The following is a 45315-nucleotide window of genomic DNA, read 5'->3' on the forward strand; positions in this document are numbered from 1 at the left end:
CTTCTTCAGTTGTTTGTTTGCCAATTGGTATAGCGAACCATACATTTCCTGTACCCAATATTCATTCCTCACTTTGGTCAGCAATAGAAAACCTTTTGGGGTCGTTAGTTGCTGTATGGTGTGGTGATCATAGACATAAATATTGGAGAAAGATTGAAAATAAACTTTGTCATTGTCTATCCATATACGCCAAAAACTTTCATTTTCCAAGCTTTTAGGTGGGAGCATATTTTTGAAAGAAGTATATTGAAGTTTACCTGCTTGGTTTCTATCCCATCGTCCTAATTCCCCCAAAGCACCTACGTAAATTGTAGAATGGGATTCTACTGCCAAAGATCTTATCAAAGAAAAATTTGGCATTTGATAAATTTTCCATTCTATACCGTCAAATTCAAGCAATCCGATGTCATTTCCAAAGTAAGTAATTCCTTTCTCATCTTGTCCAATGGTCCAGTTCTTGTTTGCAGCATGATACTTATCGCGGGCAAAGTTTATAACGTATGGCTTTTGGTGAGCAATGGATGGAGTTATCACCAGTAAGGACAAGATAAATAAAATGAAGTGTCTTTGAATGCTCATGGTTCTCTTATTTTTCAGCTTTTCATAATAGTATGAGTGAACAAAAATAGGGAAAAAATGTAAAATAATAGTCTTTTACTGAAGTTTCATGGTTTTATCATCCGATGCCGAATTCTTCGTAGTCTAATTAAGCTCTGATTTTTATTATGGGGTTTGATATATTTACAAGATGAAGTATTGTCTGAAGTCGTTCTTATGCTATGATAATTTACTAGTACTTTGTTGTAATACAAGCAAGCTTTCCGGTCCCATATTGAACAGCAAATCGATAATGCTGAGGTTGGGCAGGAAGCCGAGTCTTTCCTGAAATACCTGGTAGTAGGGTTGGGGAAAGAAATCGGGGTCTTCCGTACGGAAATCCTTTTTGGGATGAATACGTTCGCGGAAATCCGCTTCATCGGATGTAATCCCGGTCTTATACTCCGAGGTTCGTTTCAGGGTTGGCTGTATGTCTATCAGGGAGCAGACGAGGTGGCAAAGTTCTTCGTTGAAATCGGCTAAAAACTCATATTTCTTTTCATAAAAAGGACGGAAATCATCTTTGTAATATTCAAAGAAAGGTGTATGGTTGTATGCCGATTCAATGGCATTCCAGTGCAGATGACGCCAGTTGCCGTGGTCGGAGATACGGATATCACGCATCGGACATTTCGGTGTGTCGGGTTTGACTGTAGGAATGGAAAGGGCAAGTTCACCGTCGGGCGCAGCAATAGTGCAACGGTTACGATACGTCTGTTTGGTATAATGGTCGTGCTGTTCGATATATATTTGGTCGTATGCCAACAGTTTGGTATAGTATTCAACCGGAGCCAGATAGGCGGAAGAAAGATAGACGGTCATTTGAATTGAGCATTTAAGAATTAAAAATTAAAAAATAAGAACCGGCAGGAGTTACTGCCTGGTACTTTATCATTTGGCTGTTTGATTATCACTTTATTTTTCTCCATATCCTGTCCCAGCGATACCCGTTGAACAATCCCGTATCCTGCTCCTTTGAGAACCAGATGACGGCGGCCTTTCCGATGACATGGTCTTTGGGGACAAGTCCGAACAAACGGGAGTCTGACAGGTTTATCGAGTTGTTGGCACCCACCCAATAGTAATCTTTCATAAAGTAACAATGCTGTACAGGTTTTCCTTCTATGTATAGTGTATCATTTTTGATGTCTGCCCGTTTCCTTTCATGCAACACCAATGTGTTGCGCAGCAGTGTCATGTTCCAGGGATATACACGTACGGCTTTCCCTTTGCCAGGGATGATGAGAGGTTTCAGTACGTCAACCGAGTCTTCTTTATCGGCAGGCTCTATCCAGTTGTTTGTTCCTAAAGCCTGTTCCAACAGATAATACTCGTACCTGCTGAAGCTGCGTACGTTTTTTGCCGTATCCTGTCCCAATAATACGTTGGGGCGGATAGAAAGGATAGTGAGCAGTGAGTCTAACTGCTTCTCTTTCTTCCGGGGATATGTATAAAGGAACTTCTGGTCGGGAGCGTTTTTTTCCGAAGGAATTACGGAGAAAAGAGAATCTACCCATAAAGTATCTCCCGGTACTCCCAGGCAACGGCCGATGTATACTTCTCTCTGGTCGATTGCTGTTTGTGAGAGGTTGGCAGGGTTATTGAATACAAGAATGTCATCCTTACGTACTGGTTTGTCGCCCCAACGGTGATACCCCCATAAGCTTATGAAAGGCAACCGTAGTCCGTAGCTCCATTTGTTTACCAGGATGCGTTCACCGCGGTACAGTGAGTTTTCCATTCCTGTGGAAGGAATCAGATAGGAAGTTGCAACGCAGCTCCGGAGCAATATCACTGTAAGTATTACTCCGGTCAGGGTAGCTGCAATCTTCCAATTCCTTCTCCGCATAGTGTGTATTGATCGCTAACTTCCGGTCACTGTATTAATGTACCCACTTGAAGATGCGGTTCCAACGGATTTTTCCATCAAACCAACCACGGTCTTTATCTAATGAGAGCCAGACAACGATAGGCTTACCTACTACGTGGTCTTCCGGTACGAAGCCCCAGTAGCGGGAGTCAAGGGAATTATGGCGGTTGTCGCCCATCATCCAATAGTAGTCCAGCTTGAAGGTGTAGGTGTCTGTTTTTTGTCCGTTGATGTAGATACCGTCCGGTTTTTGTTCCAGTGTATTGCCTTCATAAGCTACGATGCAACGTTCGTAAATGGGCAGGTTATCTTTGTTCAGGGTAATGGTCGCACCTTTTTCCGGTATCCAGACTGGACCGTAATTATCCCGTGTCCACTTTGTATAGAGGTTTTGCGGATACATTTGTCCTGAAAGGTTTTCCGGTTCCATGACGATGCGGCTGACCAGTTTTTTATTGCCGGCGAGCGTATCGTACATTTTCTGGGTGAGGGGCAGGTGGTACACCGGAGTCAGTCTGCCTTGAGCATCGCGGCGGTCCAATCCCATCTGCATAAGTCCTTCTTCATAATTGAAGTCATCGGTCATCAGTATCTGGTCGTCGTTACTGATGCCCAATTCGCGAAACATCTCTTCCGGTATGTACGGGCCGGTGGTCTGTACGAAATAGTTGAGCTGCATCTCTTCCGGATTCTCGATGGCTTTTCCGTCGATGTACACTTGTGTATCTTTGATTTGCAGGGTATCTCCCGGCAGGCCGACGCAGCGTTTTACATAGTTCTCGCGGCGGTCGACCGGACGTACCACAATATCACCGTACATTTGCGGATTGGTACGGATCAGATTACGGCCGGCATTGTAATAAAGGTCGTAGACGGTACGCTGCTGGTCGCGCGTCAGACTGTCCATATTGATTTTATTGGGATATACGCGCTGTCCTTCCCTGTAAGCCAGGCTGTAAAAATCTTCTTGCTGTCTGTTAAGCGCTACCGTATCACCCGCAGGAAAGTTGAACACGACAATGTCATTCAGCTTCACTTTTCCGAAACCCGGTACGCGTTTGTATTCCCATTGCGGCCATTCAATGTACGATTTGGTGTTGAATATCGGCAAAGTGTGTTGTGCCAACGGCATGGAAAGCGGTGTGTTCGGTACACGCGGACCGTAGCTCATTTTACTTACATACAGAAAGTCACCCACCAGCAATGATTTTTCCAGTGAAGACGAAGGTATCTGATAGTTCTGGAATATGTAGATATTCACAAAATAAACAGCCACCAAAGCGAATACAATGGCGTCTACCCAACTCATAATGCCACGCACAGCCGGATTCTTGGATTTTTTCCAGAAACTCCAAGGTATTTTCTTGCTGATGTAGATGTCAAATATGAAAGGAAGTACAATCAGTCCCCACCAACTTTTCACCCAGACAAGGAACATCAGGTAGAGCAGGGTAACTATGCCGAATTTGACCCATTGGGCACGTGTTGCTTTTCTCATAATACTTTAGTCTTTTAAAAATGGAAATAAATCGCTCATGCCTAAGAAACCTTGTTTGCCGGCTGTATATTCTGCTGCCAACACAGCTCCCAAAGCAAAGCCGCTGCGGGTCTTGGCATCATGGGTAATGGTGATGCTGTCTGCCTCTGAATCGTAGCGGATGCTGTGAATGCCCGGTACTTCTCCCTCGCGGATAGAGCTGACCGGAAGTTCGTCGGCAGCGCATTCGACAGAGCCTGACACGGTTCCATCCGGTGCTTGCAAGGTACCTTTTACCCAACGGCTTTTGCGGTCGAGATTATCCAGAATACCTTCGGCCAGGGTAATGGCAGTGCCGCTTGGAGCATCCAGCTTGTGTATATGGTGAGTTTCGCTCATTGTTACGTCGTAAGCAGGGAACCGGTTCATGATCTTCGCCAGATATTTGTTGACGGCCGAGAATATGGCTACTCCCAGACTGAAATTAGATGACCAGAACAGGGTTTTTCCACCTTCGGAACAAAGCTTTCTTACCTCTTCACCATGTTCTTCCAGCCAGCCTGTACTGCCCGAAACCAATTTTACGTCTGCCTTGAAAGCTTTCATATAATTGTTGTAGGCTGCCGTCGGATTGGTAAATTCTATGGCGACATCGGCACTTTTGAATGCGGCCGATTCAAAATCCTCCTGGTTATTCACATCGATGATGCTGACAATTTCGTGTCCGCGGCTTAAGGCAATCTTCTCGATTTCCTTACCCATTTTTCCGTAACCGATTAATGCGATTTTCATTGTTTCTTTGGTTTTTATTCAGTTTATCAACGAACTATATGTCGCAAAGGTAATCTTTTTCTTACATTTGCGCACAACATTAACGATAAGTTAACAATGGAACAATTGCTGCATTACGTTTGGAAGCATAAGATATTTCCTTTAATGCCTCTCCAGACAACCTCCGGACAGCCGGTCGAAGTGATAGATCCCGGTTTGCCGAATACTGATGCAGGCCCCGATTTCTTTAACGCAAAACTGAAAATAAACGGTACGCTTTGGGTGGGTAACGTTGAGTTGCATACGCAGGCTTCGGACTGGTTTCGTCACGGACATAACCGGGATACGGTTTACGATAATGTTATTCTGCATGTGGTGGGCGAGTCGGATTGCGAGGTGTACTATGCCAACGGCGGTATTGTTCCCCAGCTACTGTTGCACTGTCCGGACAATGTCCGCCAGCGTTATGACGAATTACGTCAGACGGAAATATACCCTCCTTGTTATTCCATTCTTGCTTCCTTACCGAAACTGACGGTCCATTCCTGGTTATCGGCTTTGCAGGTAGAGCGTTTTGAACAAAAGGCACAGGCCATTGCCGCACGTCTGGAGCGTTGCAACAATCATTGGGAAGATGTATTCTTTATTACCCTTGCCCGTAATCTGGGTTTCGGTTTGAATGGCGATGCTTTTGAAGCGTGGGCCGGTTATCTGCCTTTCCGTGCGGTAGACAAGCATCGGGATAGCCTTTTTCAGGTAGAGGCGTTCTTTTTAGGACAGGCCGGGCTTTTGGAAGAAGATTGGCAGGAGGATTGTTACTACCGGGAACTTCAGAAAGAGTTTCATTATTTGCAGCGCAAGTTCGAATTGTCAGCTCCAGTGAGCAGTGACCGGTGGCGTTTTTTACGTTTGCGTCCCGGCAATTTCCCCCATGTGCGCCTGGCACAGCTTGCCTGGCTGTATCATAAGGAACAATCTTTGTTTTCACGAGTTATGGCGGCCGAAACTGCGGAAGATATAAAGAAGATAATATCCGCACGGACTTCGCCCTATTGGGAGACACATTTTACGTTTAAAAAAAGCTCGCCCCATCAAGAAAAGCGTTTGGGAGAGAATGCTTTGAACCTTATTCTTATCAACACCGTTATCCCTTTTCTGTATGCTTACGGAATGCACAGAGCAGATGAACGGCTTTGTGACCGTGCCACTTGTTTTCTTGAAGCATTGAAAGCCGAGAACAATCATGTCACCCGTCTGTGGAGTGGAGCCGGACTTCCCGTTTATACTGCGGCCGACTCACAGGCTTTGCTTCAGCTTCAAAAAGAATATTGCGACAGGAAGGACTGTTTACGCTGCCGCTTCGGTTATGAGTATTTGAGGGGTAAGAAGTAACAGATGTAAATTCCCGCCGGCTTTTCATTGTAAATTTCCGGCTTGTCGTATATTTGCACTTTAAATCGGAATAACTCGTATCTATTATGAAAGCTATTAATTTTGTTGTTTGTCTGTGCATGGCGTTTATGCTCTCAACTTTCAACAGTCTGGCAGCCGGAGAGGATTTCAAGTCATTTCTCCATAAGTTTACATCCAGTGCTTCATTTCAGTATTCACGTATCAAGTTTCCTTTGAAATCGCCTATCGTATTGTTGCAGGATGACGGCGAGACAGAGCAGACTTTTCCTTTTACCCGTGATAAATGGGCGTTGCTGGATAGTGAAACATTGAAAGAAGGACGTATCACAGAAGAGGAAGGAGGAGTTTACATCTCACGTTTTACCCGGGATGAACCTGCCTATAAAGAATTTGAGGCGGGGTATGACGAGTCGGAGCCCTCGCTCCGCGTTGTGTTTGAGCTGGTGGATGGTAATTGGTATGTGACCGACTGCTATAATGATTGGTATAATCTAGACCTGCCTATCGGGGAGCTGGAAGAGACTGTCCGTACAATGCAGGAGGAGAATAAAAGCTTTGAGGAGCTTCATCCGTAACATCTGCTGTCGTTTTCGGATTTTTGCACAAGGGCATGTGCTTTTTGCATTGGGGCAAACAATACAAAAAAGTCCGTCGGATAATTTCCGATGGACTTTTTTGTATCTGACTCCGGTATTGAATTTTTTCTTTCAGAGTATTATATCATATCCGGTGTATATTACCATCCCGGATTGTTAGGGCGTAAATTGGGATTCTTATCTATTTCGTCCTGCGGAATAGGCCATAGATAGTCTCTTTCGTTGACTACACGGTCATAAAGTTTCTTGTTTACGATATCTTTCACCGGGCCTGCCACTTCCTCCAGTAAGCCCCAACGTCTCATGTCACTGAAGCTCCAGCCTTCTGCTGCCAGTTCTACAGCGCGTTCATGACGGATACGGGCAAATACTTCTTCTTTGGTTCTTGCTTCCATCCAAGGCTTACCGTTATTGATTTCAGGCATATTTACACTGGCACGGTTACGGACTTTATTGATATAATATACAGCTTTTTCCTGATCTCCGTTTTCCATCTGGTTATAACATTCGGCGAGCATCAGATACACATCGGCCAGTCGGATGATAGGAAAGTTGATCGGAGTGTCGGCACGGTTATTGATAGCACCGTCCATGTTGCCCTCTGCTACGAATTTTCTCCAGAGATAGAGCTGATAATTCTGATTGACACGGATGAAACCATTGTTTTCATGGGCATCACCCTGTTTTTCCAGGAGAATGAATTCTGTATCTTTCGGCGCATTTTTCACCCAGCCGGCATAGTGTGTGTAGGGAAGAATAATAGATGCTTTCATACGCGGGTCGCGATTTTCGTACATTTCCAATAGCTTCTCGTGGCTTGCAGGATAAGTTACCACTTTTTTGCTGTTGTCCAGCTTGGCATAGAGTACTTCTTTCCTTATATCTATATTCTCGTTATAACCTTCGAAGTAGTCGTTCCAGTCAAAGGGCTTTCCGTCTTTACATTCATAGCTGTCTACAAAATCTATAGAGGCCATGACATTGTTCCAGCAACTTCCATAGGAAGCACGGCTACCCATATAGAAAGTCGTGGGCATACCGAAATCCTGTCCTACACCCCCTATGTTCTGAATGGCGAAAATCATTTCACTGCTTTCATCACCACCCGGTTTGAACAAGCCTGCATAATCCGGGTAGAGTTCTTTTTCGCCATATTTGCCTTCCTTGTTTGTTACAACAGCCTCAAAACATTCTTTGGCGGCTTCATACTCTTTGGCATAGAGTAGCACTTTACCCTTCAGCGACATGGCAGCAGCCTTGGTAGCTCGACCGGCATTGGACGCATCCCATTCTGTAGGCAGGTAAGTATCGGCGTTGTCCAAGTCGTCAATGATAAATTTGCGTACTTCTTCCAGACTTTTTCTTGGCTCCAGCATGTTCATGAAATCTTCGGCTACGATAGTGCTTTCATCATAAACAGGTACAGGACCGAAGAAGTCCATCAGAGTAAAATAATAGAGTGCACGCATAAATCGGGCTTCAGCTTTGTATCTCAGTTTCAGCTCATCGCTCATATCGCACCGGTCTACGTTTTGAAGCAAGATATTGGCACGGGCTATGCCTTCGTACAGATTTTTGAATTTTCCGGTTACTAATCCGGAAGTAGAGTTATAAGTACCGCGACCTATAACTGCGTATGATGCAGGGTCATATCCGCTGCCGATGCCACCTAAACAGTCAAGACCGAACTGACGTCCAAAAATATCATCTGACTGCATTTGGCTGTAGACACCCATCATAATTTGGTCTGCATGGTCTTGAGTCTGGAAAAAGGTTCCCGAACTCAATTGGTCTTCAGGATATACATCCAAATCATAGCAGCTGCTTGTAAGGAATAGAGAAGCAGCCAATGTGATAAAGAGTTTATATTTTTTCATTTTATTCAATGTTATTGGTTAAAAGCTAAGGTTAATGCCGAACACTACATTTTTCATGGCAGGATAATCAATGCTTCCTCCTATTTCAGGATCGAAGCCTCTGAAAGAGGTGAAAGTGAAGAAGTTCTCCAAACTACCGTAGAAGCGAAGACGTTCTAATGAAATTTTCTTGGTTAATTTGGCTGGAAGCGTATACCCCAGTTGGATATTACGTATTTTCAGATAAGCCAGATTCTCCAGGTAGAAGTCGCTCATTTGTTTGTTTCTTTGGTCTTGGTATTCCAGCAGGCGCGGATAGGTTGCATCTGTTCTGCCTTCGTACCATCTGCCGTCTGCCACTTCCTTGTTCAGTTGATAGCCGTGGCGTACACTGGGGGTATTGGCCAAATCATTTTGCCAGTAAATTTTAGCACCGGCTTGCCCTTGCAGCAGCATGGCAAAATCAATCCCCTTATAAGAAGCATTCAGATTCAGACCAAATTGGAATTTTGGGTTCGGGCCATCGCTTACGATTTCGCGGTCATCCATATCGATAATACCGTCCTGGTTGATGTCTTTGTAAAGCAAGTCACCTTTTTGCGGAGTACCGAAAGCTGCGAACGGATCAACTTTTTTGCCGTCTACCACCGGAGCATTGTTTATCATTTGCTGTACCAATGCCAAATCTTCATCGGTTTGGATGATGCGGTCGCAACGCAACAGGTATTGTGAATTGATAGCATGTCCTTCCCAAATGATATTAGCGCCGCTGTAGGTAATGCCACCTTTGTCTTTGCCTTTATATTTGGTCACTTCATTCTTTACATAAGTAAAGTTTCCGTTTACCGAGTAGGAGAAATCTCCTATTTTATCTTGCCAACCCAGTGTAAGTTCCACACCTTGGTTCAACACCTCTGCACTATTTTGTTTGGGAATGGATGCGATACCGTGTACGGCAGGTGCGGGGAGATTGATGAGGATATCTTTGGTTTTCTTGTGGAAGTAATCCATTGTACCGGTCAGACGATTGTTGAATAGCCCGAAATCAATACCTACATTGGTCATATAAGTTGACTCCCAGGTTAAATTAGGATTGGCAATACGGGCTTGTGCCAGACCTAATGCCACTAAATTGTTCAGACTGTAGTTGAAAGCACCGTCATCGTTTTTGTTGGCATATAAAGCCAGGGCATCGTAGTTGCCCACTGCATTGTTGCCTAACGAACCGTAAGACAAACGCAGCTTCAGTGTGCTCAATCCTTTGTCTCTTAATCCTTCCATGAATTTTTCCTGTTCTAAACGCCATGCAAAAGATGCGGAAGGGAAGTATCCGGTACGTTTGGATTTGAGGAAGCGGGAAGATTGGTCGGCTCTCAAATTGATTTCCAGCAAATACTTCTGTTGCCAATCCAAGTTGACACGACCGAAGAAAGAACGCATGGCCCACTCTGCACTGCTTCCACTGGCAGATGCATCACCGATAGCACCATTAAGTACTCCAAGGCTGGTATCTATCATATCATATTTAGTAGCTTTAAAATTGTGTGAACGGTATTTTTCCTGGCTGGCACCCAACATTGCATTGATACCTAACGCATCGTTTATCAGGCGAGTTTCATAACGGGCTACTACATCATTGAAGAATCGGTCTATCTTTCCGTCGTAGTTCATGATGCTGCTTTTCTTCTTATTGGTGAAAGTTACTATTTCATTTCTGAAGTCCCAACCTTCAAGGAAGACCGGTTTGCTGCTTCGCTCTTCATCTACAAACTCATAGGAGTAGGAGCCTGTCAGGGTAAAACCCTTGAATGGTTTGAGTGTTGCTATAAAGCGGCTTCGTACATTGGTCTTGTGAATGTTACCGTCCACGGAGTTCAGACGAAGCAATGGATTGTTGTTGGCTGATTGGGAAGAGTCTTCCGAGTTGTTCATAGCACCGTAGCGTCCGTCGGGAGCACGGAATACCATACCCGGAGTGGTGGCTGAGGCAAATTTAAATACATCGCTTACTGTACTTCCTTCACTTTGATACTTGGCTGCAGGATCCATGTTGGAAACGTAGCCACTGACTTGAGCGGCCAGATTCAGCCATTTTTTAACATCGGCAGAGACATTCAGACGGGCATTATATTTCTCAAAACCGGTGTTTTCCATTACACCCGGATTGTTTTGATAGCCGAAAGATGAGTAGAATTTAGTTTTTTCACTACCACCGTTCATGGAAATAACATGATTGTGTGCAACGGAGGATTTAAAGGTTTCTTCCAGCCAGTTGGTATTGGGATATTTCAACGGATTTTTTCCTGCATCAGCACGCCATTCTTCAATAAGAGCCTGGTCCTTAAAGGGCTTTGCCATGCCAGACTGCTCATATCCTTCGTTAATCAGTTCCATGTAATCGGCATAGTTGGATACCGGATCCATGTGGTGGGGAATGGTGGTTGAAGTACAAGATATGTAGCCGTTATAGTCTATATGGATACTTCCCGCCTTGCCTTGCTTGGTGGTAATTAAGATAACACCATTGGCCGCCCGTGAACCGTAGATAGCCGCAGAGGCGGCATCTTTCAGGATAGATATAGATTCAATATCCTGAGGATTGACCGTATTGATGCCGGCTTCCGCACCATCAATGATGACCAGGGGAGCCGATTCGTTCAAGGTACCTTGTCCTCGTACTGTTATAGTAGCATTGTCATTACCTGGTTGGTTGCTGCCGCTCATAACGCTCACACCTGCTGCTACACCGGCCAAAGCTTGTGATACATTGGTAATGGGACGGCTTTCTGTCAGTTCTCCTACATTTACAGAAGAAACAGACCCTGACATGTTTACTTTTTTTTGAGTACCATAACCCACTACCACTACTTCTTCCAAGGTCTCGGAGTCTTCTTTCAGATGGATATTCAGATTTTTGGTTGTTCCGGTAATTTGAATTTCCTCGGTAAGAAAACCGATGTACGAAATTTCCAAGACAGAGTTAACCGGAACTTCAATTGAAAATTTACCATCGATGTCTGTGATTGTACCAGTAGTACTTCCTTTTACATGTACATTGGCACCGATAACCGGTCCGTACTGGTCCGTTACGACTCCTGTCACAGTTTTTACTTGAGTAATACTTTCTATTGCATGATGATGGGGCGTTTCGTTCTGGGTATTGCCGGCCCATGCAACAGTGTAGGTAGAAGCTAAAATCAAGGATGCTCCCAATACAATTCTCTTGGGTAGAGAAATCGGGTCTTGCTTTTTTCTCATAAAACAACTAATTAAGGTTAAAAAAACTACGGATATAAATTTCTTATATCTTATATTGACCGCAAATATATGTGTAAAATGCATAATAAACAATACGAGAATTTATTTCTATCGCAGGCCCGTAAAGAACCGTATCCAATGTATTTCCGCTATTTCTTCCTAATCAATAATATGTAAATTAATATGATACAGACAAATGGGAATGACAACTCTTTTTCTGTTTCAGCTTGTTGTCTGAGGTATGATATAAGGGCTTATGACATTTTTAGACCTCTTCTGTACGATTTATGTCACTCTTTTTTTTGAAAGAGCTTTTTCTTTGTACAATACTTAATTATAAGATTCACTTACGCGGAGGAGATGTTGGGTATTTAAAATGAAACATATAAATAACCTTAAGTAAATAAATATGATGCAATTTAGTAAATGGACAATGGGAGTAGGGATGCTCCTCGGGACTTTGTTACCGGTAAGTGCAGAAGCCCAGGTAGTGAAGAATGACAAACTGCTTTCTTTTGAAGACCCGCAAATACCGGTATTTATTTCGGGAACGGATTCCCGTTTGGAAATCAGTGATGAACATTATAAAGATGGTTTGCAGAGCTTGAGTTGGACATTTAATCCGGGGGCTGTGCTTTCTATCAAAAAGGATTTGAAGTTCGAGAAAAAAGACCCTACCGGAAAAGATACCTATCTTTCCGCTTTCATTGTATGGGTGTACAATGAGCAAGCACAGGACAAGAAAATAGAGTTTGAATTTTTAAAAGATGGAAAGAAATGCACTTCTTTCCCATTTGGAATCAACTTTACCGGTTGGCGTGCAGCATGGGTGTGCTATGAACGTGATATGGTGGGGACGCCGGAAGAGGGGATGAATGAAATCCGTATTATTGCTCCCGATACAAAAGGGAAGTTATATTTAGATCATATTATACCCGCCAGTAAGGTGGATGCCCGCCAGCAGACGGCTGACGTGCAAGTTCCGTTTGTGAATAAGGGAACTACCAATCATTGGCTTGTTATTTACGAACATTCTTTGTGGAAGCCGGATATACCCTTGACTGCCGTTAGCGAAACGCAGAAACAGGAAATGCGGAAAATAGAAAAACGCTTCAGGGATATGCTCTATACACCCGGAAAGTTGTCAGATAAGGAAATGACGGCTATCCGTAAACAGTATGACTACTATAAGATTACGTACAAAAACGGGAAAGTGAGCGGTCTGCCTATCTTCATGGTGCGTCAGGCGGAAGCTTACGAACGTATGATACCGAATTGGGATAAGGATATGTTTACCAAGCTGGGTATGGAAATGGACAAGTATTTCAAACTGATGAAACGTATTGCCATAGCCTATAACAATGCAGCGGATGTTGCTGCGCAGGATGAATTGAAGCAAAAGTTCCTTGCCATGTACGACCATATTACCGACCAAGGTGTGGCTTACGGCAGTTGTTGGGGAAACATCCATCATTACGGTTACAGTATGCGCGGACTCTATGTAGCCTATTTCCTGATGAAGGAGGTACTGAATGAAGCCGGCAAGCTGAATGAAGCCGAACGCACGCTGCGCTGGTATGCCATCACTAACGAGGTTTATCCTAAACCTACCGTAAACGGTATAGATATAGATTCTTTCAATACGCAGACCCAGGGACGTATGGCCAGTATCCTGATTATGGAGGATACTCCGGAAAAGCTGCAATATCTGCGTTCTTTCTCGCGTTGGTTGGATTATGGATGCCGTCCGGCTCAAGGCTTGTCGGGTTCTTTCAAGAAAGATGGAGCTTGTTTTCATCATCGTAATAACTATCCCGCTTATGCTGTCGGTGGGTTGGATGGAGCCACGAATATGATTTATTTATTGAGCGGAACAGAGTTCAAGGTGTCTGAACTGGCGCATTCCACTGTTAAGAACGTGCTGCTCACGATGCGGTTTTATTGTAATTTGAAGCAATGGTCTCTTTCCATGTCAGGTCGTCATCCTAACGGAAAAGGAGAACTGATTCCCATTCAATATGCTACTATGGCTATTGCAGGAACACCGGACGGTAAGCAGGAATATGATGCCGACATGGCTGCTGCTTATCTGCGTTTGATGGCTTATGTCAATAGGCCCGATGAAGATGCTCCTGATTATCTTCCGAAGGCTTCCACTCGTCAAGAGTTGGAGATGAAGAAACTGCTTGAAGCACAGGGATTCCGCCCCGAACCCGATCCGCAAGGCAACCTTGCATTGGGCTACGGTTGTGTTTCCGTACAGCGTCGGGATAATTGGGCGGCTGTAGTGCGTGGACATTCCCGTTATCTGTGGGCTGCCGAACACTATCTTCCCGCCAATTTCTACGGCCGTTATCTGGCACATGGCAGTATGCAGATATTAACGGGTAAACCCGATGAAATGGTGACTTTTACTACTAGTGGCTGGCAAGAAAACGGCTTCGACTGGAATCGCATTCCGGGAGTGACGAGTATTCATCTGCCTTTTGAGCAATTGCGCGCCAAGGTATTGAATGTGGATGTTTACTCAGGTATGGAAGAAATGCTTTATTCCGATGAGGCCTTTGCCGGTGGGCTGTCCCAGGCCCGCCTGAATGGTAACTTCGGTATGAAGCTGCATGAGCATGACAAATATAACGGCTCTCACCGTGCCCGTAAGTCTTTCCACTTCTTTGACGGTACGATAGTATGTTTAGGTACGGACATTGAGAATGCGAATACAGAGTATCCTACCGAGACGACTGTTTTCCAATTAGCAGCCATTACTCCTGAGAATCATAAATACTGGGATGGTTACAAGAGTGACGGACAGACTTATATCGATCCGAATGGGGTAGGGTACTATCTTTCCAAATCCTCTATGAGAAGTGCGAAATATGAAAAGAATTTCCCGCAGGTTACAGTCGGTGAACGAAGTACAAAGCCGACTTCGGGCGATTGGGTTTCCTTGACGCTGCAACATGGTAAGGCTCCGAGAGGCGCTTCTTATGAATATGCCGTATTGCCCCGTACGGACGCTGTTTCCCTGAAAGCATTTGCGAAGAAGCCTTCCTATAAAGTTCTTCAGCAGGATCGTAATGCCCACATAGTCCGTTCTTTGACGGATAATCTTACCTCTTATGTTTTGTTTGAAACTCCTCAGACGCTTCCTGCAGACGGTCTGTTACAGAAGGCGGATACTTCCTGTCTGGTTATGATTCGTGAAGATAGAGGCAAACTGTTACTGACTGTTTCCCAGCCGGATTTGGCATTGTACCGCGGTCCGAGTGATGAGGCTTTTGATAAGGATGGAAAGCGGATTGAACGGAGTATCTATTCTCGTCCGTGGATTGATAACGAGAGTGGAGAAATTCCCGTGACTGTTACATTGAAAGGTTGGTGGAAAGTAGCGGAAACACCGTATTGCAAACTTGTTTCGGCAGATAAGAAACAAACAGTGTTGCGTTTTACGTGTAAGGATGCTGCAAGCTTTGATGTAGAGTTGTTGCGTAAATAGGTTTTGATTAAATCTTTTTTGTCATGACGGAATTAAAGAATATCATGTTTTGTGCAACTGCCTTTGCCCCCTCTTTATTGGGGGCAAAGGAGCTGCCTAATATTATTTATATTGTAACCGACCAGCAGACAGCTTCTGCCATGAGTTGTATGGGAAATACAGATGTACACACGCCGAATATGGATCGTTTGGCACAGGCAGGTATTTTATTTAAAAATGCTTATTGCTCCGCTCCGTTAAGCGGTCCTTCCAGGGCATCCATGTTTACAGGACATACTTCCCACGAAGTCGGACTCTCCCGAAACAACGTTCCTATGGCCGATTCTTTGCGTACTGCCAGTTTAGGCTGGTTAATGCAACGTGCCGGTTATGAGTGTGCTTATGGTGGAAAATGGCATGTACATACCCCTTCCATGCCCGATGGTGAGTTCGGCTTTTCTACCATTCATCCGCATAATGATAATGGCTTGGCTGAAGCTTCTGTTGCTTTCCTTGAGCAGAAACATTCCAAACCCTTTTTTCTTGTAGTGGGGTTTGATAATCCCCATAATATCTGTGAGTATGCGCGCAGTCAGAACTTACCATTTGGCAATTTGCCCGAACTTCCTCAAGATGAATGGCCCGGACTTCCTTCAAATTTTGCCCGTAATCCTTATGATGCCGATGTAATAGATTATGAACAGACATTGAACTATTCGGCTTATCCAACCCGTCATTATTCTCCTGATGATTGGCGGCGTTATCGCAGCCTTTACTTCCGGCTGGTGGAAAAGGTGGATGCTGAGATTGGTAAGATTGTCGATGCAATTGATAAACAGGATTTGTGGAAGAATACGGTAATTATCTTTACAAGCGATCATGGTGATGGTATGGGTGCGCATCATTGGAATCAGAAATCGGCTTTATATGAAGAAGTAGTGAATGTACCTTTGATAGTTACCCTTCCCGGAAAGAAGAATGCCGGCAAAGAAATGCCCCAACTTATTAATGAAGGTGTCGATTTCTTCGCTTCCGTATGTGACTGGGCGGGAATTTCCCTTCCTGGAGGTTTACATGGCGTCTCTTTTAGGTCTTTGGTGGAAAAAGCTGATCCTCAACAGGCACACCAGCCTTATATTGTCAGTGAGACTACATTTGATAAAGGAGTTGCCCGAGGTTGGGCCTTGCGTACTCCGCGTTATAAATATGTATTGTATGATAAAGGGCTGTATCGTGAGCAGCTTTATGACATGCTGAATGACCGCGGAGAAATGAGGAACTTGGCTATAGAGAAAAAATATCGGCAAATTCTCTTACAACATCGTGCTTATTTGAATGAGTGGATGAAACTGCATCATGTAGTTCAAATACGTCCTGAGGTGCATTTAATTCCGGATATGTAAATCGGAAAGTGTGTTAAAATGCTGATAATCTTACATCATGTCATTCACTTTGCTTAGAATGTTCTTTCATTTCTGTCATTAAATCATCGTTGGAAGACGTTAGGCCGATAATGACCGAAAAGCATTTTGACACACTTTCTTTCTCTGTTTTTATTCTTATTGGTATGAAGATAGCAAATCGTTTACTGCTATCCGGTAATTGGTTAGTTTACTGGTTTTATGTATAGTTTTTTTAGCTTTACGGTTACCGTTGGGTAGCAGATATTCCCAAAAGTTCTTCATTTTCATCAATAACTGTGTTTCACCGCCTTGTAACTGTTCTTCATAGCTGTTGTATATCGCTGTATGTAGCTGTTTTACTTTGGATAGCATTTCATCAGGAGACAGCTTTCTGTTTTGTTGGTATTCCCAAGCTAAAGCCGGATTGGCAAGCAGACCGCGCCCTATTACAACTCCTGCCAATCTCGGAAAACGTTCGGTAACGGTCTGTATATCTTCTATTGTATGCAGGTCTCCATTATACAACAAGGGTTTATCGCATCCATGATAAAAAGCCTCAAATCCGTTTAAATCTACCTCTCCTTTATATTGCTGTTTCCCTAAACGCGGATGCAGGATGATGTGGGATAGGGGAAGTGTGTTCAGTAACGGTAGGAGTGCAAGGCATTCATTGGCGTTTTCCCAGCCTAATCTGAGCTTGACTGAGAAACGGATTTGAGGATATTTTTCTGTGGCAGCAGTCAGTAGTTCTTTTATTTCTTCGGGATACGGCAACATTCCTGCTCCGTTATGCCGTTTGGCCAGCATGGGGAAAGGACACCCCAGATTGATGTCTGCTTCCTGGTAATTATGCTCGATAAAAAGGGATACAATCTGTTCCAACGTGCTTGGTTGGGGGGCAATCAGTTGGGGGATCAGGTGTATATTCCGATTGTTTTCCGGGTTTATATCGCGTATGTCTTTTCGGCGGATTTCACCGTGTTCCACACGTACAAAAGGAGAATAATAGGTGTCGATACCGCCGAAGATACAAGCATGTGCTTGTCGGTAAGCAGCATCTGTATATCCTTGAAGAGGAGAGAAATGGATAGGCAATAAATTCTTGTTCATAACCGCAAAGATACGTTTTTATTCTTTATCTTTTATAGGAATAACCATATTCCAAGAGTGTGATGCATTCTCGAATCCGCCGGGACCATCCATAGTGGCAAAGAAAATGTAAGTAGGTTTGCCGTTTTCAAAGAAAATAAAGGGGCGTTCCAGTTGCCCTTGCATCTCCACTTTTCCGTCTTCCCATTCTATGGAACGGGAATAGGCTTTGGGAGCCTTGTCTACTGTCCACTGGATACCGTTTTCAGAGTGTGCCATAACACCACCGCCCCGTTCTCCTGTAAATTTGGCTACATGGTCTTTGAATAGGATGTGATAGCCTTCGGTGTCTTTCCATAGGAAAGGGTCTTCGGCTTCACCTTGTCCGTCTACTTCAAAGATAGGCTGATTGTTGTTCAATACATGGTAAGGACCTTCTATTGCAGGAGCATAGGCTATTCCGAGACTCATTGCCGAATGTTCGTAATTGTTAGTGTAATGGCGCCCTTTGAAGATCATGAGAACTGAACCGTCTTCCTGTATGATTGGAGAAGGATTTGAGGTAAGGAAACTATAGAATGTACCCGGTTGGGTTTTGAGTATCGGTTCGTCCAGACGTTTCCAGGGACCATATGGAGAATCGGCTACAGCCAGTCCGATGCGCTTATTGGCACGGGCAACGGTGCACCAGGGGCTGCCTAAGGTGAGCTGCGCGTATGTCGGTTCGGCAAACGGGTGTGTAGATCCCATATAAATGAGATAATATTTACCGTTTTGTTTCAATATGCGCGGATTGTGTGTAGAACGCCCGTCCCAATACTGTGCACCGCGTGCGGGAAGTGCGATATCACTGAAACGATAAGGTCCTTGCGGTATATCGGACACAGCATGTACAATTTCAGACGCGACCATCCATCCCGGATGAAATGGTAATTTCTTGGGAAACCGGGATACGAACATGTGATATTTACCGTCATCTCCCTTTACTATTGAGCTGCCCCATACCCAATAACCTTCGGATGCAAAGGCAGGGGTACGTGGGGCTTTATCCAGGCGGTGAAACAAACGGTTTTCCGACTGCTGCTTTAACTCAACCAGGTTTTCTATTTTTTGCGCAGATGCTGTCAGAAGAATGAAAATATTAAAGAAAAGTATCAGCTTATATCTTTTCATGAATGTGATAATGTTATAGCGTTAATTGGATGTGAACAAAGATACAGTTTTTTCGTATACCGGGTATATTGTTTATAAGAAAAAGAGAGAAGAATCTCACGATCCTTCCCTCTTTACATGTTAAATTGATTAAGGTCTGTTTATCAGATTATTGATAATAAAAATAAGGTTAGAAGTTTTGTGGTATATTAATATCCTGCATTATTGGTCCAACCGGCAAGGTCTACCTGTTGATAAGGTACCGGGAAATAGTAATGGTGATTTGTGTTGAAAGTGGAAGCATCCCATTCTTCAGCACGTACCTCTTTTACTTTTTCCAAACGTACCAGTTCGAACCAGCGTTTCATTTCTGCAAAGAATTCCCAACCTCGTTCGTTGGATACGGCTGCTAAGAATGCGGCAGGTTCGGTTGTTGTGGTCAGTTCTATTTGCCTGTTTTGATAACCGGCGCGTTTCTGTACCTCCTGGATAGCATTCAGGGCATCTTGGTTCACAGAGTTTGTAGCACGGGTAGAAGCTTCGGCGTACATTAAAAGAACTTCTGCATAGCGGTAAATACAAGTTATACCGTTTGATTGTGCACTTTTACCGGGGGCTCCTTCGTCATAATCATAGTACTTGGAGATGGCGGGAAGTTTGTCTGCACTTTCGGTATATGGGATAATCTCTCCGCTTTTTATTTTCCATTCTGTCATATAGTTCCATTCTTTGCGGTCATCATTGGGATACGCCTTGAAGAAATCTTCATTGCCGTAATAGTCTGCCCATCCTGCATTAGGAGAATAATCGCTCGGATAGTAAGATTTACCGTAGTTACTTGCTATCTTATGTTTGGCACTATGCTGCAGGGCAAACATTACTTCGTTGGTTTCTGTTTTCTTGTCTTCTTTCCATAAATCGGAATATTCGGCTGTCAGTACAAGACCGGCTTGGGCCTTATTGTCCATGATTTCTTTGGCTTGGGCTGCTGCCAGACCGTAATATTCGGTTCCTTTGTTTAACGGCCATCCTGCCATTGTCATATAAGCATCTGCCAAGCATGCTTTTGCGGCCCATTTTGAGGGAGTGCTGTTGCCGCTACGTCCTTTGTTGGGTAACCATTCGGTAGCTGTAGTCAGACTGGGAATAATCGCTTTATCGTATATTTCGGCAACTGATGTTCTCGGCATGGTGATGGTTGCCTCATCGTTTTCCAGTAATAAAGGCACATCGCCATACAGACGGGTCAGATAGAAATAGGAAAGACCGCGCATGAAATAGGCTTCGCCCAATACTTCTTTAAATGCTTTGGCTTCTTTTTCGTTGGTGGGGATAGTAGTTCCCTTGATAATTTTGTTGGAACTGCTGATGACCTTATAGAACAGGGTCCAAGTAGTTGAGAAATCAGCATCATTAGCTGTAAGATTCGGAGTCAGTCTGCTATAATAAGCCAGTTCGTTATTGGCCTTGGCTGCACGGTAGGTAATATCATCCGCACATACATTGATGCGTTGCAGACGGCTGTTGAATCCGTAATTTCCTTGCCATAAATCGCTGTAAAGGGCGTCTGCCGCTTTTTCAAGGCTTGCTTGGTCTACCGTATTCCAGTATTCTTCTTCTGTGATAAAGGATTCGGGTTCTTGTGTGAGGTCTACGCAAGAGGTCGTCAGTAATAAACTTCCGGCAACTGCTGTTAAATATATTAATTTCTTCATGTTGTTCTTATTTAAGTAGGTTATTCATTAGAATGAGAAATTCAGACCGATTAAATAATTGCGGCTGTTAGGATAGGCTCCCCAATCAACACCTTGTACCAAAGGACTACCCATAGTAGCTTCCGGGTCCAGACCGGAGTATTTGGTGATGTGGAACGGATTCTGTACGGAGGCATATACACGCAGGTTGTTGATACCCAATGAACGGCAGGTTGCTTCAGGAAGAGTATAACCTAATGTGATGCTTTTCATCTTGATGAAACTTCCGTTTTCAACGAAACGCGTGCTGAAGAAGTCTTTATTTTCAGTTCCGCCTTTCACGAATCCCGGTATATCTGTATTGGTGTTGGTCGGTGTCCAACGGTTCAGCAACTCGCGCATAGGGGTTACGCCTGCCATTTGTTGGCTCTTAATCAGGTTATATCCCATTTGGTGAGTGGCATTGTAGATGTCAAATCCATGGAAACCTACTACGAAGAACGAGAAGTCAAAGTTTTTGTAATTGAATGTATTGTTCCAGCCCCAGTTGAATGTCGGTTGTCCGCATCCGATAATGCCTTGGTCTGCATCATTGTATACGCCGTCTTTGTTGACATCTACATATTTGGAGTTACCCGGTTTTACTTTGTACACTTCTCCGTTGGTTTTGCCGTTTGTTTGACCATTGGCATCTACGAATGGAGCATTTACATCATCCTCCTGCCATACTCCTGCGAATGTGTATCCCCAGAATGAACCTAACTTCTCTCCTTCAATCATTTGGAATATCTGGTTTTGGAAGTTTCCGGCCTGTTGTTGGCGGTGGTTGGCTGTCGGAATCTTGTTGAACGTACCTTTGTTGTGAGATAACGTCAGGTCTGTGTGCCAGCTGAATTCTTTATCACTGAAAGGATCTGCACTGATTGTAAACTCAACACCTGTGTTCTTGATTTCACCTGCGTTATCAAGGATGGCAGTATATCCCATGTGTGAGGGACGTGCCACTTCCAGCAAAATATCTTTTGACAATTTGCTATACCAGTCTGCTGTTAAGCGTACGCGACCGTTCAGAATACCGAAATCAACTCCGACATTGAACTGGTCGTTGCGTTCCCATTTTAGGAAAGGAGCAGCCGGTCGGTCTATCTTATAGGCGGTAGAAGAACTCCCGTTTGGAGTAGTAACGGTAACAGGCGTCATTTTGGAATAGATACGGTAAGCCTCTACAGCTTGGTTTCCTACGGAGCCGTATCCCAAACGGAGTTTCAGTTGGTCGATGAAACTATTCTCCTTCAAGAAATTTTCTTGCTTCAAATCCCATGCCAATGCAGCAGAAGGGAAGTAACTCCATTTATCTTTCAGACGTGAGGAACCATCGGCACGGATAGAGGCGGTAAGCATGTAACGGTTCATAAATACATAGTTGACACGTAACATTCCTGACATAAGGGTATTGATGCTGCGGTCGGATGCAATGGCTGCGAGGTTTGAATCGGACCATGCCAGATTATTGACACCGATCATGTCGATATAGTCTAAGTTATATCCTGTACCGGTATGGTTGTAGTTGTTGTCATAAGACTGCTCGAATACGGCAGTTGCATTGATACGGTGATTTTCATTGAATTCCTTTACATAACTCAAAGTATTGGTATTCAGCCATGAAGTATTCCAATAGCTACGTGCCTGTCCTTGAGTCAGACTGTTTTTGTAGGAATAATAACTGTCTTCGTTTTCTACCGAAGTATTCAGTCTGTTATCAAAAAGCACGCCTAGTTGAGAGCGGAAACTCAAACCGTCCAGAATATCGAACTGGACATAGCCCTGTATGCGGTTATTGATTGTTTTGTTAGAGTTGCTGGATTCCCAGATGTATCCCATAGGATTGTATGCCTTGCCACCATCGAAGAAGCTATTGTTATATTCTCCTTCTTCGTTTTTGGGTTCGATGGTACTTGGAAAGTACATGCTTTGCTGTATCAAGCCATCGTATTCGGTAATACGGGGTTTGCTTGTTTCACGATAGTGACCGTATATATTCAAACCTGCTTTCAGCCATTTCTTGATTTTGGTATCTACCTTTAAACGCCAGCTGTAGATTTGGCTTCCTGATTCTTTAATGATACCTTGGTCGTCCTGATAACGGAGAGAGGCTAAGAACGTTGTTTTTTCACCACCACCGGCAATGGAAAGTTCATAGTTCTGAGTAACTGCCGGGCTACGGAAAATTTCTCTTGAATAGTCATATCCTGCCTTGCCGGATTTGAATGCTTCGAGTTGTTCCGGGCTGTAAAAATGATTATCACCATAGCCAAAGTATTCTTTACCGTAATCGTTTACCAAGTTGGCATATTCGTACGGAGAGAGGTTATCGGGGTATTTGGCAACGGTTTTAATATTGGCAAATGCGTTGAAAGAGACAGTTAGCTTATCCTTTTCAGGATTTTTGGTCGTTACCAGGATAACACCATTGGCACCGCGTGAACCGTATACGGCTGTTGCTGAAGCGTCTTTTAATACCTCAATGGAGGCGATATCCGCAGGGTTCAATGACTGGAGAGAACCACCGATGAATCCGTCAATTACAACAAGCGGTCCTGTTTCTGCCGTAATAGAGTTGATACCACGGACGCGGATGGTGTTGTCGCCGCTGGGGTCACCGGAACCTGAGAGTACGGATACACCGGCCATACGCCCTTGCAAGGCATCGGATACATTACCTGTCGGGGTACTTTTTAATGCATCGGCTGTCTTTACGGAAGCCACCGCACCGGTCAAGTCACTTTTACGTTGAACGCCATAGCCCACTACCACCACTTCTTGCAATAATTGACTGTCTTCACTTAGCGTTACGTTAATATGCGTTTTGCCGGCTACTGCTATTTTTTGGGTCTGATAACCGATATACGAGAATACGAGAGTCGCATTGGACGGTACGTTGGGAAGTGTGTAATTTCCGTCAATGTCTGTAATACATCCGTTGCTGGTTCCTTCCACTTGTATGGAGGCACCAATCACAGGACCTAAATTGTCACTTACTGTACCTGTTACTGTAATGTTTTGTGCATTAGCTTGTGTGGCGAATAGCACAAAGAGCAACATAATACCTAATGTTTTGAATAGATTAGATTTCTGTTTCATAAATATTAATTTAATTGGTTATTTAAAAAAAGGCTTTTATCAGTCTTGTTCAAAATCGGAAAATCTCTTCGCAAAAGTATAGGCTAATAAAGGTAGAGATATTCACTAATTGTCCGCAAATAATCTGATATTGTACATTATCTGCGGACAATCGGTGCTCTGCTTAGTCCTTATTTACTTGGTTTTTGCAGCTTTTACTTTTTCCAACAGAATAGCCAGCTCTTTTACTTTATCTGGGTGAGTTCCAGCCAAATTTTCTTTTTCGGAAGGGTCTACAGATAAGTCATAAAGTTGTGGTTGGGGATTGTTTCCCGTTTCCATTTTAGTCCAATGTTCCAAAGCCGGTTTGTCACTCGGTTCGATGTATTTCCAGTTATTCTGAATGATGGATAGAGTATTATTCAGATTCTGTTGTACCACATAGTCGCACCCGATGGTATCCGTGCCAAGGAAGTTGTTGAGTTGGTCGCGGCTGTCAGGGGCAACACCTGTAGGAAGTTCATGATTCAGCAGGGCTGCAAATGAAGCATATACATCAATCATGGAAAATGGAGCCTGTTGTTTGCCCGGTTTGATACCATTCGGCCAGCGTACGATAAATGGAATACGGGTTCCGGCATCGAATGCGCTATACTTGCCGCCCCGGTAATGTTTCATGGGGGTGTGACCGTTCAGCAATTCAAAGGCCTGGTCTTGATAACCATCATCAATGACGGGACCGTTGTCGCTGCATAATACGAAGATTGTATTATCAGCAATATCCAGACTATCGAGGGTGTGCATGATCTCGCCGACTGTCCAGTCCAGTTGTAAAATAACGTCACCACGCGGTCCTAAACCGCTTTTCCCTGCAAAACGCGGATGGGGGACTCGGGGAACGTGTACATCTTGTGTACCCATATACAGGAAGAAAGGTTCGTTTTTATGTGCAACGATAAAATCTTTGGCTTTTCCGGTAATGATATCTGCAATATCTTCATCCACCCAAAGAGCAGATTTGCCACCGGTCATCCAACCGATACGGGGGATACCGTTGATAATGGTATTATTATGTCCCTGGCTGGGTTTCATCTTTACCAATTCAGGATTTTCAAGTCCTGTAGGCCAGTCGCCCACTTTGTGCTGGTAGCTGACAGTAATGGGATCTTGGGGATCAAGCCCTACAACATGGGCATTTTCTACGAACACACAAGGAACCCTGTCTACTGTGGCAGGAATGATAAATTCATAGTTGAAGCCTATGTCTTGAGTATTCGGCCTGATTTCGCGATTGAAGTCCGTGCCACCTTTAGGACCTAATCCCAAATGCCATTTGCCGACGGCTCCGGTGTAATAGCCTTCCTCCTTGAACATATCGGCCATTGTGACACAAGCTGTATCAATAATCAGTTCGGAATTACCCGGTGCAATGCCTGTGTTCTCTTGCCGCCAGGGATACATACCTGTAAGCAGTCCGAAGCGGGAAGGGGTACTTGTGGAAGAGGTGGCATATGCATTGGTGAATTGCATACCCTGACCGGCAAGGCGGTCTATATTCGGGGTACTTATTTTAGTGGCACCGTAGCAGCTGAGGTCGCCGATGCCCAAGTCGTCAGCGATCAGGTAGATAACATTAGGCTTTTGCGGTTGGTCACTCTTGGCTTCTTGTTTAGACGGATTGCCACATCCTATCAAAAGGACCGTACTTGGAAGATACGGTAGAAGATTAGATAAATATTTCATAGCCTTTGGACTTTAAAGTTTTATTCCAAGTCCAAAGATATGCGCTATCTTTCGGTCTGTGTGTATAAAAGAGTACACACGGAATCATAAAAAGTACAAAAGTGCAGAATTCTTATTTTTCATTTACTGCTTCTTCCTCGTCTTTATCAGCTTCCTCTCCTTTGCGATAAGCCAGCGGGCTGACATGATAGATGTCCTTAAAGCACTTGCTGAAGTAGCGTGAGGAACTGAATCCTATCTTATCGGAAATTTCCGTAATGTTCAGTTCCGGATTATTGCGCAACATCAAAGCACCTTTCTTCAAACGGATAGTCAGTATAAATTCGTTTGGGGTTTGTCCTGTAATGGCCTTCAGTTTGGTGAACAGGTTGGTGCGCGCCATTGCCATTTCTCTGGCAAAGACATTGACATTGAATTCTGTGTCGTCCAGATGTTGTTCGATGATAGACATGGCACGGTCCAGAATGTCTTTGTCAATCGGATTGGTAGCAAGCATATGTGCAGCCGTTTGCGGTTGCTTGCTGAATTTTTCCTGTAAGAGGATGCGTGAATTCACCAGGTTGTTGCAGCGGGATATCAGTAAGTTTGTATTGAACGGTTTGGTTATGTAATCGTCCGCGCCGATCCGCAATCCTTCGATATTCGATTCAATGGCAGTGCGTGCAGTCAATAACACTACGGGGATATGGCAGGTGTTGAAATCCGTTTTTATGAGTTTGCATAGTTCTGTACCCGACATTTTGGGCATGACCACATCGCTTACCACAATGCAGGGCATTTCACTGCGTACCAGTTCCCAGCCTTCTTCTCCGTTGGCTGCCATCAATATCTGATAGAATGGCTTGAAGATGTTGGCAAGCATTTCGCGGATGGACTCATTATCCTCTACAATCAATAGTTTGGCATCCGGAATACGTTTGATGGGAGCATTTTCTTCCAGTTCGGTTTTCAGGAAAGCATCTGCTTCGGATTTGGAAATTTCAATCTGATGTACGCAATCCGGATTCCGGTTGATTTGTTCTTCTGTAAAGAATTCGTTACCCAAGCGTAGTGTAACGATAAAGCTTGTACCTTTGCCAAGTTCGCTTTCTACACGGATGGAACCATGATGTAATTCTATAATACCTTTGGTCAAAGCCAGTCCTATACCAGTGCCGCTCTTGCCGGCATCAGTAGAACCGGTCGGTTCTATCTGATAAAAGCGGTCGAATATCTTATCTATCTCCTTTGCATCGATACCGCTTCCCGTATCTTTTACACAAATTATAACGTTATTCCGTTCTTCCTTTACACTGAGCGTAATGGTATCTTCTTTTTCCGTATGCTTGATAGCATTGGATAAGAGGTTATTGATAACTTTCTGCATTTGCTTCTGGTCGTACCATACTTCGAGTTCGTCAGTCTCTTTTTCAAAATTGAAGTTGATTTGTTTGGCACTGGCATATTCAAGGAACAGCAGATAGTTTTCATACAGAAAATTCACGATGTTGTGCGGACTGACTTTAATCTTCATATGGCCCTGTTCCTGCTTGCGGAAGTCGAGTAATTCGGTTATTAGCTCGCGTAGCTGGATACTGTTTTTATAAATGCCCAATATCTTGTTGTAGATGGCAGGTGTGAAGTTCTGTAATTGCAGCAAGGTTTCTACCTGAGCCACAATAAGAGTCAGAGGAGTGCGGAACTCATGCGAGATGTTGGTGAAGAAGCGCAATTTGGATTGGTTCAGCGCTTCTACATCCTGAATATGTTTCTGTTCGTATTTCAAAGATTCGCGTAGTTTGATTTTTGATTTGTAGGCGCGTATCAGATACCACAGAACCGCTCCCGTTATGATAATATATATGAAGTAGGCAAGTGTTGTTTTGTAGTACGGCGGCAATACATGAATGGTGAGCTGTGCTTGCGGACAAAGGTTTTCGTCTTTTCCTTCCGGCTTGATGAGCAATGTGTAAGTGCCTGCATTCAAATTGGTGTAAGTAATGGTATGCAGCCCTCGCGTGCTTGTCCATTCATTGGAAAAGCCTTCCAGTCTGTAAATAATATCGTCTTTGTTGGCAGGTATGTAATTGGATGTGGCAAACTCTATACTGAACATGCTTTGGTCTGCATTGAGGGTTATCTCTCCGGTGTGGCATAAAGAGTGCTGCAAGATGCCGGTTTTATCTCCTACAGAGATTTCCCTACCGTTGACGATGAGCCGTGAGAGGATAATCTTATAAGGTTTTGGGGTAAAGTTCAGTTCCATTTCATGGAAAGAAATCATGCCTTGTATGCCTCCCAGAAATATTTCACCGTCGCAGGTGACACAGAGTGCATTTTCGTTGACGGCTGTCAACGGGAAACCGTTTTCAGCACTGTAATTATTAAAAGTCTTATTTTTGTAGTTAAAGATGGAGAATCCTTCGTTGGTGATGAGCAGTAATTTGCCGCTGCTGGGAGATTCTTGTGTTTCATAAATGCAGTCACTGGCCAGACCGTTCCTTTCCTTGTCGAAATTTTCAAAATCATTGGTTGCGGGGCGATATAAGTCCAGACCGCTACCCGAGGTGGAGAACCACAGGTTGCCTTTGCTATCTTGCGTTATATTGTTCACATTGTTATTGCTGAGACTGTTCGGGTTGGTGGCATCATGGCGGTAGTTTGTCAGTTTGCAGGTGTCAAAACGATAACTGAATACTCCTTCTCCAGTGGCAGCAATCCATAGTGTACCCTCCGAATCGAATGTGACATCTGCTACCATTTTAATGGATTTTCCTTCTTTGCTATCTTTGAACAGTTGTTGGCATTGTCCGTTAGCGGGGTCAAAGAGGCATACTCCGTTTTGTGTGGCTATAATCAGCAGACTTTTGTAGGGAATGATATCGCGGATGATGTCTGATGGAAGAGTGTTAGGATTACCTTCTTCCATGCGGTAATGGGTAAAATGCCCTGAGCGTATATCCAGTTTGTTAAGACCGCCCAAATGAGTGCCTATCCATATAATTTCTTTATCGGCATCATAATAAAGCGCTTTTACATTATTATGCGAAATGCTGTTACGCCCTTCCTGTGGGCGATACCATTTGAATTCGCGTGTGCGGCGGTTGTAATAATTCAGTCCGCCGCCTTCGGTTCCTATCCACAGATTGCCGTCTTTATCCTCAATGGTGCGTCCTACAACCGGATTGCTCAGTCCTTTCTTCTCGTTGGAAGAGTAGGAATAACGGGTGTAGATTTCATATTCCGGATTGAAGTAGTTGACACCGCCGAAATAGGTTCCCAGCCAAAGTGTACCTTGGTTATCTTTTACGATACACCAGATGGAAGAGTGGGTGAGCCCGTCGGCTTGTGTGTCATTGGCTGTATGGTTCTGGAATAATCCGGTTATTTTATTGTATCGGTTTAATCCGTTGAAGGTACCTATCCATATATTGCCCAGATTGTCCTCACAGCAGGCCCTGACGAAATTGGAGGAGAGACTGTGTGGGTCTTTGGCATTGTATTTGAGGTTTTCTATTGTTCCGTCTGCTTTTACACGGAACAGTCCTTCTTCCCAACTGCCAATCCACAATTCACTTTCGCTGTCCTGATAAAAACTGGTAATATTTCCTTTCTGAATGGGATGCGTCAGTTCTTTTTTGTCAATATTCAGGCAGTATACGCCGTTGGTTGTTGTTCCCAGCCATAGTACGTCCTTATTGATGTGTATACAGACTATTTCCAGATTTCGGTCCGGGAGTTGATAGTAAAGGTCGAAATTTCCAGTTTCCTCGTTATAACGGTATATTTCATTCTTTTTGCCGATAAAAAGTCCGTCATTGTAATAGATGCTGTTGATGTTGCCTTGTATTAACGTAGTGAATTTTTGGGTGGCAAGGTTGAATTCCGCCACTCCTTCGGTGCAGAGCAGATATATTTTCCCGTTATGATTGCCCGTAATGCGGGATACGGTATTGCAGAAAAGGCTGTTGGGATTGTTCTTCTGTAGCTTGTAGGTCTGTATATCGTCTCCATTGTAACGGTTCAACCCTTCGCGTGTGCCAATCCATAGGATGCCATTTTCATCAACATATAAGCTGTTTACGGAAAACTGAGATAATCCGTCGTCGGTGGTAAGGTGGTTAAAGGTTATGTTCTGCCCATACACATTTGCGAAAGCCGCACTCGCTAAAATAAAGAATAATCTGATGATAAGCTTCTGCACGTTGAGTCATTTTTAAGGTTTCAGTCACAAATATAAGGATATTTTGTACAAAGATTCTCATTTATTATTTGGATTTTGCGGTTATGTTTGTTTAAATGTATATTTTTGGATGTTCATCGGACAATAATAAACTTATTATATGTAATAAAGAGCGTATATTTGTATCATAAATTAATTTATTTATTATCATGAAAGACCTTTTATCTATCGTATCTCATTTTCAATTGCAGGGTACAGTTCAAGAAATCAATCCTTTAGGGGCCGGTCTTATTAATGACACCTATAAAGTAAGCACTCTCGAGGCTGATGCCCCTGATTATGTATTGCAGCGTATCAATCATGCCATTTTCCAAAACGTAGAAATGTTGCAGGCCAATATCAATGCCGTAACCACTCATATCCGTAAGAAACTGGAAGAGAAAGGCGAGAAAGACATTGAACGTAAGGTGCTGCATTTCTTTCCTGCCGATACAGGAAAGACTTATTGGCATGATGGTGAGAGTTATTGGCGTGTCATGGCGTTTATTCCCAATGCAAGGACCTACGAAACGGTTAACTCCGAATATTCGTATTATGCAGGCGTAGCTTTCGGTAATTTCCAGGCAATGCTTGCCGATATTCCCGATAAACTGGGCGAGACGATTCCCGACTTCCATAATATGGAATTCCGTTTGAAACAGCTTCGCGATGCCGTGGCGGCCGATGCTGCCGGACGTGTAAAGGAAGTACGGTATTTTCTGGATGAGATAGAGCGCCGTGCAGAAGAAATGTGCAAAGCGGAGCGCCTGCATCGTGAAGGCAAGTTACCTAAGCGGGTTTGCCATTGTGATACGAAAGTCAATAATATGATGTTTGACGAAAGTGGCAATGTACTTTGTGTCATCGACCTCGATACCGTAATGCCCAGTTTCGTCTTTTCCGACTTTGGCGATTTCCTGCGTTCGGGAGCCAATACCGGTTTGGAAGATGATAAAGACCTTGCGAATGTGAATTTCAATATGGAAATATTCAAGGCATTCACAAAAGGCTATCTGGAATCGGCCAAATCTTTCCTGCTGCCGGTAGAGATAGAGAACCTGCCCTATGCGGCTGCTCTGTTCCCTTATATGCAGTGCGTGCGTTTCCTGGCCGACTATATCAATGGCGATACTTATTATAAAATTCAATATCCGGAACATAACCTGGTGCGCACAAAGGCTCAATTCAAACTGCTTCAAAGCGTAGAAGAACATACTCCGGAAATGCAGAAATTCATAGCTTCATGCATTTGAAAAGGTGTATAATGGCGGCGATGATGGGTTGCTGTGTCTTACCCTTATTCGCATTAACTCCTAAAAATAAGATGATGAAAGAACTGGATGTCAAGAAAGTGAGTATGGCAAATATACCGGTAGAAGCGGTGCCTGCTCTTTTGGATGAAGAAAAAGTGGCTTTTCAGCCGGTTAATACAGTGAATTGGGCGGCATATCCATACTGTCCGGACGTAAAGTTCCGTATTGCTTATACGGACAACGCTATCCTGATTCATTATAAAGTGAAAGAAGCCAGCGTACGCGCAGTAGCGGGCAAAGACAACGGGCCGGTTTGGGAAGATGCCTGTGTGGAGTTCTTTTCCATTCCTGCCGGAGACGGAGTATATTATAACATGGAATGTAACTGTGTTGGAAGACTGCTTATCGGTGCGGGAGCAGGACGCTCCAACCGTCAACATGCATCGCAGGAAGTGCTTGATAAAGTACAGCGTTGGTCTTCTTTGGGACAGAAAGATTTTGAGGAGCGGATAGGAGATTGCAGTTGGGAAGTAGCTTTGGTGATACCTTATTCCGCTTTCTTTATGCATAACATCACCTCATTGGACGGTAAGGCCATTCGTGCCAATTTCTATAAATGCGGTGATAAGTTGCAGACTCCTCATTTCCTGTCATGGAATCCCATTGATTTGGAAAAGCCGAACTTCCATTGTCCGGAATTTTTCGGGATGTTGCGTTTCAAGTAGGTACGAGGGTTATAATACTCTGAATAGTAATAAAACCGGTATATAAAATATAGGCTTGCAGATGTCTTATTCACAGGACTTCTGCAAGCCTTTTTTCTTATATGCCGAGGTTTACTTTACAATACCTTTTGAGTTACGGATAAAGTTGATGATATTATGTATCTCATCACTCATCGGAACCTGATCTTCAATCTTCTGTAAAGCGTCCTGTATGCTGAAATTCCCTTGATATACCAGGCGGTAAGCATTGACTATATGGCGCAGAATACGCTCGGTAACCTGATGCTTATGCTGGAGTACCACCGCATTGATACCGTGATATTCTGCCGGATTGCCGTTCATTATAACATAAGGCGGTACATCTTTTGAGATGCGGCAACCTGCCTGAATCAATACCCAACTGCCTATGTGGCAATTCTGATGTAGGATAACATTACTGCTCAGGATTGTACAGTCGTCTATGTGGCAGTCGCCAGCCACCGTGCTCTTAATTCCCAGTACACAGTGATTGCCTACTTGTACGTCGTGGCAGAGGTGAACACCGTCCATTAGATAGTTACTATCGCCAATGCGCGTACATCCGCTTTCGTGCGTGGCACGGCTGATAACCACATTTTCACGAATGTCGTTGTTGTCACCGATAATCAACCGACTTGCTTCGCCTGTGTAATGAAAATCTTGCGGTTCACTACCCAGTACGGCACCATGGTGTACTTTATTTCCTTTACCTAAACGCGTACCCTTGAGGATACTTGCATTTGACATAATCACACAGTCGTCACCGATTTCCACATCTCCTTCGATGTAAGCGAAAGGCTGAATGGTTACATTCTTACCGATTTTTGCGGTAGAATCTACAGATGCTAATGGACTAATCATAGTAATTAGTTATGAGTTATAAATTATAAGTTATGAGTTATGGGAGATGAGCCGTCAAAAATAACTTATAACCCATAACCCGTAACTGATATTATTCTCTTCCTCCGCCCAATGCTTGATACAGGCTGATTACAGACTGCATGCGGTCGAAGGTGTCGGCCACTTCCGAAAGCTGTGCGCTGAGGTAAGACTGTTCGGCGGACAAGACTTCCAAATAGGTTGACGTGCCTAAGTTAAACAATTCTTTTGTATCTTCCGCAGCTTTACGGGCAGAATTCACTTGAATTTCACGTGAAATGGCTTTGTCCGAGGTCATTTGATATTGATACAAAGCATTGCTTACTTCATTTCCGGCCTTGAGCAGTGTGGTCTGGAACTGGATTTTGGCTTGCTCTTCCTGTGCCTTTGCTTGTTTCAACCGGGCAATGTTGGCACCGCGGTAGAACAGAGGTTGTGTGAGCGAACCGATAGCGGATGCCAGCAGCTTTCCTGGATTGATAATAGCGGAACCTGCACTGTTGGTCCATCCGGCAGAACCGCTTAAGGTGATTTGCGGATAGAAGGCTGCACGTGCGCTGTTGGTGTCGTAGTAGCTTGCTGCCAGTGACATTTCAGCAGCTTTTACATCGGGACGGTTGGACAGCAGTTGCAAAGGAATACCGGTAGAGAATTCGGCAGGTAACTGCTGCTGTTCCAATGTACCACGTGCAATGCTCTGTGCGGGTTGGTTCAGCATCAGGCATAGTGCGTTTTCCGTTTCACGGATGCTTTGGCGGATATCGGGCAGGGAAGCCAGTACTTGTGCATAGGCGGTGCGGCTTTGCTCTACGGCTGCACTGTTAGCCATAGCAGCCTCTTTCATTGCTTCTACGGTTTCAAGGTTGCGTTTCAGGATGTCACAGGTGCTTTCGCTTATTTGCAACTGGCGGTCGAGCATTAGCAGCGTATAGTACATATTGGCTACGTTTGCAATCACTTGTGTCTGTACAGCCTGTTCATAGAACTGTGTCTGTTTCAGTGAGACTTGAGCCTTACGCTTGGGGTTCAGCAACTGACCGAACAGATCTATCTGCCAGCTTGCCGTCACAGGAAGCGAATACGTCTGTGTGGCTTTACCTTTGTCGAAGCTGCTTACTGTTCCTTGCGGAGAGAGAGCCAGCATGGGAGCATAAGCCAGACGTGCGGACATCAGTGCTGCCTGAGCCTGCTTTACGGTGAGTGCAGCACTGCGAAGGTCGGCATTGTTGGTCAATGCCTGTTCGATAAGTGTCTGTAACTGTGCATCCGTAAACACTTCTTTCCAGGGCAGATTACCGAAATTGGCAGTATCTGCGGCAAGTGTATCGCCACCGGCAATGGTGTCCCGATATAGGCCTTCTACTGTAATATCTTCGGGTCTGTCGTATGATTTGTAGATATGGCAACTGCTCAATAAAGCAGTTGCGCACATCAGAATTATTATTTTCTTCATGATAAACTATATTTTAGTGTTTAGCGGTTAGTGTTTAATAATTAGTATTTTGCTTGTGGATGTCCACTATCCATTAATCGTTAAACGCTAATCACTATTTTGTATATTGTTCAATCTCAGGTTCTGCATCCGAGTTATCCACATCTTCCCATTCCATCGGTTTAACCTTCTCCTGGAGATATTGGAAAGCAACGAACAGGGCAGGTACGATGAATATCTGCAGAATCATACCGATTAACATACCGCCGATAGCCGAAGTTCCCAGTGTACGGTTACCGTTGGCTCCTGCACCGGAAGCAAACATCAACGGGAGCAGACCGACAATCATTGCCAGAGAAGTCATCAGGATAGGACGCAGACGGGCGGCGGCACCCAGCACGGCAGCCCATGTAATGCTCATACCCATTTTGCGGCGGTCGAGGGCGAACTCTACGATCAGGATGGCGTTCTTGGCCAACAGACCCATCAGCATGATAAGTGCAATCTGCATGTAGATGTCGTTAGACATGGTTCCCAAAATCATTTTCAATGCAGGAATGTTACCCAATGAACCGATACCGCTGACAAACAGGAAGCTACCCAACAATCCGAATGGTACGGAGAGCAATACGGAGAGCGGAAGAATATAACTTTCATATTGCGCACTCAACAACAGGTAAACGAATACGAAACAGAGCACAAAAATCAAACCGGTTGTGCTACCGCTGGTTTCGGCTTCCTCACGTGCCATACCGCCGAGTTCGTAGGCAAAACCGGCAGGCAGGTTCTCTTTGGCCACTTCTGCAATGGCAGCAAGTGCCTGACCGGATGTATAACCGCTGGCGGGAGCCACCATCACTTTCATGGATGTGTAAAGGTTGAAACGGCTGATGATATCCGGACCGTATACCTTCTTGACGGATACGAACTGGGTGATGGGAGCCATCTCATTGCCGTTACGTACCTTGATGCTGGAGAGTGATTCCAGATTTTTGGTTGCATTCGGTTCTGCCTGAATCATGACACGGTACATTTTACCGAAGCTGTTGAAGTTAGAAGCGTAAAGTCCACCGAAATATCCCTGCATGGTGCTGAGGATGTCGCTTGGGCTGAGACCTGCTTTCTTACAGGCAGCAGCATCAATATCCAACATATATTGCGGGAAGTTAGGGTTGAAACTGGTCTTTGCGGAGTTGATTTCCGGACGTGCTTCCAGTGCGGCAGTATAGTCGTTCACTACATCGAAGAAGTGGTTCAGGTCGCCACCGGTTTTATCCTGCATGTTCAGTTCGATATCGCTGGATGCCGAATAACCCGGAATCATAGGCGGAGCAAAGAACAGTACCTGTGCTTCCTTGATGATTTTTTGCGCACGCATGAAAAGTGTGGCGTAAACTACCGTTGAATTCTGCATAGTGGAACGTTCTTCCCAATTTTTCAGCTTGATAATGAGCGAACCGTAGGAAGGTCCCTGACCACCGATGAAGCTGAAACCGGAAATTACCGTACGCGATTCTACCGCAGGGTCGGCTGCAACGAGACTGTCTACACGGTTCAGCACTTCCATGGCACGTTCTTGTGAAGTACCGGGAGGAAGCGTTACTACACCCATGATGGTACCGGTGTCTTCGTTGGGCACCATACCTGTCGGTGTGATGTTCATAAACACCATCAACAGTACAATGGAACCTACCACAATACCGCCGGAGAGCCATTTCTTCTGGATAAAGCGGAGCACTTGTTTCTTGTATTTACCCAGGATGGAGTCGTAGGATGCGTTGAAAGAGTGTTTGAACTTATCCGTAGTCATACCTGCTAATGCCAATACGCTGATAACGATCATTACCAGACAGAGTACAGGATGGTTCTCAAAGTTGAACAAACCGAAAATCATACCCAAAATGGCGATTGTAGTAAAGAGCAGTGTAAGGCCGGGACGCATCATTCTGCCGATAGAATCCACATAACGGGCTATCATGATTTTACGTGCCTCTTTAGTTGCGACACCGATGCGTTCTTTCATGGTGGCATCACTGTTGTGCGGTTTCAGGAAGATGGCACACAAGGCCGGACTCAGTGTCAAGGCGTTCAATGCGGAGAAACCGATGGCGATGGCCATTGTAAGACCGAACTGGCGGTAGAATGTACCGGCTGTACCACCCATGAAACTTACCGGCACAAACACGGACATCATCACTAATGTAATGGAAATGATAGCGCCGCCCAGCTCGCTCATGGCGTCGATAGATGCAGTCCGTGCCGATTTATATCCCTGGTCGAGCTTGGCATGGACACCTTCGACGACAACTATGGCGTCATCCACTACAATTGCGATGGCAAGCACCATAGCCGAGAGTGTCAGCAGGTTAATACTGAAGCCGATCAGTTGCAGTACGAAGAAAGTAGCAATCAAAGCTACCGGAATGGCAATGGCAGGAATCAGCGTAGAGCGCATGTCTTGCAGGAAGATATACACTACGATGAACACGAGGATGAACGCCTCAATCAATGTTTTGATTACTTCATGGATAGAAGCGAACAGAAAGTCATTGGCACTTTGGGCGATATTGATTTTCAAACCGGAAGGCAGCGTTTCGGATGCTTTTCCAAGTACTTCTTCCAGGTCACTGATAGTCTGCGTAGCATTGGTTCCTGCCATCTGGTATACGATACAGGATACTGCCTTATGGCCGTTTACCGTATTATTGAAGTTGTAGGACAGACGTCCGAGTTCAATATCGGCAATGTCTTTCAAACGGAGAACTTCACCGTTCTCAAGGGCTTTGATTACGATATTCTCAAATTCTTCCGGCTGTTGAAGACGGCCTTTGTAGCGGATGGTGTATTGGAAGCTTTGGTTGCCGCGTTCACCAAACTGTCCGGGAGCCGCTTCGATATTTTGTTCGGCCAGTGCACCGGCTACATCGTTAGGAATCAACTTGTATTGTGCCATTACATCCGGTTTCAGCCAGATACGCATGGAGTAGTCCTGACCGAGCACGGTGGCATCACCCACACCGTTTACACGCTTTACTTCCGGAATAAGGTTGATGTTGGCATAGTTCTCAAGGAATTCGATGTCGTACTGGTCTTTCTCATCGTAAATGGAGAATACCATCAACATGGATGTCTGTCGTTTCTGCGTAGTCACACCGACTTTGGTTACTTCGGCCGGTAGCAAACCCTGAGCCATGGAAACGCGGTTCTGTACGTTAACGGCTGCCATATCAGGGTCTGTACCCTGTTTGAAGTAAATGGAAATTTCGGCGGAACCGTTATTGGATGCACTGGAAGTCATGTACATCATGTTCTCCACACCGTTGATTTGGTCTTCCAGCGGCGCAATGACAGAGTTCAACACCGTTTGGGCGTTGGCACCCTGGTAAGTGGCGCCTACCGATACCGTCGGTGGTGCAATGTCCGGATATTGGGTGATAGGCAGCGTTGCCAGACCAATAAGTCCCAGGATTACTATCAGGATGGAGATTACCGTAGATAGTACCGGACGATTAATAAATCTATCTAATTTCATGTTACTTAATGATTAGGGGCGTTAAATGTTAATTGAACGCAGTTTGGATATTACCTTCTTTTTGGTCTTTGAGGGCTTTCTGATATTCAGCCTCTTTCTCTTCAGGAGTGATAGGAGTGATGCTTTGTCCATCTTTCAGGTTCTGTACGCCTTCTATCACGATTTTATCGCCGGCCTTCAAGCCGCCTGTAACGTAAAAATATTTGCCATCATTCAGGCTGAATACCTGTATTTCGGTATTTTTCAGCGTGTTGTCAGGTTGTGCAACGAATACGAATTTCTTGTCCTGTATTTCTGTGGTGGCCGATTGAGGAATCATGATTACATTCTCCATCGGATTGGGGAATACTACGTTTCCTGTACCGCCGCTACGCAGAATGTTGTGTTTGTTGGGGAAGAGGGCACGCATATTTACTGCACCTGTAGTCTGGTCGATAACGCCGCTGATGGTTTCTACACGACCACTGTCGGCATACATGGTTCCGTCAATCAGTTGCAGTTGTACCTGAGGCATCTTTGCCAGAATATCCTTGGTGCTTCCGCCTTCGCGTATCAGTGACAGGAGCTGTCTTTCGGTCATGGAGAAATAAGCGAACATTTCGGAGATGTCGGCAACTGTGGTCAACGGGGTGGCCATGGAGGGGCTTACCAAACTACCTACACGGTAGGGGATAGTACCTACTATACCGTCGCTGGGGCTTGTTACACTGGTGTATGACAGGTTGTTTTGAGCATTGATCAGTTGCGCTTCCGCCTGTGCCAATTGTGCTTTGGTTTGTGCCAACTGGTTTTCAGCCATTTGCAGGTCGTAATCGCTGATGATGTTCTTTTGGTTCAACGTGCGTTTGTTGCTCACAGTAAGTTCTTGTGTGTTTACAGCGGCTTTTGCCGTTTCAACCGCAGCCTTGGCCGAATTTACTGCAGCCTGGTATTGTACAGGGTCGATGCTGAACAATACTTGTCCTTTGTGTACGACGGAACCCTCGTCCACATGTAATTTGGTGATGAAACCGCTTACCATCGGACGGATTTCCACATCTTGTTTACCTTTAATAGTAGCCGGATAACTGTTTGTCAGGTTGGCAGTGGTTGTTTCTACTGTAATCACTGCAAATTCGGGTGCTTTTCCCGTGCTTTTGTCACCTTGTCCACAACTGCTGAGCAGTGCCAGGCAACATGCCAATAATACTAATCTACTCTTCATACTCTTTTATTCTCTGTATAATTTTATTCTAGTTAATCCGAAGCTTTTGTGTGTAAATCATAGAAGAAGGATAACGATGAAAACTAAATCATAATGTTTAGTTTTCGGCCGCAAAATTATTCTTTTCTCCGTATATAAGGTATGAATTTCCCTCATTTTTAACTATGTTTTATATACTTGAAGGAAATATTTGTTTTTTGATTAAAATACTGTAAAGCATACTGCTAATTGCAGGATAACCTTTATTTTTGCATCATGTTAGATTGCAAGCATCATATTAAGATGAAACCGTTTGTACGTCGGTTGTTAGGGGCAGCTGTAAGTGTGGCTGTTTTATATTCTTGTGCCAGTGTGGGCCGACTGGAAGGTGGTCCGATTGATGAGGAGCCGCCTCATTTTGTCACCGGTTCTCCCCTGCCGGGTGCACTCCATAACAAAAAGAGTAAAATCTCTATTGAGTTCGATGAGTTTATCAAACTGGAGAAAGCCAATGAAAAAGTGGTTATTTCACCTCCTCAAGTGCAGCAACCGGAAATAAAGGCAAACGGTAAAAGGGTAGTGGTCAACCTGCAAGATACGTTAAAGGCTAATACTACGTATACTATCGATTTTGCCGACGTGATTCAGGATAATAATGAAGGAAACCCGATGCAGGGGTTTACCTATACATTTTCTACCGGAGCAGAGCTTGATTCAATGGCCATTGCCGGTACGTTGCTTGATGCATCGAATTTGGAACCGGTAAAGGGGGTACTGGTAGGATTACATGCCAATTTAGCCGATTCGGCATTTACCACGTTGCCTTTCGACCGTGTAGGCCGTACGGATAGCCGTGGACAGTTTTCCATTCGTGGAGTCTCTCCTGGCAAATATCGTATTTATGCTTTAATGGATGCCGACCAGAATTTTAAATTTTCCCAGTCTACGGAGGTCATAGCTTTTAATGACTCCGTTATTATCCCTTCCATGGAAAGGCGTATGCGCCAGGATACCTTGTGGAGAGACTCTTTGACCGTAGATACGATTGTAGAGAGACAATATACCCATTTCCTGCCGGATGATGTGCTGTTGCGCAGTTTCAAGGAAAAAACCTTCTCACAGCGTCTTATGAAAACGGAACGTCTTACTCCGGAAAAATTCTCTTTTTATTTTACGGCTCCTGCCGACAGTCTGCCGCTGATGAAAGGGTTGAATTTCGATGAAAAGGATGCTTTTGTCATTGAGCAGACAACCGGGAGGAACGACACGATTCACTATTGGATAAAAGATTCTTTGCTTTATCAGCAAGATACATTGAGGATGAGCTTGAGTTATTTGTATACAGATACTTTGAATCAGTTGGTTCCCCGGACAGATACTTTGAGAATCGTATCGAAGGTAAGCTGGCAGAAACTGCAGGAAAAGAAACTGGAAGAGAAGGAAAAAGCCGAGAAGGAGAAGAAGAAAAGAAGGAAAAAGGGTGAAGAAGAACCGGAACCGACTCCTTTCCTTGCAATGGATGTGTATGCGCCTTCGGCAATGGATGTATACGACTATATCACATTGAGCTTTACGGAACCGATAGCCGGCTTTAATGATACTGCCTTGCATGTAAGGCAGAAGGTCGATACGCTATGGCAGGATGTGCCGTTTGACTTTATGCGGGATTCGTTGGATTTGAAACGTTACAACCTGTATGCAGACTGGAAACCGGGTGAAAGTTACGTTTTTGAAGTGGACTCGACCGCTTTTCACGGGTTGTACGGTTTGTTTACCGATAAAGTGAAGAAGGAGTTTACTGTAAAGAAACTGGAAGAGTACGGACAGATATTTTTCAACATTACCGGAGCTGATTCTACAGCATTTGTAGAATTGCTGGATGCTCAGGACAAGGTGGTACGTACTGTTCCGGTTGTAGAAGGAAAAGCGGATTTTTATTATTTGAATCCGGGTAAATATGGAGCCCGGCTCATTAATGATACAAATGGGAATGGGGTATGGGATACCGGTGATTATGCTGCCAGGCGCCAGCCCGAAATGGTTTATTACTATCCGCAGGTATTGGAATTTAAGGCCAATTTTGATTTGATTCAGGACTGGAACGTAAAAGAAAAACCGTTGGATAAGCAAAAACCGGATGAACTGAAAAAACAAAAGCCAGATGAAGACAAGAAAAAGAAGAAAAGCCAGAATAACCGCAACAACAGCAACCGTAACAGCGGTAGGGGATATAGTTATTAAACGGAAGCGGGCTGCAGGATTGTTTTTGCTGGCCGGACTTCTGTGTCTGTGCAGCATAATGCCTGTGCAGGCTCAATGCGTGGCTAAGAACGAAGCGTTTCAGTCGGGCGAACATGTTATGTACGATTTGTATTTTAACTGGAAATTTATCTGGAAGAAAGTAGGGCTGGCAAGCTTGACTACTAATGCTACTACTTACCGCTTCCAGCCGGCCTACCGTTTCAATCTTCTTTCTGTGGGTAGCAAGAAAACGGATTTTTTCTTTAAAATGCGCGATACGCTGACGTGCTATGTCAGCGATAAACTGGAACCGCTTTATTTTCGTAAAGCAGCCGAGGAGGGAAAACGCTATACGGTCGATGAGGCATGGTTCTCGTATGATGACGGTATAGCTACCGTAAAGCAGAGACGTACCTGGCATAATCCCGTGCGTGAACCGCAGGAGATGGAGTACAGCGACAGCCGCTGTATCTTTGATATGCTGAGTATTTTGGCGCAAGCCCGTTCTTATAACCCTAAAGACTACAAGATAGGCGAGAAGATACTTTTCCCTATGGCAACAGGGCGCAGAGTAGAGGAGCAAACCTTGATTTATCGCGGAAAGGAAGATATAGAAGCGAATAATGATACAATTTACCGCTGCCTTGTATTCTCTTTCGTGGAGTACAAGAAAGGAAAAGAGAAGGAGGTGATTACTTTCTTCGTTTCCGATGACAAGAACCACCTTCCCATACGTTTGGATATGTATTTGAATTTCGGCTCTGCAAAAGCTTTCCTCAAAAGTGTAAGGGGGAATCGTTACCCGATGACTTCCGTTGTTACAAAGTAAACGGCAGTGCGTCTCCTTTTCTGAAGATACTTGACTCGAATGTGGCTACCAGCTCACCGTTCTGGTTGGTGATGTCAATCTGATAATGTCCGGTAGTACGTCCGATGTACCGTTCGCGGGCTTCGGCATATAATATGTCGCCCGGACCGCTGCTACGCAGGAAAGTGATATTGGAAGACAGTGAGAAAGCCAGTGTGCCGTGAGAATTGGCTGCCGCTGCCAAGGCGAGGTCGGCCAGTGTAAAAAGCGCTCCGCCTTGGGTGCGATTTCCGGCATTGAGATGTGTTTCCGTAATCACCAGACGGGCTTTGCTGTATCCTTCTTTTATTTCTATCAGTTCTACACCTGCTTTATCGGCAAAACAGTCTTTCTTGAAAAATTCTTGCGGCGTCATGTCGTTTGGTAATAAATGATTAATATTAAGGAGAAATCTGATGTTTTGGACACAAATGTAATATTTTAGCTTTTAATTGGATAATTTAGGTGGGTTATTTTCGAAAGCATGCACTACTTTTGTCTTCGAAAAAATAGACATAATTAATAAATAAATCCCTTATTATGAAAACGACTCTTACTACATTGGGTATTTCCCTTCTTGTTTTAGCAGGTTGTGCAGGACAAAAACAGACTGCAAATGATTTCATTCAGGAGAATATTGATAATGCGGTGGCACAGGAAACACTTCAGACAGACATTATCGAAAAATCTGGCAAAATTCTTAATCCGCGTACCATTAATAAGGATGGTAGCATTCACTACGTTCCTATCGACGACTGGTGCTCTGGTTTCTTTCCCGGTAATATTTGGTATACGTACGAACTGACCGGTGATAAAAAGTGGTTACCGCTGGCAGAGAAGTATACTGAAGCATTGGATTCCGTACAATATCTTACTTGGCATCATGATGTAGGCTTTATGATTGGTTCCAGCTATCTGAACGGGTATCGTTTTGCCAATAAGGAAGAGTACAAGCCCGTAATTATCCAGACCGCTAAATCATTGTCTACCCGTTTTCGTCCGGGTGCAGGCGTTATCCAGTCTTGGGATGCCGACAAAGGCTGGCAGGCCGAACGCGGATGGAAATGTCCGGTTATCATTGACAATATGATGAATTTGGAGCTGCTGTTTGAAGCCACTAAACTTTCGGGCGACTCTACTTTCTATAATGTGGCTAAGAAACATGCCGACACGACTATGGCCAACCACTTCCGTGCGGACAACAGTTGTTACCATGTGGTGGATTATGATCCAGAGACTGGTGAGGTGCGCAAAAAACAAACAGCGCAGGGCTACGCCGATGAATCGTCTTGGGCTCGCGGACAGGCATGGGCTTTGTACGGTTATACAATGTGTTATCGTTATACTCATGATGCCAAATATCTGGCACAGGCAGAAAAGGTGTATAACTTTATTTTCGGAAACAAGAACCTTCCCGAAGATTTGGTTCCTTACTGGGACTTCGATGCTCCGAAGATTCCGAACGAGCCTCGTGACGCTTCTGCCGCAGCATGTACAGCTTCTGCCCTCTATGAACTGAGTACCTATGTTACCGATAAGGGGTATAAGGAAACGGCTGACAGAATTATGGAAAGTCTTGCTTCTCCGGCTTATCGTGCAGAGGTAGGGACAAACGGGAACTTTATCCTGATGCACTCGGTCGGCAGTATTCCTCACGGTGCTGAAATCGATGTTCCGCTGAACTACGCCGATTATTATTTCCTGGAAGCTTTGAAGCGTAAAAGAGATTTGGAAAAATGAAAAGTCAATTGAATATATTGTTAGGTGGTTTAGGCTTGTTCGCCTTGCAGGGTTGTAAAACTCCGCAGGCAGAGCAGGCCCAACAGCCGAATGTTATTTATGTTTTTCCCGACCAGTTCCGCAATCAGGCAATGGAGTTCTGGGGGCAGGAAGGTTTTCGGGAGAAAGTGAATTTCCGGAATGATCCGGTGCATACTCCTCGTCTGAATGATTTTGCGAGAGAGTCTTTGGTACTGACCTCTGCCATGAGCAATTGCCCGTTGAGCAGTCCTCACCGGGGTTCGTTACTGACAGGCATGTATCCCAACAAGAGTGGCATTCCTTTGAACTGCAATTCGAACCGTCCTATCAGTTCGTTGCGTGAAGATGTAGACTGTGTGAGCGATGTATTCAGCAATGCGGGGTACGACTGTGCTTATTTCGGTAAACTGCATGCAGACTTCCCGACCCCCAATGACCCCCAGCGTCCGGGAAAATATGTGGAAGACCGCATACCAGCATGGGATGCTTATACACCGAAAGACCGTCGTCACGGATTTAACTATTGGTATGCTTACGGAACTTTTGATGAACATAAGAATCCGCATTATTGGGATACGGACGGTAAACGGCATGATCCGCGCGAATGGTCTCCGCTGCATGAGTCAGGTAAAGTTATTTCTTATCTGAAGAATGAGGGAAATGTACGCGACCCGAAGAAACCGTTCTTTATCATGGTCGGCATGAATCCGCCGCATAGTCCCTATCGTTCGTTGGACGACTGTATGGAACAGGACTTCAACTTATACAAGGATCAGCCGTTGGACAGCCTGCTGGTTCGCCCCAATGCCGATTCTAAAATGGAAAAGGCAGAGAGTGTACGTTACTATTTCGCTTCCGTTACAGGTGTTGACCGTGCTTTCGGGCAGATACTCGATGCGTTGAAAGAACTGGGATTGGATAAAAACACAATCGTAGTCTTCTCTTCCGACCATGGTGAGACTATGTGTAGCCAGCACACGGACGATCCGAAGAATTCTCCTTTCTCCGAGTCGATGAATGTGCCTTTCCTGGTTCGCTTCCCCGACAAGATTCAACCCCGTCTGGATGATTTGATGCTTTCTTCTCCGGATATTATGCCTACTTTGTTGGGGTTGGCGGGTCTTTCCGATTCTATTCCGGCAAATGTGCAGGGACACAATTATGCTCCGCTGTTCTTTAATGAAAAAGCTGATATAGTGCGTCCTGCAGGAGCTCTTTATATTCAGAACGTAGACGGTAAGAAAGATGAAGACGGTAAGGTTCGTTCCTATTTTCCATCGTCACGCGGTTTTAAATCGGCCCGTTACACATTGGCTCTTTATGTAGACCGTGATAACCACAAGCTTGTAAAGAGTTTCTTGTTTGACGACGAAAAAGATCCGTATCAGATGAATAATCTTCCGTTAGAGGAGAATAAGGAAATAGTAGATGAGCTGTGTGCAGAGATGGGAAAAGTCTTGAAGGAGATTGACGATCCCTGGTACAGAGAGCGCATCTTGTCTGACATGATACCGTACGATAAATAAAAATTGTTGTTTCTAAACTGAATTGAGGTTGTGTCAAAATGCTGACACAGCCTCTTTTTATGCGCAAAGCCCAGACTTTCTCAAGCCCGGGCTTTGTTATTACCCAAAGTTTTCGTATCTTTAGGCATAAAGTTTTTCGTTATGGCAAAGTTACATTTTCGTCCTTACATTCCCAACCAAACCGTTCTTTTTCCACAAAGAAT

28 protein-coding genes (1 of these 28 running past the window's edge) are annotated in these 45315 nt (G+C 44.5%); 10 read left to right on the plus strand and 18 right to left on the minus strand.

Going from position 1 to position 45315, the window contains the following annotated elements; genetic code table 11:
• The 5 genes from AB5903_RS02665 to dapB all read right to left on the minus strand — a co-directional run.
• Positions 1-579, minus strand: the start of a protein-coding gene (locus tag AB5903_RS02665; protein ID WP_016661026.1) for a triple tyrosine motif-containing protein. The gene continues 2250 nt to the left of window position 1, outside the view; 579 of the gene's 2829 nt are visible here — the first part of the coding sequence; it begins with the start codon at positions 577-579; its stop codon lies off the left edge, out of view.
• A gap of 198 nt (positions 580-777) precedes the next feature.
• Positions 778-1419, minus strand: a complete 642-nt coding sequence (locus tag AB5903_RS02670) for a WbqC family protein (RefSeq protein ID WP_016661027.1) — start codon at positions 1417-1419, stop codon at positions 778-780.
• 88 nt (positions 1420-1507) lie between these two features.
• Positions 1508-2446: a signal peptidase I gene (lepB, locus tag AB5903_RS02675; protein ID WP_016661028.1), complete on the minus strand. Its 939-nt coding sequence runs from the start codon at positions 2444-2446 to the stop codon at positions 1508-1510.
• A 34-nt stretch (positions 2447-2480) separates the two neighbouring features.
• A complete protein-coding gene (locus AB5903_RS02680; RefSeq protein ID WP_005655891.1) occupies positions 2481-3965 on the minus strand; it encodes a S26 family signal peptidase in 1485 nt (494 codons plus the stop codon).
• A 6-nt stretch (positions 3966-3971) separates the two neighbouring features.
• Positions 3972-4736, minus strand: coding sequence for a 4-hydroxy-tetrahydrodipicolinate reductase (gene dapB, locus AB5903_RS02685; protein ID WP_005655893.1), 765 nt, complete (start codon positions 4734-4736; stop codon positions 3972-3974).
• A gap of 96 nt (positions 4737-4832) precedes the next feature.
• On the opposite strand from dapB, the gene AB5903_RS02690 reads away from it, so the two are divergent.
• Both AB5903_RS02690 and AB5903_RS02695 read left to right on the plus strand, forming a co-directional pair.
• On the plus strand, positions 4833-6107 hold the full coding sequence (locus tag AB5903_RS02690) for a DUF2851 family protein (protein ID WP_195657820.1): 1275 nt from the start codon (positions 4833-4835) through the stop codon (positions 6105-6107).
• A gap of 86 nt (positions 6108-6193) precedes the next feature.
• A complete protein-coding gene (locus tag AB5903_RS02695) occupies positions 6194-6703 on the plus strand; it encodes a hypothetical protein (RefSeq protein ID WP_060385507.1) in 510 nt (169 codons plus the stop codon).
• 161 nt (positions 6704-6864) lie between these two features.
• On the opposite strand, the gene AB5903_RS02700 is transcribed toward AB5903_RS02695, so the two are convergent.
• Positions 6865-8601, minus strand: coding sequence for a RagB/SusD family nutrient uptake outer membrane protein (locus AB5903_RS02700; protein WP_195657821.1), 1737 nt, complete (start codon positions 8599-8601; stop codon positions 6865-6867).
• An 18-nt stretch (positions 8602-8619) separates the two neighbouring features.
• Positions 8620-11838, minus strand: a complete 3219-nt coding sequence (locus AB5903_RS02705) for a TonB-dependent receptor (RefSeq protein ID WP_195657822.1) — start codon at positions 11836-11838, stop codon at positions 8620-8622.
• A gap of 409 nt (positions 11839-12247) precedes the next feature.
• Here AB5903_RS02705 and AB5903_RS02710 point away from each other — a divergent pair, with 409 nt between their 5' ends.
• Both AB5903_RS02710 and AB5903_RS02715 read left to right on the plus strand, forming a co-directional pair.
• Positions 12248-15334, plus strand: coding sequence for a chondroitinase family polysaccharide lyase (locus AB5903_RS02710; protein ID WP_005655900.1), 3087 nt, complete (start codon positions 12248-12250; stop codon positions 15332-15334).
• A gap of 23 nt (positions 15335-15357) precedes the next feature.
• A complete protein-coding gene (locus tag AB5903_RS02715; protein ID WP_195657823.1) occupies positions 15358-16716 on the plus strand; it encodes a sulfatase in 1359 nt (452 codons plus the stop codon).
• A gap of 156 nt (positions 16717-16872) precedes the next feature.
• On the opposite strand, the gene AB5903_RS02720 is transcribed toward AB5903_RS02715, so the two are convergent.
• The 6 genes from AB5903_RS02720 to AB5903_RS02745 all read right to left on the minus strand — a co-directional run bounded on the left by AB5903_RS02720 (position 16873) and on the right by AB5903_RS02745 (position 29697).
• Entirely contained in the window at positions 16873-17826 is a 954-nt protein-coding gene (locus AB5903_RS02720) for a tRNA-dihydrouridine synthase family protein (RefSeq protein WP_005655902.1), read from the minus strand.
• Positions 17827-17844: 18 nt separating this feature from the next.
• On the minus strand, positions 17845-18978 hold the full coding sequence (locus tag AB5903_RS02725; RefSeq protein ID WP_368117639.1) for a glycoside hydrolase family protein: 1134 nt from the start codon (positions 18976-18978) through the stop codon (positions 17845-17847).
• A gap of 188 nt (positions 18979-19166) precedes the next feature.
• Positions 19167-20672, minus strand: a complete 1506-nt coding sequence (locus tag AB5903_RS02730; RefSeq protein ID WP_005655905.1) for a RagB/SusD family nutrient uptake outer membrane protein — start codon at positions 20670-20672, stop codon at positions 19167-19169.
• Positions 20673-20699: 27 nt separating this feature from the next.
• A complete protein-coding gene (locus AB5903_RS02735) occupies positions 20700-23792 on the minus strand; it encodes a TonB-dependent receptor (RefSeq protein WP_005655907.1) in 3093 nt (1030 codons plus the stop codon).
• A gap of 174 nt (positions 23793-23966) precedes the next feature.
• The gene (locus AB5903_RS02740; protein ID WP_005655908.1) at positions 23967-25514 is read right to left on the minus strand and encodes an arylsulfatase; all 1548 of its coding nucleotides are present in this window, start codon (positions 25512-25514) and stop codon (positions 23967-23969) included.
• 112 nt (positions 25515-25626) lie between these two features.
• Positions 25627-29697, minus strand: coding sequence for a hybrid sensor histidine kinase/response regulator transcription factor (locus AB5903_RS02745; RefSeq protein ID WP_272709875.1), 4071 nt, complete (start codon positions 29695-29697; stop codon positions 25627-25629).
• 188 nt (positions 29698-29885) lie between these two features.
• Between AB5903_RS02745 and AB5903_RS02750 the strand changes: the two genes are divergently transcribed.
• Positions 29886-30968, plus strand: coding sequence for a phosphotransferase enzyme family protein (locus tag AB5903_RS02750; RefSeq protein WP_272709876.1), 1083 nt, complete (start codon positions 29886-29888; stop codon positions 30966-30968).
• A 23-nt stretch (positions 30969-30991) separates the two neighbouring features.
• Positions 30992-31693 (plus strand): carbohydrate-binding family 9-like protein, encoded by a 702-nt coding sequence (locus tag AB5903_RS02755; protein ID WP_195639216.1) that lies wholly within the window; start codon positions 30992-30994, stop codon positions 31691-31693.
• 111 nt (positions 31694-31804) lie between these two features.
• Here AB5903_RS02755 and lpxA read toward each other — a convergent pair whose 3' ends face one another.
• From lpxA to AB5903_RS02775, 4 genes are all read right to left on the minus strand, one after another.
• Positions 31805-32572 (minus strand): acyl-ACP--UDP-N-acetylglucosamine O-acyltransferase, encoded by a 768-nt coding sequence (lpxA, locus tag AB5903_RS02760; protein WP_005655915.1) that lies wholly within the window; start codon positions 32570-32572, stop codon positions 31805-31807.
• A 91-nt stretch (positions 32573-32663) separates the two neighbouring features.
• A complete protein-coding gene (locus AB5903_RS02765) occupies positions 32664-34043 on the minus strand; it encodes a TolC family protein (RefSeq protein ID WP_005655916.1) in 1380 nt (459 codons plus the stop codon).
• A gap of 94 nt (positions 34044-34137) precedes the next feature.
• Entirely contained in the window at positions 34138-37554 is a 3417-nt protein-coding gene (locus tag AB5903_RS02770) for an efflux RND transporter permease subunit (protein ID WP_368117640.1), read from the minus strand.
• A 28-nt stretch (positions 37555-37582) separates the two neighbouring features.
• Positions 37583-38758: an efflux RND transporter periplasmic adaptor subunit gene (locus AB5903_RS02775; RefSeq protein WP_117899460.1), complete on the minus strand. Its 1176-nt coding sequence runs from the start codon at positions 38756-38758 to the stop codon at positions 37583-37585.
• A 255-nt stretch (positions 38759-39013) separates the two neighbouring features.
• Between AB5903_RS02775 and AB5903_RS02780 the strand changes: the two genes are divergently transcribed.
• A complete protein-coding gene (locus tag AB5903_RS02780; RefSeq protein WP_272709877.1) occupies positions 39014-40978 on the plus strand; it encodes an Ig-like domain-containing protein in 1965 nt (654 codons plus the stop codon).
• Entirely contained in the window at positions 40899-41807 is a 909-nt protein-coding gene (locus tag AB5903_RS02785; RefSeq protein ID WP_081448469.1) for a DUF3108 domain-containing protein, read from the plus strand. Before AB5903_RS02780 ends, AB5903_RS02785 begins: the two co-directional genes overlap by 80 nt.
• On the opposite strand, the gene AB5903_RS02790 is transcribed toward AB5903_RS02785, so the two are convergent.
• Positions 41797-42201: a PaaI family thioesterase gene (locus AB5903_RS02790; RefSeq protein WP_005655923.1), complete on the minus strand. Its 405-nt coding sequence runs from the start codon at positions 42199-42201 to the stop codon at positions 41797-41799. The two genes, AB5903_RS02785 and AB5903_RS02790, sit on opposite strands and share 11 nt — an antisense overlap.
• A gap of 164 nt (positions 42202-42365) precedes the next feature.
• Between AB5903_RS02790 and AB5903_RS02795 the strand changes: the two genes are divergently transcribed.
• Together AB5903_RS02795 and AB5903_RS02800 are read left to right on the plus strand one after the other, a co-directional pair.
• On the plus strand, positions 42366-43565 hold the full coding sequence (locus AB5903_RS02795; protein WP_016661046.1) for a glycoside hydrolase family 88 protein: 1200 nt from the start codon (positions 42366-42368) through the stop codon (positions 43563-43565).
• The gene (locus tag AB5903_RS02800; protein ID WP_060385520.1) at positions 43562-45112 is read left to right on the plus strand and encodes a sulfatase; all 1551 of its coding nucleotides are present in this window, start codon (positions 43562-43564) and stop codon (positions 45110-45112) included. Before AB5903_RS02795 ends, AB5903_RS02800 begins: the two co-directional genes overlap by 4 nt.
• The last annotated feature ends 203 nt before the right edge of the window (positions 45113-45315 follow it).

This window comes from Bacteroides sp. 2201st1_D9_2201SCRN_220225 (genome assembly GCF_040928965.1).
GTDB classification, from domain to species: Bacteria; Bacteroidota; Bacteroidia; order Bacteroidales; family Bacteroidaceae; genus Bacteroides; species Bacteroides stercoris.

Coding starts and splice junctions, on each gene's coding strand:
- AB5903_RS02735 (WP_005655907.1), bottom strand. CDS start 23,792: ATGAAACAGAAATCTAATCTATTCAAAACATTAGGTATTATGTTGCTC.
- AB5903_RS02775 (WP_117899460.1), bottom strand. CDS start 38,758: ATGAAGAGTAGATTAGTATTATTGGCATGTTGCCTGGCACTGCTCAGC.
- AB5903_RS02695 (WP_060385507.1), top strand. CDS start 6,194: ATGAAAGCTATTAATTTTGTTGTTTGTCTGTGCATGGCGTTTATGCTC.
- AB5903_RS02730 (WP_005655905.1), bottom strand. CDS start 20,672: ATGAAGAAATTAATATATTTAACAGCAGTTGCCGGAAGTTTATTACTG.
- lpxA (WP_005655915.1), bottom strand. CDS start 32,572: ATGATTAGTCCATTAGCATCTGTAGATTCTACCGCAAAAATCGGTAAG.
- AB5903_RS02680 (WP_005655891.1), bottom strand. CDS start 3,965: ATGAGAAAAGCAACACGTGCCCAATGGGTCAAATTCGGCATAGTTACC.
- AB5903_RS02785 (WP_081448469.1), top strand. CDS start 40,899: ATGAAGACAAGAAAAAGAAGAAAAGCCAGAATAACCGCAACAACAGCA.
- dapB (WP_005655893.1), bottom strand. CDS start 4,736: ATGAAAATCGCATTAATCGGTTACGGAAAAATGGGTAAGGAAATCGAG.
- AB5903_RS02755 (WP_195639216.1), top strand. CDS start 30,992: ATGGGTTGCTGTGTCTTACCCTTATTCGCATTAACTCCTAAAAATAAG.
- AB5903_RS02765 (WP_005655916.1), bottom strand. CDS start 34,043: ATGAAGAAAATAATAATTCTGATGTGCGCAACTGCTTTATTGAGCAGT.
- AB5903_RS02725 (WP_368117639.1), bottom strand. CDS start 18,978: ATGAAAAGATATAAGCTGATACTTTTCTTTAATATTTTCATTCTTCTG.
- AB5903_RS02740 (WP_005655908.1), bottom strand. CDS start 25,514: ATGAAATATTTATCTAATCTTCTACCGTATCTTCCAAGTACGGTCCTT.
- AB5903_RS02700 (WP_195657821.1), bottom strand. CDS start 8,601: ATGAAAAAATATAAACTCTTTATCACATTGGCTGCTTCTCTATTCCTT.
- lepB (WP_016661028.1), bottom strand. CDS start 2,446: ATGCGGAGAAGGAATTGGAAGATTGCAGCTACCCTGACCGGAGTAATA.
- AB5903_RS02670 (WP_016661027.1), bottom strand. CDS start 1,419: ATGACCGTCTATCTTTCTTCCGCCTATCTGGCTCCGGTTGAATACTAT.
- AB5903_RS02690 (WP_195657820.1), top strand. CDS start 4,833: ATGGAACAATTGCTGCATTACGTTTGGAAGCATAAGATATTTCCTTTA.
- AB5903_RS02800 (WP_060385520.1), top strand. CDS start 43,562: ATGAAAAGTCAATTGAATATATTGTTAGGTGGTTTAGGCTTGTTCGCC.
- AB5903_RS02715 (WP_195657823.1), top strand. CDS start 15,358: ATGACGGAATTAAAGAATATCATGTTTTGTGCAACTGCCTTTGCCCCC.
- AB5903_RS02710 (WP_005655900.1), top strand. CDS start 12,248: ATGATGCAATTTAGTAAATGGACAATGGGAGTAGGGATGCTCCTCGGG.
- AB5903_RS02750 (WP_272709876.1), top strand. CDS start 29,886: ATGAAAGACCTTTTATCTATCGTATCTCATTTTCAATTGCAGGGTACA.
- AB5903_RS02705 (WP_195657822.1), bottom strand. CDS start 11,838: ATGAGAAAAAAGCAAGACCCGATTTCTCTACCCAAGAGAATTGTATTG.
- AB5903_RS02780 (WP_272709877.1), top strand. CDS start 39,014: ATGTTAGATTGCAAGCATCATATTAAGATGAAACCGTTTGTACGTCGG.
- AB5903_RS02720 (WP_005655902.1), bottom strand. CDS start 17,826: ATGAACAAGAATTTATTGCCTATCCATTTCTCTCCTCTTCAAGGATAT.
- AB5903_RS02795 (WP_016661046.1), top strand. CDS start 42,366: ATGAAAACGACTCTTACTACATTGGGTATTTCCCTTCTTGTTTTAGCA.
- AB5903_RS02790 (WP_005655923.1), bottom strand. CDS start 42,201: ATGACGCCGCAAGAATTTTTCAAGAAAGACTGTTTTGCCGATAAAGCA.
- AB5903_RS02770 (WP_368117640.1), bottom strand. CDS start 37,554: ATGAAATTAGATAGATTTATTAATCGTCCGGTACTATCTACGGTAATC.